Source organism: Novosphingobium sp. (assembly GCF_040398825.1).
Taxonomy (GTDB): Bacteria; Pseudomonadota; Alphaproteobacteria; order Sphingomonadales; family Sphingomonadaceae; genus Novosphingobium.
This window is the reverse complement of record NZ_JBBATI010000033.1, coordinates 1-49,805: the sequence shown is the minus strand read 5'-3', so window position 1 is coordinate 49,805 and position 49,805 is coordinate 1. Positions and strand designations below refer to the sequence as shown.

Sequence of the window (49,805 nt, the reverse complement as noted above, 5' to 3'; positions counted from 1 at the left end):
CCCCGTACAACCGTCCACCATCTTGCCGGTCTGTACAGTCAAGCCCAGGGCGACGAAATTCTTATGTTAGCGCCTATGGGGGATGGCCCTTGCCCACAAGAGGCCCGCCAAAAACGAAAAAAGCGCCCTCTCCGGCCGGAGAGGGCGCTCGTGTTTGGGTGACCTTACGCCTCGTCGGTCTTCGGTTCCGGCGTGGCGCTGTCAGCTTTGCCTTTGCGGGCCTTTTTCTTGACCAGTTTGGGCGCGGCGGGGGTCAGTTCGAACGACAGCGCGTCGTCTTTCAGGTTGACGTGGACTTCGCCGCCGTTGGCCAGTTTGCCGAACAGCAGTTCTTCGGCCAGCGGCTTTTTCACCTTGTCCTGAATGACGCGCGCCATCGGGCGGGCGCCATACAGTTTGTCATAGCCCTGTTTGGCCAGCCAGGCGCGCGCATCCGTATCGAACTGGATGTGGACGTTCTGGTCGGCCAGTTGCAGTTCCAGTTGCAGGATGAACTTGTCGACCACGCGGCTGACCACTTCGGGCGGCAGGTAGCCAAAGGGGACGATGGCATCGAGGCGGTTGCGGAATTCGGGGGTGAACATCCGTTTGACCGCTTCGTCGCCGGCGTCGGCCTTTGACACGTCGCCGAATCCGATGCCCTGGCGGGTCATGTCGGATGCGCCGGCGTTGGTGGTCATGACCAGCACGACATTACGGAAATCGACCGTTTTGCCGTGGTGATCGGTCAGGCGGCCGTTGTCCATCACCTGCAACAGGATGTTGAACAGGTCGGGATGCGCCTTTTCGATTTCATCGAGCAGCAGCACGCAATGCGGTTGCTGATCGATGGCATCGGTCAGCAGGCCGCCCTGGTCAAACCCGACATAGCCCGGGGGCGCACCGATCAGCCGGCTGATCGAATGGCGTTCCATATATTCGGACATGTCAAAGCGTTGCAGCGGGATGCCCATGATCTGGGCCAGGCTGCGCGCGACTTCGGTCTTGCCCACGCCGGTCGGGCCGGAAAACAGGAATGAACCGATCGGCTTGTCGGGATCGCGCAGGCCGGCGCGGCTGAGCTTCATCGCGCTGGCCAGCACTTCGATCGCCTTGTCCTGCCCGAACACCAGCCGTTTCAGATCGCGGTCGAGGTGTTGCAACACCTGCTTGTCATCGGAACTGACCGATTTGGGCGGGATGCGCGCCATCGTCGCGATCACCTGTTCGATCTCGCGCGCGGTGATGGTTTTCTTGCGCTTTGATGGCGGCACCAGCATCTGCATCGCGCCGACTTCGTCGATCACGTCGATCGCCTTGTCGGGCAATTTGCGGTCGTTGATATAGCGCGCGGACAGTTCGACCGCGCTCTTGATCGCCTCTGGCGTGTATTTGACCTTGTGGTGTTCCTCAAACGCGGTGCGCAGGCCTTTGAGGATCTTGATGGTATCCTCAACGCTGGGCTCATTCACATCGATTTTCTGGAACCGGCGCAGCAGGGCGCGGTCCTTTTCGAAATGGTTGCGGAATTCCTTGTAGGTGGTCGATCCGATGCAACGGATAGTGCCGCCCGACAGCGCGGGTTTCAGCAGGTTGGATGCATCCATCGCCCCGCCACTGGTGGCGCCGGCGCCAATCACGGTGTGGATTTCATCGATGAACAGGATCGCATGCGGCATCTTTTCCAGCTCGCTGACCACCTGTTTCAGCCGCTCTTCAAAATCGCCGCGATAGCGCGTGCCGGCCAGCAGACTACCCATGTCGAGCGAATAGATCACCGCCGGCAGCAGCACTTCGGGAACATCGCCTTCGACGATCTTGCGCGCCAGACCTTCGGCGATGGCGGTTTTGCCCACGCCCGGGTCACCCACGTACAGCGGATTGTTCTTTGACCGGCGGCACAGGATCTGGATCGTGCGATCGACCTCTGGCCCGCGACCGATCAGCGGATCGACTTTGCCCAGCAGTGCCTTTTCATTGAGGTTGACGCAGAACTGGTCGAGCGCGCTGTCCTTTTTGTTGGGCTTGGCCTCGGCCTTTTCCTCCTGCTTGGGGGATTCTTCCTCGGCGCCCTTGGGCGTGCGGCCGTCGGACTGGCGCCCGCCCTTGCCGATGCCGTGGCTGATATAGCTGACGGCGTCGAGCCGGCTCATATCCTGCTGCTGCAGGAAATAGACCGCATAGGAATCGCGTTCGGAAAACAGCGCGACCAGCACGTTGGCGCCGGTCACGGTGTCCTTGCCCGATGATTGCACATGCAGGATGGCGCGCTGGATCACGCGCTGGAACCCGGCGGTTGGCTGCGGGTCCGCCTTTTCCTGCGTTTTCAGCGATTGATATTCCTGGTCGAGGTACTGGCGCACGACATCGCCCAGATCACCCAGGTCCACGCCACAGGCCTGCATCACCTGCGAAGCATCCGGATCATCGATCAACGCCAGCAACAGATGTTCCAGCGTGGCATATTCGTGGCTGCGCTCCGAAGCATTGGCGAGCGCAGCGTGAAGCGTCTTTTCAAGGCTCTGGGCAAAACTGGGCATGGGCGCGCTCTTCAGACGGGCAGACCGGCCGCAAGGGCCGGGTGCCGGGGGGAAATCCCGCAAGGGGACGGATGCACAGTCTGGTTTAGGGGCCGGCGATTAACCATGGCTAAACCACGTGGTGCGGGGGATGTGCATGAACCGGATGCGACCAGACAAGGCGGCATTCGGGCAAGGAGGCGTTCGGGCAGGCAAGGGAAACTGCAAAACATGTTGTAGAACGCGATATGGTGATGCCGCCCGGTCATGAAAAGGGCGGGCGCGATCATGCCTGCGATTCCGCGGGCGGGGCACTGGCCGGGCGGCCGAACAGCGCATCGGCGGCCGCCCGGTGCGCGGTCGCGCGATCGCGGTGGCTGGCGGTGCGCGCAATCTCTGCCTCCAGCAGGCAAATGCGCTGACCCAGTTCATCGACCGAAAGATGGTCGAGCACCTCCGTCGCCAGTCGGCTGGCCAGATCCCCGGTGGGGCGCGGGCGGTCATCAATATCCATTGCAGTGTGCAGTGTGGCGCGTTCGTTCTTGCTGTCAACCGGTCCTGTGGCTAGGACGCCGCAAAGGATTCCCGACCGGGGGGGAAACCACGCATGTCATCGAATTTCAGCCCAGTACCTGACGCAATCTCCGGGCGCGTGCCGGACACCATGACGGCAATCGCGATTGCGACGCCGGGCGGGCCTGATGTGCTGCGCCCGATCACCATGGATGTGCCGGCACCGGGACCGGGCCAGGTGCTGATTCGCGTGGCGCACGCCGGGGTCAACCGGCCCGATGTGGTGCAGCGGCAGGGCTTTTATCCACCGCCGCCCGGCGCATCACCAATCCCGGGGCTGGAGGTGGCTGGCCATATCGTGGCGTGCGGTGATGATGTGGGGGACGCGATGCGTGGCGCAGCGGTCACCGCGCTGGTGAACGGCGGCGGCTATGCCGAATATTGCCTGGCGCAGGCCGATCATTGCCTGCCGGTGCCCGACGGATTGTCGCTGGCACAGGCGGCGGCCATGCCCGAAACGCTGTTTACGGTGTGGCACAACGTGTTTGAACGCGCCTATGCCTGCGATGGCGAAGTGATCCTGATCCATGGCGGCACCAGCGGCATCGGCACCATGGCGGTGGCGCTGGCGCGGCTGTTCGGCCTGACCAGCATCGTCACCTGTGGCAGCGCGGACAAATGCGCGCGCGCGCTGGAACTGGGCGCGGATCACGCGATTGATTACAAGACGGCCGATTTTGTCGCTGAAGTGGCCCGGATCACCGGCGGGCGCGGGGTGGAAGTGGTGCTCGATATGGTGGCGGGCGATTATGTGCCGCGCAATCTGAAATGCCTTGGCGTTGATGGACGGCATGTGACGATCGCGGTGCAGGGTGGCCTGCGCGCCGAAATCAACATGGCCGAAGTGATGATGCGCCGGCTCACGCTGACCGGATCGACGCTGCGTGCGCGCACCAACACGTTCAAGGCGCTGCTGGCGCACGAAATTCACGAAACCGTCTGGCCGCTGGTGGCCGATGGCCAGTTGCGCCCGGTGATGGATGTCAGCTTTCCCCTGCACGACGCCGCCGCCGCGCACACCCGGATGGAACAGGGCAGCCACGTCGGCAAGATTGTGCTGGATATCGGCTGATCGGCGGGAAAGGCCGGTTTGGGCTTGCCGTTTGGCGATGGCTGGCCTACATCGCGCCATGCGTGGCCGTCCGGTAAGGGCGGCCTTTGTTATATCCGCCTTATAGATGAAGAGGTTTTCGTGAGCCAGCAGCCCACGTATCCGTTGATGCCGCACGCGACCGCGTCGTGGCTGGTCGACAACACCGCGCTGACTTTCGAGCAGATTTCGGAATTCTGTGGCCTGCACATTCTTGAAGTGCAGGCGATGGCCGACGATCTGGCCGGGGCCAAGTATACCGGGCGCGATCCGGTCCATTCGGGCGAGCTGAGCCAGCCGGAAATCGACCGCGGCCAGGCCAACCCGGAATACCGCCTGAAAATGCAAAAGGCGCCGCTGGCGATCAGCCGCACCAAGGGCCCGCGTTATACCCCCGTGTCAAAGCGGCAGGACAAGCCCGACGGCATCGCCTGGATCCTGCGCCACCATTCGGAAATTTCGGATGCGCAGATTGGCAAGCTGATCGGCACCACGCGCAACACCATCGCCGCGATTCGCGATCGCAGCCACTGGAACATTTCCAACATCAATCCAAAGGACCCGGTAACGCTGGGGCTGTGTTCACAGCGTGAACTGGATGCGCTGGTGGCCAAGGCGGCCAAGCGTACCGGCGCCGAAATGGTCGAAGACGCCGAAGCGAGCAACACCCGCCTGGGCAGCGACCGCGACGCCCTGATCGAAGAACTGCGCGCCGAACGCGACGCGCTGACCCGCATCAACAGCGCCGCCGTGCAAGAGGCCGAAGCCGCCGCCTGGCTCGCCCAGCGCCGCGCCGAGGGCACATCGGACAGCTGATTGGCGTTTGCCTTGCCTAACAAAAAAGGGGCGATCCGGGATGCCGGATCGCCCCTTTTTTTGGTTGGATCGGCCGTGCCCGGTTTAGCCCAGTAGCGCCAGCCCCGGGCTGCCCGCCCCATCGCGGCGGGCAAAGTGGCCCTCCACATGCGCGCCCTGTTCGATGGTCAACGCGTCATAGCGGACATCGCCGCGCACGGTGGCGGTGCGCAGGATGATCACCTGCGCAGCCTCGACCGGGCCCACGACCGTGCCGGCCAGCCGGGCAACCTGCGCGCTGATCGATCCGGTGATCGTGCTGCCTTCGCCCTGGACCAGGGATTTGCACACCACATCGCCCTCGATCGTGCCATCGATGTGCAGATCGGCCTCTGCCGTCAGGCTGCCGCGCAGCACCAGATCGGCGCCCAGCACCGAAAAGCTGGGCTCGTTGCCGCGGCTAGCCATGGGTGGCGGGGCCGATGTTGGCGGGGACTTCCTGGAAAACATGCGGCAACGCGGCCTCTAGAAACGGGCGGGGATTGACCGGTCGGTCATTGACCCGCACTTCGAAATGCAGATGCGGCCCGGTTGACCGCCCCGTGCTGCCGATCGCACCGATCGGCGTGCCGGGTGTCACCGCCTGGCCCATGTGCGCGATGATCCGCGACATATGCGCATAGCGGGTGACCAGGCCCTGACCGTGGCTGATTTCCACGCAATTGCCATAGCCCTGCCGCTGTCCGGCAAAGCTGACCGTGCCGGCAGCGGCGGCGAAGATCGGCGCACCCTTTGGTCCCTTGAAATCCAGCCCCGGGTGGAATGCGGCACCGCCCTCGATCGGGTCGCTGCGCACGCCAAAGCTGGACGAGATATAGTCAAAACTGGCGGGCATGGTGTTGGGGATATGCGCGAGGCCGGTGTTCAGCGCGCTCATCCGGCCCAGGCTGGCGGCCAGCCGCACAAAGCGCGGATCGAGCGGGCCACTGGCGCCGCTGGTCAGCCGGATCAGCGGGCCACCCTGCGCCCGCGCATCGTCGGCCATCACGGTTTGCGGGTTCAGCCCGACTTTGCGAAATGCGCCGCTGGCGGCCTGCGCGCGATCATCGGCAAACCGGGTCAATCGTTCGGTAAACGCGATTTGGCGCGCCTCTATCCGCGCCAACCCGGCGGCCTGCGGCATGGCCGCTGAAATCTTGCGCACGGTGCGCGCGGTTTCACCGGTGCTGTCGCTGACGGTGCCCTTGGGCAGCGTTGCCGGCATCGGGCCGATCACGCCCTGCACCGCCTTTTCCAGAAAATCCTGCCGCCGTTTCAGATCGCCGGCCACGGCATCCAGATTGGCGTGATAGCGCGCGACCCGGTCCTGGGCAGTGGCGACGGCCGCCTCGCGGTCCAGCAGCGACTGGCGATTGGCGCCGGCCACGATCTGGCCGACCAAGGCCCACCCCAGCACTCCGACCCACAGCACCACCAATGCGGCGCAACCGGCGGCAATGCTGGCCTGCAGGCGGGTGGAAATGCGCAGGAAGCGGACATGGCCTTCGCTGCGCATGAAAAATTCGCGGCTCGGAAACCAGCGAACCAGGCTGGCAGCGATGCGATCGCGCAGCGACGCCGGGATCAGTGCGGTCAGCACGCGCGCACCATTCGCCTGCGCGACCGTCCACCACGGCGCACGCGCGCGCCGATCGGGCCGACCCGTGCTGATCGGTCTGGTGCTATCAATGCGACCTGGCAAACTGGCGACCCCTAATCCCGCTTTTGGCGAGCCCCGCTGTCCGGTTTGGTTATCCGGTTTGATTGTTGTGCCTGGCGCCGGCTTTCAACCAGCTAATCCGTCACGGCACAGACCCGCATCGCGCTTAGGCGCGGCGTGGCCGGGGGGCACTAGCAGCACGGGGTGGAATCGACAGGGCGTTCTGTGTGAACGGCAAACGGTTTCCACGGTAACCCTGTTGACCAACCATGCCCCCGGTGCGGCGCGCGGGGCACCGGCAATCTGGCCGCGACTCGGGGGCGGGGGCAAAGGCGGGGGCGCGGCGCGGGGGCAGTCTGGTGACAGTGTGGCGGCCGCGTGATATGGCCCGCGCCATGACCACGACGCTTGCCATCCCGGCCAATCCTGCGGCCGAAACCGCGCCTGAAACCGCGACCGAACTGGTCCACCGCCTGGCGCGTGATGCGCGCGCGGCGCAGGCCGTGCTGGCGCGAATGTCGGCGGCGGATAAACAGCACGCGCTGATACTGGCGGCCACTGCGCTGCGTGGTGCAGGTCCAACCGTGCTGGCCGCCAATGCCGTCGATATCGCGGCGGGGCAGGCCGCCGGTTTGTCGCCGGCCATGCTTGACCGGCTGCGGCTTGATCCCGCGCGGATTGCGGGAATCGCGGCGGCGGTGGCCGATGTGGCAGCCCTGCCCGATCCGACCGGCCTGGTCATCGACCGCAGCGTGCGGCCCAATGGCATGGTGCTGGAACGCGTGCGCATCGCGATCGGGGTGATCGGCATCATTTATGAAAGCCGCCCCAACGTGACCGCCGATGCAGCGGCATTGTGCGTGCGCGCGGGCAATGCCGTGCTGTTGCGCGGCGGCAGCGAAGCGGTCCATTCCAACCGGGCGATCCATGCCGCGCTGGTGGCCGGGCTGGTCGCCGGCGGTGTGCCCGCAGCGGCAGTGCAATTGCTGCCGACGCAGGACCGCGATGCGGTCGGCGCGATGCTGGGCGCGGCGGGATTGATCGACATGATCGTTCCGCGCGGCGGCAAAAACCTGGTGGCGCGGGTGCAGGCCGACGCGCGCGTGCCGGTGCTGGCGCATCTGGATGGCAACAACCACACTTATGTCGACCGTTCGGCCCGGCCCGACATGGCCCGCGCGATCGTCCACAATGCCAAGATGCGCCGCACCGGCATTTGCGGCGCGATGGAAACGCTGTTGATCGACGCGTGCTATCCCGATCCGCACGGGCTGGTCGAAGGCCTGCTGGATGACGGTTGCGAAGTGCGCGGCGATCCGCGCGCGCAGGCGATCGACCCGCGCATCCGCCCCGCCACCGATGCCGACTGGGATACCGAATATCTGGATGCCATCGTCAGCGTGCGGGTGGTCGACGGGATCGATGCCGCGCTGGCGCATATTGCCGCGCACGGGTCGGCGCATACCGATGCGATCGTGGCCGACGATGCCGCGGTGGCCGAACGGTTTCTGCACGAAGTCGACAGCGCGATCGTGATGCACAACGCATCCAGCCAGTTTGCCGATGGCGGCGAATTCGGGCTGGGCGCGGAAATCGGCATTGCCACCGGGCGGTTGCACGCACGCGGTCCGGTCGCGGTCGAAGGCCTGACCACCTACAAATGGCTGGTGCGCGGCACTGGCCAGACGCGTCCCTGACCAGGGGAATCCGGTTCTGGAACCGCATCCTGTGCTGAAAGCGGGTGGCAAGACGATCGGGCTGCTGGGGGGCAGTTTCAACCCGGCGCATGGCGCGCACCGCCGCATCAGCCGCCATGCGCTGGCCGCGCTGGGGCTGAACGAAGTGTGGTGGCTGGTGTCACCGGGAAATGTGCTGAAACCGGCGGCAGGCATGGCCGCGCTGGCCGCACGCTATGCCTCGGCCACCCGTGCCGCGCGGGGATTGCCGATCCGGGTCACCACGATCGAACTGGAACTGGGCACGCGCTATACCGCCGATACGCTGGCGCGGTTGCAGCGGCGCTATCCGCGGTTTCGCTTTGTCTGGCTGATGGGGGCGGACAATCTGGCGCAGTTTCACCGCTGGCGCGACTGGCGCACGATCGCGCGGTTGATGCCGATTGCGGTTATCGCCCGTCCGGGGTATAGCGTTTCGGCCATGACGAGCCCCGCCATGGCCTGGCTGTACCGCTGGCGTCGGCGGACCGGACAGAAAACCCTTGGCGCAAAGCGGAGCGCCCCGGCGCTGATCCATCTGCGATTCGATCCTGATCCGATGTCGGCCACGGCCATCCGCGCCGCCGACCCGGAATGGTTTCGCCGCACACCCACCCGCCCCATGCGCGATATGCTGACCCACCGCCCCGTGCTTTATGAGATGGGGCGCGACGGGACGGTTCCTGCCGCAGCGCGCACCCGGCCCCGCAATCCTGGTGGCCGGTCCTGATCCCGCCGGGTCGCCATGACCATCCACCATCGTGCGGATGCGCTGGCGACCGAACTTTTTTGTTTTTTATCAGATATATAAACACCCCCCTGACCACGGAGACCAATGTCCTTCCATGACCGCTGTTGAACCCATTCTGGCATCCGCCAGCCCCGCCCCCGGCACTGCCACCCCGGTTGCCCGCCCCGCGCCCGCCACGCTGCACGATCTGGTCATGCAATCGCTTGACGATGATCAGGCGCAGGACATCGTGTCGATCCCGCTTGAAGGCAAAAGCAGCATCGCCGATTACATGGTGATCGCGTCCGGCCGGTCGACCCGGCAGGTGGCGACGATGGCGCAAAAGCTGGCCGAACGCGTAAAACACGGTGGTTATGGCCATTCGCGAATCGAAGGTTTGCCCGCGGCCGATTGGGTGCTGATCGATACCGGCGACGTGGTCGTGCACCTGTTCCGCCCCGAAGTCCGCTCGTTCTACAACCTGGAACGGATGTGGGGTTTCGGCGACCAGGGCGCCGCCTGACCGCTTCGGATATTCTGTCACCAGAACCCGGTCATGCAATTGCACGTCATCGCCCGCGGCAAGATCGGCCGTTCGCCAGAGGCGGAGCTGGTCGATCGCTATGCCCGCCGGCTGGAAACCGGGTCGATCGGTCCGCTGCGGCTGACCGAGCTGCCCGATCGCGGCGGCACGCCGCCGCCGGTGCCGCCTGGCGGATTGCGCAATGTCGTGCTGGATGAACGCGGGCGTGTGCTGGCATCATCCGCGCTGGCCCAGGTGCTGGAACGCTGGCGCGACGACGGCGTGCGCGAAGTACGGTTCTGGATCGGCGCGGCGGACGGCCACGATGCCGCGCTGCGTGATAGCGCCGATCTGCTGCTCGGGTTCGGGGCGATGACCTGGCCGCATATGCTGGCGCGCGCGATGCTGGCCGAACAGCTGTGGCGCGCCGCCAGCATCCTGTCCGGCCACCCTTATCACCGTGAGGGTTAGCGCCGTGGTGCCGCCATGCTCATGGCAACGGTTGCGCGCCGCGCTTTGCCTGGCGCTGATGCTCATGGCCGGCGGTGCGCGCGCGCTTGATGCATCCTATGCCAGCCGGGGTGAGGCGGGCGCCGCATTGGGTGAGGCGACCCGCGCGCTGACCGATGCGCGCGCGCGCGCCGAACGGCTGGACCGCGAAGCCGCCGCCGCGACCGTGGCCGCCGACCGCACCGCGCGCGACGCCGCTGCCACCGCCGCCAAAATTCAGCAGGCAGAGGCGGAAATCGGCCTCGCCCGCGTGCGCATTGGCGTGATCGAGCGCGAACGGCAGGATCTGCGCGATCGCATTGCCCGGCGCGAACAGCCACTGGTGCGGTTGACCGCGGCGCTGCAGATGATGGCGCGGCGGCCGCTGGCGTTCAGCCTGATGCGCGCCCGCGCCTTGCGCGAAACGGTATGGCTGCGCGCCACGCTGGAAACCATGCTGCCCGAAGTGGCGCAGCGCACCGCCAGCCTGCGTGCCGAAATCGCCCGCGGCCGGCATCTGCAGGACGAAGCCGCCGCGCAGGCGACCGCGCTGGCGCAGGGCCAGCAGGACCTGAACGCGCGCCAGCGCGATCTGGTGGCGATGGAAAGCCGCCAACGCATTGCGTCACGCGCGGCGGCCGGCAATGCCAGCCGCGAATCCGATCGCGTGCTGGCATTGGCCGAACAGACGCGCGATCTGGGCACGCTGGTATCGCGGCTGGAGGCGGATGATACGCTGGCGGGACGGCTGGCATCATTGCCGGGGCCAATTGCCCGGCCTGACAATCTGGGTACCGCACCGTCCGCATCGGCGCGCCTGACGCTGACCGCGCCGGCCAGCGCCGGGCCGCCACTGGCGCGTTTCGCCGGGATCCTGCCGGTAACCGGGCGGTTGCTGAGCGGGTTTGGAGAGGCGACCAGCGCCGGCCCCCAACGCGGCGTGGTGCTGGCGCCGTCACCCGGCGCGCAAGTGGTGGCGCCCGCACCGGGCCGGATCGCCTTTGCCGGGCCCTATCGCGGCTATGGCCGGATCGTGATCATCGCGCATGATGGCGGCTGGTCGACGCTGGTCACCGGGCTGGGCCGGCTGGACGTGACAGTGGGCGAGGTGCTGGTGCAGGGCGCGCCGCTGGGCGTGGCCGACCCCGCCCGTCCGCAAGTGCTGGTGGAACTGCGCAAGGATGGCACGCCGGTCAACCCGATGGAATTTTTGCACCCGTGATCGCGCTGCGCCCGGTGCCCCAACGCCTGTCTGGTATTCGCCGGGCAGCGGGTTTACATGCAATCTCTAACGCGCACTTTGGCCGCGACCGATTGAACGAAAGACTCTGATGTCAAAGCGCCTTGTTCTGTTTGTTCGTGCCACGGCCCTTGCCGGTACGGTGGCATTGGTGCCGCTGGCCACCGCCGGCCTGGCCGCGATCGACGCGCGATCGGGCCCCGAATTCGGCAAATTGATGGCGGTCTATGAACGGGTCAAGCAGGACTATGTGGACCCGGTTGATGATGACAAGCTGATCAAGGGCGCGATCAACGGCATGCTGGCCTCGCTCGATCCGCACAGTTCCTATCTGGATGCGCGCGATTTCACCAATCTGCGCACCCAGACCGAGGGATCATATGGCGGGCTGGGGCTGAGCGTGTCGCTGGACGATGGCGCGGTCAAGGTGATCGCCCCGACCAAGGGCAGCCCGGCGGACAAGGCCGGGGTGAAGGCCGGCGATTTCATCACGCATCTGGATGGCAAGCTGATCTATGGCGGCTCGCTGGACGATGCGGTTGACCAGATGCGCGGCCCCGCCGGCACGTCGATCCGCCTGACGCTGTTCCGCCCTGGCCGGGATGATCCGATCGAGGTGTCGATCACCCGCCAGGTCATCGTGCTGCAACCGGTTGACGGAAAAGTGGTGAACGGCGTCGGGGTGATTTCGGTATCCAGTTTCAGCGCCAACGTGGCGACCCAGGTCAACCAGAATTGGGCCAGTATCATCAAGCAGACCGGCGGGCATCCGGCCGGGCTGGTGCTCGATCTGCGCGGCGATCCCGGCGGATTGCTGGATGAGGCGGTGGCGCTGTCCGACCTGTTTCTGGAAAAAGGCCAGATTGTCTCGCAGCGCGGCCGGTATGCGCGCGATACCAAATCCTATAACGCCACCCCGGGCGACATTGCCCGCGGGTTGCCGATGATCGTGCTGGTTGACGAAGGGTCGGCCTCTGCCTCGGAAATCGTGGCCGGCGCATTGCAGGACCAGCATCGCGCGCTGATCATGGGGCAGCGCAGTTTTGGCAAGGGCAGCGTGCAGACGCTGATCCCGCTGGCCAAGGATACCGCGCTGAAACTGACCACCGCGCGCTATTACACCCCGTCGGGCCGTTCGGTGCAGGAGGGCGGGATCACCCCCGATATCGCCGTGCCGCAGATTTCCGATCCCGATCTGCGCAAGCGCGCGGCGCGGTCCTATCGCGAAAGCGACCTGCGCGGGCACCTGATTAACGAGATCAAGGATGACAAGCAGCTGGAAAAGGATGCCGCGGCGGATTCGCGGTTCAAGATGACGCCCGAGGAACTGAAGGCCAAGGGCATCGACGATTTTCAGCTGTGGTATGCCGTGCAGACGATTGGCCGCACCTCGCCGGCGGCGCTGGCCGCGCACCGCCACGGATAGGGCGTTTTTTGCGATGACCACGACCAACCTGTCACCAGCTGCGCCCCGGCTGGCCCGCGCATTGGCACTGCTGGTTCCAGCCGGCGCGATGGCCACCGCACTGGTGGCGCAATTTGTCTATGGCCTGGCGCCGTGCGAAATGTGCTGGTGGCAGCGCTATGCGCATATTGCCGCGCTGGTGCCGGCGCTGCTGGCGTTTGTCGTCGGGGATGCGCGGGCGATGCGCGGGCTGGTATTTCTGGCCGCGCTGAGCATCGCGATCAGCGGGGTGATCGGCGGATTTCACGCCGGGGTGGAATACCACTGGTGGCAGGGGCTGACGACCTGTTCAACCACGCATCTGTCGGGCGATCCGCTCGAAGCGATCCTGAGCGCGCCGGTGATCCGTTGCGACGTGCCCGCGTGGACGCTGTTCGGCATCAGCATGGCGGGGTATAACTGCATCGGCTCGCTGGCAGCGGCGGCGCTGATCGCCGGGCTGAACCGGCGCAAGCGATAGAGGGTTGAGGTTGTGAACCAGCAGCAGCGCGATGCAATGATCCGGGTCGATCAGGCGGGCGAATTCGGCGCCACGCGGATCTATGCCGGGCAATTGGCGGTGATGGGCGATCGCGCGCCGCATGCCGCCGACATCAGCCACATGGCCGAACAAGAGGCCGCGCACCGCGCACGGTTTGACGCGATGATCGTGGAACGCGGCGTTCGCCCGACCCTGCTGCACCCGCTGTGGTCGGCAGCCGGGTTTGCGCTGGGCGCGGCCACCGCACTGATCGGGCCAGAGGCAGCGATGGCCTGCACCGCCGCGATCGAGACCGAAATCGACCGGCACTATACCGTGCAGCTGGAAGAACTGGGCGAATCTGACCCCGAATTGTCCCAGACCATCCGCGAATTCCGCGATGACGAACGCGCCCACCGCGACACCGCCATTGCCGCCGGGGCCGAACGCGCGCCGGCCTATCCGGTGCTGTTCCACGCCATCCGCCTGGGCTGCCGCGCGGCAATCCGGCTGTCGACGCGGATTTGAAGATGCATATTTTTTCGCTGGTTTGATGCACGCCAACGACAACACTTCATCTACCGTTCACCACCGGAACCGCCTATGCTTGGTTGTACCCTGCCGGAGTTTGCTGTGATGAAGCGCCTGATCCCCACCGCAATTCTAGCTGCATCGCTTTGCGCCATCGGCGCGCCGGCTCCGGTTTTCGCGCAGTCGGCCGGTGACAAGGTCAACCAGCTGATCGTCTATGGCAACGACCCGTGCCCGGTATCGACCGACGAACAGATCACGGTCTGCGCGCGCAAGGGCGAAGGCGAACGGTTCCGCATTCCCGAAGTGCTGCGTGACAACCCCAACGACGCCCGCAACCAGGGGTGGACCCAGCGGGTCAAGGCCTATGAAACGGTGGGCGCGGCGGGCACCAATTCGTGTTCACCGGTGGGCGGCACCGGCGCCACCGGTTGCATGATGCGGCTGATCAACGCCGCCTATGCCGAACGCAAGCAATCGAGCGATGTGCATTTTGGCAAGCTGATCGACGCCGAACGGCAAAAGCGCCTGCAATCGGTCGACGCCGATGCCGCTGCCGATCAGGCGCGGGTCGAATCGCTGGAAAAGGCCTATGATGCCAAATTGGCCCGCGAACGCGCCGGTAGCGAAGCCGCGCCGGGCACTGCGCCAGCCGGATCGCTGGCCACGCCGCCCGCCGATGCCGAACCGGCCCCGCATCAGTAACGCGGGCAGCCTGGCTGCACATCAGCATAGCCAGGTTTCAACCCAGCGCGATATCCGGCGCATCTTCCTGTTTCATGCCGACCACGTGATAGCCGCCATCGACATGGTGCACTTCGCCGGTCACCCCCGATGCCAGGTCGGACAGGAAATACAGCCCCGCGCCGCCAACATCCTCGATCGTGACATTGCGCCGCAGCGGTGAATTCAGCTCGTTCCATTTGAGGATATAGCGGAAATCGCCGATCCCGCTGGCGGCCAGCGTCTTGATCGGACCGGCTGAAATGGCGTTGACACGCACACCCACCGGGCCACAATCATTGGCCAGATAGCGCACGCTCGCCTCCAGCGCGGCCTTGGCCACGCCCATCACGTTGTAATGCGGCACGACCTTTTCGGCGCCATAATAAGTCAGCGTCAGGATCGATCCGCCATCGGGCATCATCGGCAGCGCGCGCGCGGTGACCGCCACCAGGCTGTAGGCGGAAATGTTCATGGTCATCAGAAAATTGTCGAGCGTGGTGTCATAGAAATGGCCGCGCAACTGGGTCTTGTCCGAATAGCCGATGGCATGGACGATGAAATCGATCGTTGGCCAGCGTTCCGCCAGCGTGGCGAATGTGGCATCCAGCGCGGCCATGTCCGACACATCGCACGGAATCAGGAAATCGCTGCCCAGGCTGGCGGCCAGCGGGCGCACGCGCTTTTCAAGCGCCTCTCCCTGATAGGCAAAGGCAAGCTCGGCGCCTGCTTCGTGCAGCCGTTTGGCAATGCCCCAGGCCAGCGATTTGTCATTGGCGAGGCCCATGATCAGCCCGCGCTTACCTTGCATCAATCCGGTCATGCGCCCTCATGTTCGGTTATCGTCAATTGCACATGATCACGCATTGCGGGCGTGACCGTCGGCCTGGCTGGCAATGTCGCGTTCCTCTGGCGTTTCGGCCAGCGCGGCATTGAGTTCGGCACCCGTTACCAGTCCTAAGCCGACCAGCCAGAAAAAGAAAAGCGCGATCATCACTCCGGCCATGCTGCCATAGGTCAGATCATAGGTAAAAAGATGGCGCATCAGTTTGGGCAGGGCCCAGGTGATCGCCTGCCACCAGGCCGTCACAAACAGCGCGCCGGGCCATTTGGGATAGCGCCGCCCCTGATAGGCGGCCGGGCTTAACGACACAAACAGCACCCACAGCGCGCCATACAGCAACGGGGTCGGGGCAAACCGGGTCAACGCCAGCCCGGCGATCCACCCGTGCAGATGCGGCGCCAGCGCAAACAGCGTTTCCTGCGCGGCGCCGGTGGCAACCTGCGCGGTAATCGACAGCAGGATCAGCACCACCGACGCGATGATCAGCCCGGTCGATGCCAGCCGCCGCCGCCAATAGGCGCGGGTAACCTCGGTGCCATAGGCGCGGCGCAACACATCGCGAATCGTTTCGACCAGGCTGCCGACGGTCCACAGCCCGACCGCGCCGCCAATCCACAACAGCGATCCGGTGCGCGCCGCCAGCACCCCGCGCGCGACCGGCGCCAGCACCCCGGCCACATCGGGCGGCAGCGCCGCCAGCACGGTCGCCATCGCCGCCCCGCTTGACCCGGCACGGCCCGCCAGCGACGCCAGCGCAGCCCCGGTAATGAAAAAGGGAAACAGCGATATCAGCATCATATAGGCGAAATTGCCGGCGTGGATGCTGCCATCATTGACCACCCCGGCCCACATCCGGTGCACCACGCGCACCGCACGAATCGGTGAAAGTGGCCCCCACCACGCACCATCGAACCGGTCAGGGGCCACCAGCGCGCGCTGGCGTCGCGCCTCTGGCGACAGGCTGGGAACCAGCGTTTCGGATGCTACCGCGTTCAGAATGCGTGGCCGCGCCGGCTGACCGTGCGCACGCGCCATGGACTAGATGCCCAGCCGGCTGCGCGGATTGCGGGTGTCGTGCCACCCTTCCAGCCGGGCTTTGAGATCGGCATCATCGACCGGCAGATCAATCGCCAGCGTTACCAGCTGATCGCCGCGTTCGCCGTCCTTGCGCGAAAAGCCTTTGCCCTTCAGCCGCAGCGTCTTGCCGGCGCTGGTGCCCGCCGCGACCGTCAGCATGACCGGGCCATCGACGGTGGGCACCTTGATTTTGGCGCCGTTGACCGCTTCATCCAGCGTGATCGGCACATCGATGCGGATATTGTCGCCGTCGCGTTCAAAAAACGCGTGGGCAGCGATTTCGATGGTCACCAGCGCGTCGCCGGTGCCGCCCGGGCCGGGCTCTCCCTTGCCGGGCAGGCGCATCTGCAACCCGTGTTCAACCCCGGCCGGCAACCGCAGATCGATGGTCTTGCCGTCTTTCAGCGTGATTCGCTGTGGTGCGCGCGTGGCGGCATCGATGAACGGCACCACCAGGCGATAGGCGGTGTTGGCCCCGCGCGGGGGTGGCGCACGCCGGCCGCCAAATCCGCCGCCGGCGCCACCACGCCCGCCAAACAGCCCTTCGAACAAGTCGCCCAGGTCAGGGCCACCGCCCTCACCCGCGCCGCCAAAGCCTTCGAACCCGTCGTGGCGGAAACCACCCTGCCCGCCGCCACCGCCACCGCGGCCAAACCCGAACGGCGCAGCCGGGTTGCCATCGCCGTCGATTTCGCCACGGTCGAATTGCGCGCGCTTGTCCTTGTCCGACAACAGATCATAGGCGCCGGTGATTTCGCCAAACCGTTCGGCCGCCTTGGGATTGTCCTGGTTGCGATCGGGGTGCAACTCCTTGGCCAGCCGGCGATAGGCGGCCTTGATATCCTTTTCGCTTGCGCTGCGATCGACGCCAAGAATGGAATAAGGATCTACCATGGCATGTTAGGTAGGCGTCCGGTCGGCTATCTGCAAGATTTCCGGGCCATTGCTTTGCAATAGTCTGCGCATTGGCCGGTTTGATCGCCCGCAAGTCCGGCTGGTCGCCATGCCATTCCACCGCTAAGGCCAGTCACCAAGCCAACCGCCGGAACCCCGCCCGCCATGTCCGATACCATTCCCGCGCACGACCCGTTTGCGCTGTTCGACGCCTGGTTTGCCGAAGCGCAGGCGGCGGAGCCCAACGATCCCAACGCCATGGCATTGGCCACGGCCACCCCCGACGGGCGGCCATCGGTGCGCATGGTGCTGTTGAAGGGGCACGGGCGCGACGGTTTTGTGTTCTATACCAATTTCCACAGCCGCAAGGGCGGCGAACTGGCGGCCAACGGCCATGTCGCGCTGCTGTTCCACTGGAAATCGCTGCGCCGGCAGATCCGCATCGAAGGGCCGATTGCTGAGGTCACCGCGGCCGAGGCCGATGCCTATTTTGCCAGCCGGCACCCCGAATCGCGGTTGGGTTCGGCCGCATCCGACCAATCGCGCCCGCTGCCCGACCGCCAGGTCTATCTCGATCGGGTGGCGGCGCTGCGCGAAACATACCCGGATGGCAATGTGCCGCGCCCGGCGCATTGGTCCGGCTATCGCGTCACGCCGTTGCGCATCGAATTCTGGCAGGACCGCGATTATCGCCTGCATGAACGGCGCAGGTTTGTGCGCGATGGCGACAGTCATGGCTGGACCAGCACGCTGCTCTACCCGTAAACAGAACCGTCATGACCCTGTCCGTTTCCAGCCCTGTGCCCCCGCCCGTGCCGCATGGTCACCACCACGGGCCGCTGAACCGTCGCGCGGCGCTTGCGTCGATCGCGGTGGCCACGCTGCTGTTCGGGCTAAAGGCGTGGGCCGTGGTTTCCACCGGATCGCTGGCCATGCTGGGCAGCCTGGCCGACACCACGCTCGATCTGGTTGCCAGCCTGGCCACGCTGCTGGGGGTATGGATCGCCGCGATTCCCGATGATGACAACCACCGCTTTGGCCATGGCAAGGCCGAGGCGCTGGCGGCGATGTTCCAGGTCGTGCTGATCTCGCTGTCGGCGGTGGGCCTGGCCATTCGCGCGATTGCCGAACTGTTCGGCAACGACAGCGTCGGTGAACCAGATGCCGGGATCGCGGTGTCGGTGCTGGCGATCGCGGCCACGCTGGCGCTGGTCGCCTATCAGCGCCACGTGATCGGGCGCACCGGCAGCCTGGCGATCGCCACCGACCATGTGCATTATCGCGCCGATCTGGTGCTCAATCTGGCGGTGATCGTGGCGCTGGCGCTCGATCACTGGGGCCATGTGCCCAAGGCGGACGCGGTGTTTGCGCTGGGCATCGCCGCGTGGCTGGGCTGGGGCGCGTGGGGCGCATCGCAGGCGGCGATCGAACAGCTGATGGACCACGAATGGCCGATTGCCGAACGCGAACGCTTTCTGGCGGTGGCGGCGCGCCACCCCGCGCTGAAAGGCATTCACGATTTGCGCACGCGCACCAGCGGCAACCGCGATTTCGTGCAGTTTCACGTGTGGGTTGACGGATCGATGTCCGTGACCGAGGCGCACCATGTGATGGACGAGATCGAAGCCGCGCTGGCGGCCGAATTTCCCGGCACCGAATTCCTGATCCACCCCGATCCCGAAGGGCTGATCGATGAAGACCCGGTCGCCGGGCAGGACCTGCTGGGCACCGGCGGCGATGAAAGCCCGGCGCTGCTGGCCCAGGGCGCGCCAGTCCGGGTGTGAGTCTGATCTGCACTGACGTCGCGCTTTGCGCGACCAGATCAGCGAAATAACGCGACGATATCACCCAGCCGCGATGTCACCTCGTCCAGGTGCTGCTCATCGCTCATGCCCAGCCGCACCACCACCAGATGCCGCGATGGCGATACCAGCACATATTGGCCAAGGTGGCCTTCGCAGGCAAACAGGTCGGCCGGGCCGCGCGCGGGAAACAGCGATGGCGTGCCCGTGGTGGCGCGGCGGTTCAGCCAGATCTGTGCGCCATATTGCGATTCGCGCGGGGATGGCGTGGTCATGAAATCGATCCACTGGCGCGGCACCAGTTGCACCCCGCCAGCGGCGCCGCGATGCCGCAGAAATTCGCCGAACAGGGCCCAGTCGTGCGCGGTGGCGTGGATCGTGCTGCCCCCCACCATGGTGCCGGCGGCATCGAATTCGGGCACTGCCGACCGCATGCCGACCGGATCGAACAGCCGGCTGTGCAGATAATCCAGCACCGCGCGCCGGCGCATGTCGGGATTGGCGCCGGGTGCCAGCACGCGCGCGGCCAGGTCGGCCAGAATGACGGTGGTGTTGGTGGAATAGACCCATGTGCTGCCGGCGTCATATTGCAACGGCTGGCTTTCGGCGTAGCGGGCCATATCGTCGCGCCCGTCGAGGAACAGCATCCGCACTTCATCGGACTGATACGGCGGACTGCCCGCCTCCACATGCCGCAGCCCCGATCGCATCTGCAACAGCTGGCGCAGGGTGATTTCGCCGCGCGGGTCGCCGGGCCGCTGCCACAGCGGGATCGGCACCGAATCATCCAGCCGCAGCCGCCCGTCGGATACCAGCATGCCGATCAACACACCGGTGATCGATTTGGCCATCGACCAGCTGATGAACCGGGTCTGGCGGTCGTATCCCGGGGCATAGCGTTCGGCGATCGGCTTGCCATCCAGCCACACCATGACCGCGCGGGTTTCGCCGGCGGCAGGCGCGGTAAACAGCGCATCGATGCGCGCGGCCAGGTCTTCGCGGCTGACCGGGCCGGGATCGGCGCGGACCGCGGCCAGCGCCGCCGGGTTCAGCGGAACCGGCACTGGGGCCGCCTGGTGGCAGGCGATCAGCGCTGGTACCAGCGCAAGCGGGGCGATAAGGCATAGCCGGTCGAGAATCATCGCGATGACCCTTCACCAAGTTCGATCCAGCGGGCAATGCCAAACACCGATCAGCACCAAACTTTGACGCCTGCCATGCCGCGCGGGGCCACCGGCCAGCCGCGTCGCCGCTGGCGCTGGGTCTTGCTGGTGGCCGGGCTGGCGGCCGTGGCGGGCCTGGCCTGGGTGTGGGCGCCGGTGCAGCGATATTCGCGCACGGGCGCAGCGTATGGCGCGCGGGTTGCGTGCGCCTGCCGCTATATCGGCGGGCGCGGCCTGGCCGATTGCCAAAAGGATATGGAGGGCGCGGTCGGCTGGGTCATGCTGAGCGATGACCCGGCGACCCGCACGGTAACCGCGCGCTATCCATTGCTGGCCGGGCAAAGCGCGACCTATCGCGATGGCTGGGGGTGCCAGTTGCAGCCATGGACGGGTGGGCACTGATTTGTCTGCATAGACGTGCGGTCAAACCTCCCGCCCCGCGCCCAACCCAATCAGATCGCGGCTTCGGTGCTGTCGATCCAGCCGCCGCCGACCACCCGGTCGCCGGCATAAAGCACCGCCGCCTGCCCGGGGGCAACGCCATATTCGGGGCTGTGAAAGCGGATTGTGGTCGCCGCGCCGTCACCCAGACCGCCTTCCAGCGTGACCGGCACGGGTTTGGCCAGCGATCGCACTTTGGCGGTCAGCGGCACGGCATCGGGGCCAGAAAAATCGGGATGGGACAAATCGGGCAATACGCCGATTCGGTTGGTATCCACCAGGTGCGCACGCGCCACGGCCAGCATCGCGCGCGGGCCGACCAGCACGCGGCGCGTTTCTGCATCCAGGGCGATCACGTACAACGGTTCGGCCTGCCCGCCGATTTCCAGCCCGCGCCGCTGTCCCACGGTGTAATGGATGATACCGCGATGGGTGCCCAGCACATCGCCGGTCATGGCATGGACAATGTCGCCGGTGTGCAGCCCTTCGGGGCGGATCGCGGCCACCACGCGGGCATAATCGCCATCGGGCACGAAACAGATGTCCTGGCTGTCGGGCTTGGCCGCCACGCCCAGCCCCATGCTGCGGGCCATCGCGCGCACCGCCGGTTTGGGCAGGCCGCCCAGCGGAAACCGCAAATAGGCCAGCTGTTCATCGGTCGTGCCATACAGGAAATAGGACTGGTCACGCGCCGGGTCGATCGCGCGGCACAGCGCGATGCCGCCCTTATCCCCGGTGTCATCGGCCACGCGGCGGACATAATGCCCGGTGGCCAGGCAATCCGCCCCCAGATCGCGCGCCATGTGCAGCAGATCGGTGAATTTGGGGCCCATGTTGCAGCGGATGCACGGAATCGGGGTGCGCCCGGCCAGGTAATCATCGGCAAAGCGGTCGACCACCGAGGTACGAAAATCAGAAGCATGGTCGAACACGTAATGGGCAAAGCCCAGCCGGTCGGCCACAGCGCGCGCATCGCGGATATCGTCACCGGCACAGCACGCACCCTTGCGCCCGGTCGCGGCGCCATGGTCATACAGTTGCAGCGTGATGCCGATCACCTCTGCCCCGCTGGCGGCGGCGAGCGCGGCCACCACCGAACTGTCGACCCCGCCCGACATCGCCACCACGATCCGGCATTCCGGCGCAGGGCGTGGCAGGTCAAACAGACTGGCCGGATCGAAGCTGGGATCAAGCGCCAGATCGGCGGGGAACGGGGCGGGTTGGGCAGGCATTGCCGCCCCATAGGCCAAATTGGCGCACTATGCCATGGCACCCGGGATTCAGGCGCGCCGGGGCGGGGTCAGCCCCGCTCAAGACATTGCATCCTCTTAATTATGCCTAACCACAAGTAAAAGCGGCTTTTACGGTCCCTTATCCCCCTGCGGTCTATGAGGCCCTTATGGACATGGGTCTTTCCGATTCCCGCGCACAAAGCGCGACTGACTGCGCGCCGGGGTTGCGACCGCTGGGCTGGAGCGAATTGTGCGCGCGGCTGGTGGCAGCGCAGGACCTGCGGCGCGACCAGGCCGGACTGGCCCACCTGGCTGGCCGCATGCAGGGCGCGTTGTCGGGCAGTTTTCACGATTCCGCGGCCAGCATGCTGGAACGCGCCGATACCACACGCGGCTTACCAGAACCGGGCGGGCCAGAACCGGGCGGAGGAGCGCAGGGTTTCGTTAACTCAACCTCTTCAGCCTCTGGAAAAGGCAATCAGTCCACAACGTCCCTCGCCAGCGAAATCTCGCTGATACCACGCCAGATCCGCCAAGCTGACGAGAACAGCCATGATTGAAAACGAGAAAATCAGGCCAGCCCAGGTTATCGGTCCCTTGGGTGAACCACTGACGATAGACAGTTTGCCGCCCCCCAGCACGACTCGCTGGGTCGTCCGGCGCAAGGCCGAAGTGGTCGCGGCGGTCAACGGCGGGCTGCTGTCGATCGATGAAGTGTGCGAACGCTATAACCTGACGCTGGAGGAATTCGCGTCATGGCAGCGTGCGGTCGACCGTTCGGGGATGCAGGGCCTGCGCGTTACGCGCATTCAGCACTACCGCGACCTGTACGAGCGCCAGCAAAAGTATTGAATTTGCGGTTCGGCCGGCGCACCGCCGGCATGGGAACAGCGCGCACCGGGGCCGTCTGTCGTCAGTGACAGGCGGCCCCTTCGTTTTTGCGGGGCGGGCATCGGTCATTCGGGTGCCCGCACAGCGCCATCAAACGTCGTTGGTAGACGCCAAATTGCCACTTGTCGGTTGAATCACTATTGCCCTTGGGGGTTTGCTACCGCCGTGCATGGCCAGCGCGCCGCCTTTGCAGTATGGTGCGCTGCACGCGTCATGGCTGCCGGCGACCAGACTTGCCGACGGTGGGCCGATACGGTTGTGTGAATGAGGGTGAATTTTGGACACGATGACCAGCAGGGCAGCGGCCACCGGGACCGCAGCAGACGCCAGCACCAGTTCGCTGGCGCATTCGCTGTCGGGTCCGCTGGTCAAGGACCAGGTGCCGATGACGCCCGCGCACGCTGACGAACACGGCAGCCCGGCCCGCGGTGATGATCCGCAACCGGCGGGCGTTTCGCGCCGCTTGATGGTGCTGGTGGCGCTGGCCGTGCTGGCGCTGCTGGGCGGGTGGTATGCCATTCAGCGCACGCTGTTTCCGGTTGCGGCGCCCGCGGCCGACAGCGGCGCCCAGACCGTGACGGTGATCGTCCCGGGCCGCGCCACCGTGCAGGGTACGGTCACGGCCAGCGGTGTGCTGGCCGCGCGTCGCGACCTGCCCGTGGGTGTCGCCGGCGAAGGCGGCCGCGTGGTGCAGGTGCTGGTCGATGCGGGCAGCTGGGTCAACCAGGGCCAGGTGCTGGCGGTGATCGACCGGTCGGTCCAGGCCGAGGAAATCGCCAGCGCAGCGGCCACGGTCGAAGTGCAGCAGGCCAATGCCCGACTGGCGCAAAGCAAGCTCGACCGATCGCTAAAACTGGTCGCCAACGGGTTCATTTCGCGGGCCGACATCGATTCTCTAACCGCCACGCGTGATGGCGCAATGGCGCAAGTGCGCGTGGCGCGCGCCACGTTGGCGCAGCTGCGTGCCAGCGCCGCGCGGCTGAATGTGGTGGCACCGGCGGCCGGCCTGGTGCTGACCCGCCAGGTCGAACCCGGCCAGATCGTCAGTTCCGGCAGTGGCGTGTTGTTCCGCATCGCGCGCGATGGTGAACTGGAAATGCAGGCGAAACTGTCGGAAAGCAATCTGGCGCGGCTGGCGGTGGGTGACCCCGCCGATGTCATGCCGGTGGGCACGACCCGGCATTTTACCGGGCATATCTGGCAACTGGCGCCGACCATCGACACCACATCGCGGCAGGGCGCGGCGCGCATCGTGCTGCCTTATGATGCCGCGCTGCGTCCCGGCGGGTTTGCCACGGCCACCTTGCAATCGGGCACGACCACTGCGCCGGTCCTGCCCGAATCGGCGGTGCTGTCGGATGCCACCGGGCCGTTTGTCTACGTGGTGACCGCGGCCAACACGGTCGAACGCCGCACCGTCGTCACCGGCGATGTGACCGCCAGTGGAATCACCGTGCGCCAGGGATTGTCCGGCACCGAACATATCGTGCTGCGCGCGGGCGGTTTCCTCAACCCCGGTGACAAAGTGCGCCCACAGGTTGATCATAGCGCGCCGGCAACAGCCGCACCCGCTGCGCCCTGAACATTTGCTAGGCACGCGCCCATGAATTTCCGCAACTTGTCCGCCTGGTCGATTCAGAACCCGGTGGTGCCGATCGTCCTGTTTCTGGGCCTGAGCATCTGCGGCGTGGTCGCGTTCATGCTGATGAAGGTGCAGAACACGCCGGATATCGAATTTCCGATGGTGATCGTATCGATCACGCAACCGGGCGCCGCGCCGACCGAAATCGAAAACCAGATCACCCAGAAGGTTGAATCGAGCATCCGCACGATCGCCGGGGTGGATACCCTGACCTCCACCACCGAAGAAGGGCAGGCCACCACCCAGGTCCAGTTCAAGATCGGCCACGACATCAACGCGGCGGTCAACGAGGTGAAGAACGCGGTTGACCGGGTGCGCGGTGAATTGCCCGAAGGCATTCTGGAACCGCAAGTGTTCAAGGCCGAAACCTCGTCCGAACCGATCGCCTATTTCGCGGTCTCGGCCGATGACATGACCATGGAACAGCTGTCATGGTACATCGATGACACCGTCACCAAGCGGTTGCTGGGCGTGCCCGGCATGGCCGAGGTAAAGCGGTACGGCGGGGTCGATCGCGAAATCACCGTCACGCTCGATCCGGCGCGGATGATGGGGCAGGGCATTACCGCCACCCAGGTCAACGCCGCGCTGCGGGCGGTCAACATCAACGCCGCCGGGGGCAAGGCCGAAGTGGCCGGATCACGCCAGGCCGTGCGCGTGCTGGGCAATTCGAAAACCGCGTTCGATCTGTCGCAGATCGAGGTCGGCCTGGCGGCGGGGCACACCGTGCGGCTGGCCGATGTCGCCGATGTGCGCGACAGTTTCAGCGAAGTGACCTCGATCGCCAAGTTCCGCGGCAAGCCGGTGGTCACCTTCAGCATCGCCCGCGCGCGCGCCGAATCCGACGTGTCGGTCTATGACGGCACAGCCGATGAACTGGCAAAGATCGAAAAGGAACAGGGCGGCCGCATCCATTTCAAAAACCTTTTCAATTCGGTCAGTTATACCCGCGACCAGTATCACACGTCGATGTCATCGATGGTCGAAGGCGCGGTGCTGGCGGTGATCGTGGTGTTCTTTTTCCTGCGTGACTGGCGATCGACGATCGTTTCGGCGATCGCCATCCCGCTGTCATCGATCCCGACCTTTTGGGTGATGAGCCTGATGGGGTTTACGCTCAACACCATGTCGCTGCTGGCGCTGGGGCTGGTCGCGGGCGTGCTGGTTGACGATGCGATCGTGGAAATCGAAAACATCGTGCGACATATCCGTATGGGCAAGACACCGTATCAGGCGGCGATCGACGCTGCCGACGAAATCGGGCTGGCAGTGGTCGCGACAACCTTTTCGATTGTCGCGGTGTTCCTGCCGGTGGCGCTGATGCCCGGCGTTTCGGGGCAGTTTTTCAAAAATTTCGGCCTGACCGTGGTGGTCGCGGTGCTGTTTTCGCTGCTGGTCGCACGCATGATCACGCCGATGGTCGCGGCCTATTTCCTGACCTCGCATGGCGAAGAGGAACATGGCGGCGGCGTCTGGATGGACCGCTATATGCGCGTGCTGCACTGGTCGCTCGACACCAGCAAGGCCGCTGCGCGCCGGGTGGGCCTGATCGCGCAGCCGGGTTCCTGGTGGTATCCGCTGGTGCCAACCGCGATCGTCTTTGCCGCGCTGGGTGCGTTTGCGGCCGGGTTTTCGGCAGTTTACCAGCCTTTGACGTTGCTGTCGCTGCCGGGCGTGGTGGCGCCGGTTGCCGCGATTGCCTGTGGCACGATCGGCGCCGCACTGGTGACCGTGATCGGCAGTGTGCTGGCGCGGATGGGCGGCGGGCCGCTGGCGGCATGGTTCAACTGGATCCGCCTGCGGGTGCGTGCGCGGCTGGTCGATCACCGGTTGTGGATGATGGGCATCGGCCTGGGCGCGCTGGTGCTGACATTCGTGCTGATGGCGGCACTGCCCACACAATTCTTTCCCGACACGAATCTCAACGAAAGCCAGATTTCGATCGAAATGGTGCCCGGCACCACCATCCGGCAGACCGAGGCCAAGACCGACGAGGTGCTGGCGCTGATCGAACATCAGCAGGAAGTGGGCATCGCGCTGGAAAGCATCCGCGAAGGCAGCGCCGAAATCTATATCCAGCTGCGCCCCAACCGCAAACGCACATCAATCCGCTTTGAACGCGACATGACCCCGGTGCTGCAAAAGGTCGCCGATGCGCGGGTCAGCTTTGCCAACCAGAACCAGGCCGGGCCCAGCAGCGGAACCGGTCGCGCGGTCAGCGTGATGCTGTCGGGGTCTGACCCCGAATTGCTGCAACGTACCGCCCAGACGCTGGTTGGCCAGATGAGCGGTCTGCGCCAGATTGTGGCGCCGCGCATCAGCGCCGATCTGCGCCGGCCGGAAATCGTGATCACCCCGCATTTCGATCTGGCCGCGTCGCTGGGCATCACCACCCAGACGCTGAGCCAGGTGGTGCGCATCGCCACGCAGGGCGAAATCAACATGAACAGCGCAAAATTTTCGCTGTCCGACCGCCAGGTGCCGATCCGGGTGAAGCTGCCGGTGCAATCGCGGCGCGACATGACCACGCTGGAAAATCTGCCGGTGCCGACGATAAGCGGCGATTCTGTGCCGCTGTCGCGCGTCGCCACCATTGGTTTCGGGTCCGGGCCGACCTCGATCCAGCGCTACAACCAAAGCCGGCGGGTGTTCGTGGGCGCCGACCTTCCGCCAGGTGTGCAAAAGGGCGCCGCGACCGAGGCGATTGCGCGCCTGCCGATCATGCTCAACCTGCCCGATGGCGTGTCGAACACCGCTGCCGGAGAGGACCGTTTTCAGGTCGAGCTGATGAAAAATTTCGGGGTCGCGCTGGGTGCCGGCATCCTGCTGGTGTTTTCGGTGCTGGTGCTGCTGTACCACCGCTTCATTTCCCCGCTGGTCAACATGGGATCGCTGTTTCTGGCGCCGCAGGGCGGGCTGATCCTGCTGGTGCTGACCGGCAACCCGATCTCGCTGCCGGTGTTTATCGGCATGCTGATGCTGTTTGGCATCGTCGCCAAAAACTCGATCCTGCTGATCGATTTTGCGCTGGTCGAAATGGCGGCCGGGCAATCGCGCAACGATGCGATTGTTGACGCCGGGCACAAACGCGCACAGCCGATCGTGATGACCACGGTGGCGATGGTCGCGGGCATGATCCCGACCGCGCTGTCGCTGGGCGGCGATGGTGGCTGGCGCGCGCCAATGGGCATCGTGGTGATCGGCGGGCTGACACTGTCGACGCTGCTGACGCTGCTGATCGTGCCGGCCGGGTTCAGCCTGGCCGACGGGCTGGAAAAGCGGCTGGGCCCCTGGCTGGCGCGCCGTTTGTTGTCGACCGGGGATGCCGACGGCAGCGCTGCGGCCATGCCGCCCCGGCTGCATCCGGCGGAATGACCCTGCGCTGCATCAACTTGCGCCAGATGAACCCGGACAGGTGACCGCGCCCCGGCGCATGCACCGGCGCCGTCCGGTACCGCTGTTTCCTGCCGACCCCGGCCGCCGTCTGCGGCTGCTGGCGACCGCGCTGCTGGTGGTGATGGCAGTGGCATTCGTCTGCGCGCGCCACTTTGCCGACCGACACCCGGCGCTGGGCTATGCCGCCGCCTTTGCCGAGGCGGCGATGGTGGGCGGGCTGGCCGACTGGTTTGCGGTGACCGCGCTGTTTCGCCGTCCGCTGGGCCTGCCCATCCCGCATACCGCGATCATCCCGGCCAACAAGGACCGCATCGCCGACAGCATGGCCGGATTTCTGCGCGCCAATTTCCTTACCCACCAGGTCGTGGCGCGGCGGTTGCACCGGCTGGACGTCGCCAGCCTGATCGGTGGCTATCTTGCCAATCCAGGGCGCACCACCACACGCATTGGCGACAGCGTGACGCATTTGCTGGCCGACATTCTGGCCACGCTCGATCCCGACAAGATCGGTCGCCCGGCCAAGGCGCTGCTCAGCCGACAGATTGAACGGATCGATCTTGCGCCACTGCTGGGCCAGGTGCTGGCCGGCATGATTGCCGATGGCCGGCATTTGCCGGTGATCGACAGTCTGCTGCGGCGTGCCGGCGCCCTGCTTGAAGCCAATGAAGACATGCTGCGGGCGATGATTCGCGATCGCACCAGCACATTGATGCGGTGGACCCGGCTGGATGACCGCCTGGCTAGCGCGCTGCTTGATGCGCTGTATGCCTTGCTGGCCGAAATGCTGGTGGACCAGGGCCATCCGCTGCGGCGCAAGATTGATGAAACGCTGGAACGGCTGGCGCACGATCTGGTCGATGATCCGGCGCTGGGCGCGCGGGTGGCGATGATGAAGGCCGATGCCTTGCGCAACCCGGCCTTTGCCGCCTGGCTGGATGCGCTGTGGGAACGCAGCCGGCTGGGCCTGATTGCGCTGTTGCGCGCGCCCGCTGTTGGCGGAATGGGTGAACTGGGCACCGGGCTGGCCGGATTTGGCCGCGCGCTGGGCGAAGACGCGGCCTTGCGCGCCATGGTCAACCGGTTTGCGCGGCGTTCATTGGCCGGACTGGCCAGCCGTCACGGCGATGACATTGTGCGCACTGTATCGGAAACCGTCCGACGCTGGGATGCCGGCACCGTCACGCGCCGAATCGAAAGCGCGGTGGGCCGCGATCTGCAATTTATCCGCATCAATGGCACCGTTGTTGGCGGACTGGTGGGTTTGGCATTGCATGCGCTGGAGCGCTTCGTTTAGCTACGCGCGATGACCGCACCGATTGTTTCCACCGCCCGGCTTGACCTGTGGCAGCCTGTCGCCGCCGATCTGCATGCGTTGGCGGCGCTAGTCGTGCCCGACGCTGTGCGGCGCTACCTTGGCCCCCGGCCGTTGACCCTGGCCGATGAATTTGGCCGCCTGGCCCGCAACGCTGGCAGCTGGGCGTTATATGGCTATGGCAATTTCGTGGTGCGTGAAGCGGGCACGCCGAACGTGGTCGGAATTTGCGGGGTGTTTCATTCGTGGCGCGGCTTTGGCGCCGATTTTGATGATACACCCGAAGCGGGCTGGATCTTTGCCGAACCGGTGTGGGGCCGCGGCTATGCCGGTGAAGCGGCCGCCGCCGCATTGGCATGGTTCGATGCGCAGCACGGCCCGCGCCGCGTCGCTTGCATGATCGAACCGGACAATCGGGCATCAATGGCGATTGCCGCGCGGCTGGGGTTTGTGGCGTACCGCGAACAGGATTTTGACGGCGTCACCCTGATCCTGCTGCAACGCATGCCCTGACCGGTTGATCGCCGGGGGGCATGCACGCCATCGCGCCAACAAAAAGGGCCGGAAAGGTTTCCCCTTCCGGCCCGTTTTTTGTGCCGTGTGGCAGGTAGCGTGGACCTTTAGAAGTCCATGCCGCCCATGCCGCCCATGCCGCCGCCGCCGCCCATGGCAGGCGGAGCCTTGTCATCGGGCTTTTCCGCGATCGCCGCTTCGGTGGTGATCAGCAGGCCGGCGACCGAGGCCGCATCCTGCAGCGCGATGCGAACGACCTTGGTCGGGTCGATCACGCCGGCAGCCTTCAGGTTTTCATAGACGTCGGTCGACGCATTGAAGCCAATGCCTTCGTCGGCTTGGTCCAGCAGCTTGCCCGCCACCAGAACGCCATCATGGCCGGCGTTTTCAGCGATCTGCTTCAGCGGGGCGGTGATCGCCTTGCGCACGATGTCCACGCCGCGGGTCTGGTCTTCGTTGATCCCGGTCAGACCGGCCAGCGCGCGGGTGGCATAGAGCAATGCGGTACCGCCGCCGGTGACGATGCCTTCTTCGACAGCGGCGCGGGTAGCGTGGAGCGCGTCATCAACGCGATCCTTCTTTTCCTTCACTTCGACTTCCGACGCGCCGCCGACCTTGATCACGGCAACCCCGCCGGCGAGCTTCGCCAGACGTTCCTGCAGCTTTTCACGGTCATAGTCGCTGGTGGTGACTTCGATCTGGGCCTTGATCTGTTCGACGCGGGCCTTGATTTCGTCAGCAGCACCGGCGCCATCGACGATGGTGGTGTTGTCCTTGTCGATGGTGATCTTCTTGGCCTGACCCAGCATGCCCAGGGTCACGCTTTCCAGCTTGATACCCAGGTCTTCGCTGATCATTTCGCCGGCGGTCAGCGTGGCGATATCGCCCAGCATGGCCTTGCGACGATCGCCAAAACCAGGCGCCTTGACCGCAGCGATCTTCAGACCGCCGCGCAGCTTGTTGACCACCAGCGTGGCCAGCGCTTCGCCTTCGATGTCTTCGGCGATGATCAGCAGCGGACGGCCCGACTGCACCACGGCTTCCAAAATCGGCAGCAGCGCCTGCAGGCTCGACAGCTTCTTTTCGTGGATCAGGATATAGGGATTTTCCAGCTCCACGGTCATCTTGTCGGGGTTGGTGATGAAGTACGGCGACAGATAGCCGCGATCGAACTGCATGCCTTCGACGACGTCGAGTTCGAATTCCAGGCCCTTGGCTTCTTCGACGGTGATCACGCCTTCCTTGCCGACCTTTTCCATCGCTTCCGCGATTTTCTGGCCAACTTCGACGTCACCGTTCGACGAAATGATGCCGACCTGCGCGATTTCGGCAGTGCCAGACACTGGCGTCGAACGCGCCTTCAGGTCTTCGACAACCTTCAGCACGGCCAGATCGATGCCGCGCTTCAGATCCATCGGGTTGATCCCGGCGGCAACCGACTTCATGCCTTCGCGTACGATGGCCTGCGCCAGCACGGTGGCAGTGGTGGTGCCGTCACCGGCCTTGTCGTTGGCCTTTGACGCCACTTCGCGCAGCATCTGCGCGCCCATGTTTTCGAACTTGTCCTTCAGTTCGATTTCCTTGGCAACCGTCACACCGTCCTTGGTGATGCGCGGTGCGCCAAAGCTTTTGTCGATGACGACGTTACGGCCTTTGGGGCCGAGCGTGACCTTCACCGCATCAGCGAGAATGTCGACACCCCTGAGAATGCGTTCGCGCGCGTCGCGCGAAAAGCGGACTTCCTTGGCAGCCATTGTATGTTGTCCTTTGAATGCAGGATTACAGGTTCGAAATCACTCAGCCGATGACGCCGAGGATGTCCGATTCCTTCATGATCAGCAGGTCTTCGCCCGCGACCTTGACTTCGGTGCCCGACCATTTGCCGAACAGCACGCGGTCACCGACCGCCACGTCCAGCGGAGTGATCGTGCCGTTTTCGGCGCGTGCACCGGTGCCGATGGCAACGATTTCGCCTTCAGCCGGCTTTTCCTTGGCGCTGTCGGGGATGATGATCCCGCCAGCAGTCTTTTCCTCAGCCTCGACTCGGCGCACCAGCACACGGTCGTGCAACGGACGGAATGTCATGGGGTTGCTACCTCTTCCAGTTCATCGATCGCCCATACGGGCCTGATCGGTGTTGCAAACTTTCTGGCACTCACAGCATGAGAGTGCCAGCGAGGCGGATATGGGTAAGCGGCAAGGTCGCGTCAAGTGGGGGTGGCCACAGATTTGTCGTGTGGCGCAACATTTTGCGCGCGCCAGATCAGCCTGCGCGTTCAGCCTGCGCGATCAGGCGGCCTGATCGCGCAGCGGGGCATCGGGCACCAGCCCCAGCGCAACGCGGTGGTGCCAGCGCCAGATCAGCAGCGCCGCCACTGTCACCAGCCCGGCCAGCAGTCCCAGCCATACGCCCATGCCGGCCAGCGGGGTGAACAACCCCAGCCACACCGCCGTGCCCATGCCGGGCACCCAATAGCCAAACAGTGCGATCGCCATTGGCACGCGGGTATCCTGCAGCCCGCGCAACAGCGATGCGGTGACCGTCTGTGCGCCATCGAACAGCTGAAACGCGGCCGCCACGCTCATATACTGCACGGTCAGCGCCACCAGCGCGGCATTGGCCGGCAGCGACGGATCGATATACAGCACCATGATCGTGCGCGGCGCAAACAGCAGCAGCGCCGCCGCCAGCGACATGAACCCGACGCCGGTCAGCAGCGCGACATGCCCGGCCAGCGTCACCCCGTGCCGGTCGCCCGCGCCATAGGCCCGGCCCACCCGGATGGTGGCGGCCTGCGCAATGCCGAACGGCACCATGAACATGATCGACGCGAACTGCAGCGCCAGCGCATGCGCCGCCAGCGGCAATTCGCCGATGCGCCCCATCAGGAATGCGGCGCCATTGAACAGCCCGCCCTCTGCCACGATCGTCGCGGTGATCGGCAGGCCGATCGCCAGCACGTCGCGCAGGCGTTCGCCATCCATCCGCCACCACCGCCCGAACATGCGATACCGCCGCAACCGGCGGTCAAACCGGATGACCAGCACATAGGCGATCAGCGTCAGCGTGCTGGTCATGACGCTCGACAGCGCGGACCCTTGCAGCCCCAGTGCGGGCATGCCGCCATGACCGAACACGAACAGCCAGTTGCCCAGGCCATTCAGGCACAGCGCCAGCGCGGTGATCGCCAGCCCGATCGTGGGCCGACCCAGCGTGGCCAGCGTACTGCGCAGCAGCGCGCCCAGTATGGTCGGGATCGCCGCCCACATCAGCACGTGCATGAATGGTACCGCCAGCGCGATGACTTTGGGCGATTGTCCGGTCACCGCCAATATCGGCCCGATCATGCTGCAGATCGCCATGGCCACAAACGCTGCGCCGATCCCGGCCCAGGCCGCCATGCGCACAGACCGGCGCACCTCTCGCACGGCGTGCGAACGGCGCCCCAGTTCGGCCGCGATCAGGGGTGATGCCGCGCCGACCAGCCCGGTCAGGCTCCAGATACACAGGCCGAACACCGATACCGTCAGCGATGATGCCGCCAGCGCGGTCGGCCCCAGCCGTGCCACAAACACCACGTCGATCGCAAACACCGCCATCTGCAGCAGGTTGGACGCGACCAGCGGCGCGGCCAGGGAAACCGTGGCGCGTGCTTCGCCAAGCAGGGTGCGGGGTGGGCTTTCAAACATGTCGCCGGCGCCATACGCGGTCGCGCCGCCGGGCGAAAGGCGCAAACCGCGCGCCCGCGCGTCGTTTCATGCTTGCACCGGCGGCGTCGCGGGATGATGATGCGGCATCAGGATACCGGGCAGGACAGGCCCGGATCGCACATGGAGAGGATCAGGTTATGAACGTCATGGTTGCCGATCAGCAGGACGGGCTGGTTGCCCCTTTCGCCAAACACTACGACAATTTCATCGGCGGAAAATGGGTGGCGCCGGTCAATGGCCGCTATTTCGACAATGTTTCGCCAATCACCGGCAAAGTGGTGTGCCAGTGCGCCCGGTCGGATGAGGCGGATATCGAACTGGCGCTGGACGCCGCGCATGCCGCGCGCGTGACCTGGGGCAAGACATCGGCGGCCGAACGCGCGCTGATCCTGTCGCGGATTGCCGACCGCATGGAAGCCAACCTGGAAAAGCTGGCCACCGCCGAAACATGGGACAATGGCAAGCCGATCCGCGAAACGCTGGCCGCCGACATCCCGCTGGCAATCGACCATTTCCGCTATTTCGCCGGCTGCGTGCGCGCACAGGAAGGATCGCTGTCGCAGATCGATGATGACACCGTCGGCTATCACTTTCACGAACCGCTGGGTGTCGTGGGCCAGATCATCCCATGGAATTTCCCGATCCTGATGGCGGTGTGGAAACTGGCGCCGGCGCTGGGTGCGGGCAATTGCGTGGTGCTGAAACCCGCCGAACAGACCCCGGCATCGATCATGGTGCTGATCGAAATGATTGCCGATCTGCTGCCCGCGGGCGTGCTCAACGTCGTCAACGGGTTCGGGCTGGAGGCGGGCAAGCCGCTGGCATCGTCAAAGCGCATTGCCAAGATCGCGTTCACCGGTGAAACCAGCACCGGGCGGCTGATCATGCAATATGCCAGCGCCAACCTGATCCCGGTCACGCTGGAACTGGGCGGGAAAAGCCCCAACATCTTTTTCGCCGACGTTGCCGCGCACGATGACGATTTCTTCGACAAGGCGATCGAAGGCTTTGTCATGTTCGCGCTCAACCAGGGCGAAGTATGCACCTGCCCCAGCCGCGCGCTGATCCAGGAATCGATCTATGACCAATTCATGGAACGCGCGATCAAACGGGTTGAGGCGATCGTGCAGGGCAACCCGCTGGATATCACCACCATGATCGGCGCGCAGGCCAGCGAAGAACAGCAGGACAAGATCCTGCGCTATCTGCAGATCGGCCGTGACGAAGGCGCGCAAGTCCTGACCGGCGGCGGCGTCGCGCCCATGACCGGGGCGCTGGCCGGCGGCTTTTACATTCAGCCGACGGTGTTCAAGGGCCACAACAAGATGCGCATTTTTCAGGAGGAAATCTTTGGCCCGGTGGTGTCGACCACCACGTTCAAGGATGCCGATGACGCGCTGTCGATTGCCAACGACAGCAATTATGGCCTGGGCGCGGGCGTGTGGAGCCGCGATGCCAACACCTGCTATCGCTTTGGCCGCGCGATCGAGGCCGGGCGGGTGTGGACCAATTGCTATCACGCGTATCCTGCGCATGCCGCGTTCGGCGGGTACAAACAGTCGGGCATCGGCCGCGAAAACCACAAGATGATGCTGGACCACTATCAGCAGACCAAGAACATGCTGGTCAGCTATAGCGCGAAAAAACTGGGCTTTTTCTGATTGGTGAGGGCGGGGGCGGTCACTCCGTCCCCGCCTTTTCCTTGCCCCCACCGCCTTCCCGGGCTTGACCCGGGGTCCCGCTGCCTTTTTGTATGCAGCCGCCGTGGCACAAGCCCCGGGGTGACGAGGGGATAGTAACCTGATGCAAACACATGGCCGCAAACCGCACCACCGCACTGTCGCGGCGATGGTCGGCCTGCTGGCGATCGCGGTCATGCTGAACTTTGTCGATCGCGGCGCCATCGGCATTGCCGCCCCGGTCATGAGCAAGTCGCTCGGGCTGTCGGCCACCCGGTTTGGTCTGGCGGTGTCGGCGTTTTTCTGGACTTACGGGCTGGCCCAGCCGTTTGTCGGCATAATGGCCGATCGCTGGCCGACCGCGCGGCTGCTCGGGCTGGCAGTTGCGCTGTGGGCGACGGCAACGCTGCTGACCAGTCTGGCCGCAGGGCTGGCCACGCTGGTGGTGCTGCGGCTGCTGCTTGGGCTGGGTGAGGCAGCGCTGTTTCCCTGCACGTCAAAGCTGATTGCGACGCATGTCCCGGCGGAGCGGCGCGGGCTGGCCAATGCGGTGGTGGCGGCGGGGCTGGCGCTGGGGCCGGCGCTGGGCGCGCTGGCGGGCGGGCTGATCCTGGCGCACTTTGGCTGGCAACGGGTGTTTTTGGTGTTTGGTGTGGCGACCCTGGTGTGGGTGGTGCCGTGGCTGGTGTTGCAGTCGCGCTTGCCGGTGGCCGCAGCGCAAGTGTCACAGCCTGCCGCACCCTGGCGCGATCTGCTGGCACAGCGGACGCTGTGGATCATGGGCGCTGCGCATGTGCTGGCCAACTATGGCTTTTTCTTTCTGTCGATCTGGCTGCCGCTCTATCTGGTGCGGTCGCGCGGCTTGCCGATTCCGACGATGACGCTGTTTGCCACCGCGACCTTTGGGATTCAGGCGCTGGCTTCGCTGGCCTGGGGGCAGTTGGCCGATGCGCTGGTGCGGCGCGGGCACGCGCCGGCACGCGTCAAACGCTGGCTGTGCGTGGTGGCAGAGCTGGGATCGGTGGTCGGCATCACCGCGATCGCGCTGGCGCAGGGGCCGCAAGGCCTGCTGGCCGCGCTGCTGGTGACCGGGGTGTTTATGGGCTGCCTGCCGACGATGGTGTTTGCGCTGGGGCAGGGTTATGCCCGCCCGCACGAAGTGGCCGGGTGGATCGGGGTACAGAACGCGATCGGCAGCCTGTCGGGCGTGATCGGGCCCCTGGTGACCGGGGTGATCGTCGATATGACCGGCAGCTTTTCTGGCGCATTCGGCTTTGCCGCGCTGGTCAGCGCGGCGGGCGCAGCAGTGTTTGCCGTTGCCCTGCCCGACCGCGCCATCAATCCGCCGTAAACACCACCCCGTCGCGCGGGCGTTCATCCACGGTCAGGCTGAACACATCGGGCCGCGCATAGTGGCCGACAACGTCGAAATCAAAACGCGCGCGGACCAGCTCGGCCTTGTCGATTTCCGCCACCAGCAAACCGGTCTGGTGTTCCAGCGGGCCGGCCAGCACATCACCCAGTGGCCCGACGATCATGCTGCCCCCGCGCAGCAACGGGCGATCGGCGTCCCAGCCGGCGATGTCGCGGCGCAGTTGGTCGGGCGAGGCCATCACCTGGCAGGCGCTGATCACGAAACAGCGGCCCTCGTGCGCGATGTGCCGCATGGTGCAGCGCCAGATGTCGCGATCATCCACTGTTGGCGCGCACCAGATATCGATACCCTTGGCATACATCGCGGTGCGGAACAGCGGCATGTGGTTTTCCCAGCAGATCGCCGCGCCGATCCGTCCCGCGCGGCTCTGCACCACCGGCAGCGTCGATCCATCGCCCTGGGCCCAGATCAGCCGTTCGGTGCCGGTCGGTTTCAGCTTGCGGTGAATGGCGACCACCCCCGCATCCGGCTCGATAAACACGGCGGTGCAGAACAGCGATGATCCCGCACGTTCGATCACGCCCAGCACCAGCGATGCCGCGGTGCGGGTGCTCAATCCGGCCAGCGCGGCCAGTTCCGGTCCGTCAATATCCACCGCGTTGGCGAAATAGGCGGCAAAGTCGATCCGCCCCTGATCGGTGCGATACCCCAGGTGCGCGCCAAACTGTTCGCCCTTTGGATATCCGCCCAGCAACGCCTCTGGCATCACCACCAGCGCCGCACCCGATGCCGCGATGGCGTCCTCAAACCCCAGGATCGCCTGTACGGTGGCAGCTTTGCCCGCAGGATCAGCCCCGATTTGCAAGGCTGCGACGGTGACAGTGGCCATAGCGTGATCCAATCGGGCGCAGGGTACGAAAAAGGGGCAGCCCCACGATGGAGCCGCCCCTGTTTTGCGCAATCCTTGCCCGCCCCGCAAGCGCGGCGGGCATAATCGGATTACTTGATTTCGACGGTGCCGCCGGCTGCTTCGACCTTGGCCTTGATTTCTTCGGCTTCGGTCTTGGAAATGCCTTCCTTGATAGCCTTCGGCGCGGCTTCGACCAGCGCCTTGGCTTCGGTCAGGCCCAGCTGCGTGATCGCACGGACTTCCTTGATCACCTGGATCTTCTTGCCGCCGTCACCGGTCAGGATGACGTCGAATTCGGTCTGTTCTTCCACCGCGGCAGCGGCTTCGGCAGGAGCAGCAGCAACCGCGACGGCGGCGGCGGCGCTTACGCCCCATGCTTCTTCCAGTGCCTTGGCAAGGTCAGCGGCTTCAAGCACGGTCAGCTTAGACAGTTCTGCGACGAGATTGGCGATATCGGCCATGATGATAACTCCTGATAAGGGATTGGCCCGGAACGCCCGGGCGAATGTGGTGCAATCGAACGGTTACGCGGCGTCTTTTTCGGCATAGGCGGCAAAAACACGCGCCAGTTTGGCCGCCGGAGCGGTAACAACCTGGGCGATCTTGGTCGCCGGGGCCTGAATGAGGCCGATAAGCTTGGCCCGCAGTTCATCGAGCGAGGGCATCGTGGCAAGCGCCTTGATCCCATCGGCATTCAGAACCATGGTACCCATCCCGCCACCGAGGATTTCAATCTTGTCGGTGGTCTTGGCGAAATCGACGATCACCTTGGCGGCGGCGACGGGATCGCTGGATGCGGCAATCGCGGTTGGGCCGGTGAACAGATCACCGATCGCCGCATAGTCCGTATCCTGGAGGGCAATTTTGGCCAGACTGTTTTTCGCAACCTTGTAAGTCGCCCCAGCCTCACGCATTTTCGTACGCAAAACAGTGGATTGCGCCACCGTCATGCCAAGATTGCGGGTGACAACCACCACGCCGGACTTGTTGAAAACATCGGTGAGATAGGCGACCGAATCGGCTTTCTGCGAACGATCCATGCCATACTCCTTCACAAATGACCGAAACGGGAAATGCCCCGCACGGCCGGCTACGTTTGTCCGCGCCGGACGCGCAAAACTGCGCGCCATTGCGGGCGAGTCCGTATCGACAAGGGAAGGAGAAGCGCCGGTAAGGGCGCGGGCACCGTATGTCCGCAATTGCAGGAGCATCGGGCCGTTTACAACTCTTTTCCCCGCCTGGGCTGGACGATTAAGCCACCGGATGATGGCGCCAGCTGTCTTGGACGGATGACCGCTCGGGCAGGCCCGCATCGGTCAGGGGGCGCCGTTAGCAGCAACAGCGATGGAGTCAAGGATTCGCTTCGTTGGGTAGTGTCTCAGTTTGAATTTATGGCTTTGGCGTTGCCAGTTAAAGCGGGATGCAGATTGCCTGAAGTCGACCGCCACCGATTTGCGCTCTGGCCGCGTCACGAGCGCGGATACAAGCTCGCCCTGTCGCGTAGCGCACCTTTGTCATTCCCCCGTTTACCTCACTGATAACCAGAAGATGAGGCCCCCGGCCTACCTGTTCGGAGCGGGCAGGGGGAGGAGGGGAACCATTCAGCGGCATTTGTGGCACAGTTATACCATTGGGAAATAGGGACTGTGCTCTGAGCAAGAAAGATTTTACCAGTCCTTGCGGGCTGGGGTTGAGGATCAAGCGACTTCCAAGCGCTCACAATATGAGAAAAATCGGTCGAAGGACCGGCCTGCGCTGACTGACTTGCAATCGACAGAGCGGCAAGCGTGAGCGCATTCGCAATCAAATACCGCATAATTGTCCCATTCCGCCGGTCAAGCTATCGCGGTCGATCTTAGCAATCACGTCCTCGCGCGTGTCCTCGATCTCGCCGGTAGCGATCTTGCTGATCGTCATGGCAAGGCCAATCGCGTCGGCTGGGCGCTTCTGTCCGCGCGGGCCCTTAGCCATAAGCGCCCTTCTCAATTTCATTTAGGATTGCGCGCTTCGCCTTAACGGCTGCGGCATCGATCTTCTGTCTCGCCTGAGCAACGGCGATCTCGATCTCCCTCTCAGTTTTGCAGCATAAGGACTCTCCTGAGAAATGCAGGACCGATCCGCGCTTGTCCGAGGTCACTTCAACATCCATGGTGTTTTGCCTCCTATGCCTTGCGCTAAGAATATATGAGCTACGGCGGGATTGCGACAGGCGATCCCTCAAAATTCAAACTGAGACACGACCCTTCGTTGCGCCGTTGTCATACGTGCTGGAAACGCGGCGGTGATGGCGTTTGTGGCGCACTGCCCTGACCCACTCGTCACCCCGGGCTTCGACCCATAGTCCCGCTTTTTTGTGGTACGGAACCTCGCTTTAAAAGACCGGTTTTGGTCGGAAGTGGGCGTTGAACACTCATCCTGTTTCTGACAAGTTTCGCCCATGTGGCAACACAGCGCAAACCCTCGGAAAAAAACGCTCTCTTTCAGAAGGTGGAGCAGCTTCGTTACCAGTGCGCCCGTCTTCGATGGCTTGCTGTTGCTGCTTGCGGCGGCGTATTTCGGTTCAAGCCGAAACCTCCTAGCATTTTTGCTTTCTATCCCAGTTCTTATATATTTGTTTCTGGAATCTCTTATCGCCGCAATGCGGGCCGCGATAATCAAAAGCGACCATACTCGTATGTGGCTGGCGTGGGCACTGATATTTCTCGCGCCTCTTGCTTTTATTTATTCATACAAGCCCGTTCAACAAATACGCTTTTTGCTGTGGGCTCCTAGTCATTATTCGCAGTTGGCCGAAGCGTCCAAGAAAGACGGGATCGTAATAGAATGGGATGTTTGGGGTATGGCAGGGCAGGAGACGTCCTCCTATCTCGTGGTCGACACCGAGGATCGGCTTCTAACAAAAACGCGTGCCGACAAATGGGCCAAGCAGATTGGCCAATCGTGTGATTTTTGGGAAGGTCAGGGAGTATGGCCGAAATTCTATATTGTTTCGACTTCTACAGACTGCCCATATGAGGGTTTTTAGCCAGCCAATCGATCAGGCGAGGGATGCGCGTATGTGTTAGCTCACCCTAACGCTTTTGGCCGCCTGAGCGGCACTAGCCAGTTCGGGCAGGCGCACGGGTTCATGGCGATGCGGCACCGGGTGGCGTGGGGCGGGGTGCAGCAGTGACAGGCTGAGCGCGAGCGCGGCAGCGACCCATTGGCCGAAACTGGCACCGATCTGGAATAGGACGAACAGCCCTGACATCGCAACAGCCCCATCGATTGCGGACGCAATGCACCATAAACCAAATCCTGCGCCACGCCAATGACATCCCCTGATTTGACAAGTGCCCCACGCAACCCTAGATAGCGGCACAAGCCAGCGTTTCGAGCAAGGCTTTCCCATGCGCGGGGGAAGGCCACGGAAGGAAACGTTCGGCATTCCATCTGACGCAACAGGCTGCGGCCGATACGATCCCTTGCCCCAATGGGCATGGTCCGTATCAGGCCTGCGGCCTTTTGTTGCTGGATGGCGCCATCACCCGCGCGTGGCATTATTCCTGGCCGGAACCCGTTCCGGCGCACAGAGCAAAGAGGCACATACCCTCCATGGCAACCAAGGCAACCGCAGGCACCAGCTCACGCGCTGGTGTGAAAAAGCGCATCCGCAAGATTTTTGGCGACAACCACGAAGTCGTGCAGATGCCCAACCTGATCGAGGTTCAGCGCGAATCCTACGAACAGTTCCTGCGATCGGACCCCGCCACCGGCTATGTTTCCGGCCTGGAAAAGACGCTGCGGTCGGTGTTTCCGATCCAGGATTTTGCCGGCACCGCCAGCCTGGATATCAAGGAAAAGGACGGTTACGTCCTGGAATCGCCCAAATACGACGTGAACGAATGCCGTGCGCGCGGCATCACTTACGCGGCGCCGATGAAGGTCACGCTGAAGCTGGCGACGTTTGAGGTCGATTCGGAAACCGAAACCAAATCGCTGATCGATATCAAGGAGCAGGATGTCTACATGGGCGACATTCCGCTCATGACCGACAACGGCACCTTTTTCATCAACGGCACCGAACGCGTCATCGTCAGCCAGATGCACCGGTCACCGGGCGTGCTGTTCGACCACGACCGCGGCAAGACGCATTCTTCGGGCAAATACCTGTTTGCCGCGCGCGTCATCCCCTATCGCGGGTCGTGGCTCGATTTCGAATTCGATGCCAAAGACATCGTCAACGTCCGCATCGACCGCAAGCGCAAGCTGCCGGTTACCAGCCTGCTCTATGCGCTGGGTCTGAACGGCGAACAGATCCTCGACCATTTTTATGACAAGGTGATCTGGGTCCGTGCCGAAGGCGGCTGGCGCGTGCCGTTCGTGCTGGACCAGTGGCGCGGCACCAAGCCGACGTTCGATATCGTCGATGCCAAATCGGGCGAAGTGATCTTCCCCGCCGGCACCAAGATTTCGCCCCGCGCCGCCAACAAGGCCGGCAAGGACGGGCTGGAACAGCTGCTGATCCCGACCGACGAAATTTTCGGCCGCTATTCGGCGCTCGATCTGATCGACGAATCGACCGGCCGCATCTGGATCGAGGCCGGCGACGAAGTCAGCCCGGAAAACCTCGACGTGCTCGACAAGGCTGGCATCGACCGGCTGGAACTGCTCGACATCGACCATGTCGGCACCGGGCCGTGGATTCGCAACACGATGAAGGCGGACAAGGCCGAGGACCGCGACCACGCGCTGGCCGATATCTATCGCGTGATGCGCCCTGGCGAACCGCCGACGCGCGAAACCGCGGAATCGCTGTTTGACGGCCTGTTCTTTGACGGCGACCGTTATGACCTGTCGGCGGTCGGCCGGGTTAAGCTCAATATGCGCCTGGCGCTCGATTGCCCCGATACCGTCACCACCCTGCGCACCGATGACATCCTGGCCGTGGTGAAGGAACTGGTGAACCTGAAGGACGGCAAGGGCGAAGTTGACGATATCGACAACCTGGGCAACCGGCGCGTGCGTTCGGTCGGCGAATTGCTGGAAAACCAGTACCGCGTCGGGCTGTTGCGGATGGAACGCGCGGTCAAGGAACGCATGAGCTCTGTCGATGTGTCGACCGTGATGCCCAACGATCTGATCAACGCCAAACCGGCGGTGGCCGCGGTGCGCGAATTCTTTGGCTCGTCGCAGCTGTCGCAGTTCATGGACCAGACCAACCCGCTGTCCGAAGTCACGCACAAGCGTCGCGTTTCGGCGCTCGGGCCGGGTGGTCTGACGCGTGAGCGCGCCGGCTTCGAAGTCCGCGACGTTCACCCGACGCATTATGGCCGCATCTGCCCGATCGAAACGCCGGAAGGCCCGAACATCGGCCTGATCAACTCGCTGTCAACGTTTGCGCGGGTCAACAAATACGGCTTCATCGAAACCCCCTATCGCAAGGTGATCGATGACAAGGTGACCGGCGAGGTCGTCTATCTGTCGGCGATGGAAGAGCAGAAGCACACCGTGGCGCAGGCCTCTGCCGCGCTCAGTGCCGATGGTTCGTTCCTGGATGAACTGGTGTCGGCGCGGCAGAACGGCGAATTCGTGATGGCCCCGCGCGACACCGTCACGCTGATGGACGTCAGCCCCAAGCAGCTCGTTTCGGTTGCCGCATCGCTCATTCCGTTCCTGGAAAACGATGACGCCAACCGCGCGCTGATGGGTTCGAACATGCAGCGCCAGGCGGTGCCGCTGGTCAAGGCCGATGCACCATTCGTGGGCACCGGGATGGAAGAAACCGTGGCGCGCGATTCGGGCGCCGCGATCGGCGCGCTGCGCGGCGGGATTGTCGACCAGGTCGATGCCACGCGTATCGTTATCCGCGCGGCCGGCGATATCGAAGCCGGCCAGTCGGGCGTCGACATCTATACCCTGCAGAAATTTCAGCGGTCGAACCAGAACACCTGCATCAACCAGCGCCCGCTGGTGAAGGTTGGCGATTTTGTCGAAACCGGTGACATCATCGCCGACGGTCCCTCGACCGATCTGGGCGAACTGGCGCTGGGCCGCAACGTGCTGGTCGCGTTCATGCCGTGGAACGGGTACAACTACGAAGATTCGATCCTCATCTCTGAACGCATCGTCAAGGACGACGTGTTCACATCGATCCACATCGAAGAATTCGAAGTGATGGCCCGTGACACCAAGCTGGGGCCGGAAGACATCACCCGCGACATTCCCAACGTGGGCGAAGAAGCGCTGCGCAACCTCGACGAGGCGGGCATCGTCTATATCGGCGCGGAAGTGCATCCGGGCGACATTCTGGTCGGCAAGATCACGCCCAAGGGCGAATCGCCGATGACCCCGGAAGAAAAGCTGTTGCGCGCGATCTTTGGCGAAAAGGCCAGCGATGTGCGCGACACATCACTGCGGCTGCCGCCGGGCGTGTCGGGCACGATTGTCGAAGTGCGCGTGTTCAACCGCCACGGCATCGAAATCGATGACCGTACGCGCGCGATCCAGGCCGAAGAAATCGAACGCCTGGCCAAGGACCGCGAAGACGAACGCGGCATTCTGAACCGCGCCACGTTCAACCGCCTGCGCGACATGCTGTTGGGCCAGGTGGCCGCCGCCGCGCCGAAGGGCGTGAAAAAGGGTGTCGAGATCGACGAGCAAGTGCTGGCCGATGTCGAACGCCACGAATGGTGGAAATTCGCGGTGGCCGATGATGGCCGTCAGGCCCAGCTGGAAGCGGTGAAGGCGCAGTACGACGCGACCGTCAAATCGATCCAGGAAAAGTTTGAAGACCGCAAGGCCAAGCTGGAGGCCGGTGACGAACTCGCCCCCGGCGTGCTGAAAATGGTCAAGGTGTTCGTGGCGGTGAAGCGCAAGCTGCAGCCGGGCGACAAGATGGCCGGCCGTCACGGTAACAAGGGCGTGATCAGCCGCATCCTGCCGGTTGAAGACATGCCGTTCCTGGCGGACGGCACGCATGTCGACATCGTGCTCAACCCGCTGGGCGTGCCCAGCCGCATGAACGTCGGACAGATCTTTGAAACCCACCTCGGCTGGGCCGCACGCAATCTGGGCAAACAGATTGGTGAGGCGCTGGAAGACTGGCGCCACAACAATCCCGACCCGGCCACCGCCGCGCCGCCAAGCGCGCTGATCGACAAGCTGAAGGACATCTATGGTCCGAAGTATCACGCCGAAATCGATGCGCGTAACCTGAACGAAATCGTCGAGCTGTCGGAAAACCTGAAGGCCGGCGTGCCGATGGGCACCCCGGTGTTCGACGGCGCGCGCGAACCGGACGTGTCGGCAATGCTGACGCTGGCCGGGCTCGACACATCGGGCCAGGTCACGCTGTACGACGGGCGCTCGGGTGAAGCCTTTGACCGCAAGGTGACCGTGGGCATCATCTATATGCTCAAACTGCATCACCTGGTCGACGACAAGATCCACGCGCGCTCGATCGGGCCCTACAGCCTGGTCACCCAGCAGCCGCTGGGCGGCAAGGCCCAGTTCGGCGGACAGCGTTTCGGGGAAATGGAAGTCTGGGCGCTGCAGGCCTATGGCGCGGCCTATACGCTGCAGGAAATGCTGACGGTGAAATCGGACGACGTGGTCGGCCGCACCAAGGTCTATGAGGCGATCGTCAAAGGCGACGACACGTTCGAGGCCGGCATTCCCGAAAGCTTTAACGTGCTGGTCAAGGAAATGCGCAGCCTCGGCCTCAACGTCGAGCTGTCATCGATCGAAGAAGACGACGATCTGGCCGACGCCGCGGAATAATGGCGCGCTGCCGGTGGGCGATGACGCCCGCCGGCACGCGTCCCCCGCAGCCGACCAAATCCATGAATTTCCCCTCCCGGTGAGGAACCCGCAATGAACGATCTGACCAAATTCACCAACCAGATGGCCAAGCCCGAAGGCTTTGACCAGATCCGTATCGGCCTTGCCAGCCCGGAGCGCATTCGCTCATGGTCATTCGGCGAAATCAAAAAGCCCGAAACCATCAACTATCGCACGTTCAAGCCCGAACGTGACGGCCTGTTCTGCGCGCGCATCTTTGGTCCGGTAAAGGACTACGAATGCCTGTGCGGCAAGTACAAGCGCATGAAATACAAGGGCGTCGTCTGCGAAAAGTGCGGCGTTGAAGTCACCGTCACCAAAGTGCGCCGCGAACGCATGGGCCATATCGAACTGGCCGCGCCGGTCGCGCACATCTGGTTCCTGAAATCGCTGCCCAGCCGCATCGGCCTGCTGCTCGACATGCAGCTGAAGCAGCTGGAGCGCATTCTCTATTTCGAAAGCTATGTGGTGATAGAGCCGGGCATCACCCCGCTTGAACGCTATCAGCTGCTGACCGAAGACGAACTGCTCGACGCGCAGGATGAATATGGCGAAGACGCGTTCTCCGCCGGGATCGGCGCCGAAGCGGTCAAACAGATGCTGATGGACCTGGACCTGGTTCAGGAACGCGATGACCTGCTGAAGGATCTGTCCGAAACCAAATCGGAACTGAAGCCAAAGAAGATCATCAAGCGGCTGAAAGTGGTCGAATCGTTCATCGATTCGGGCAACCGCCCCGAATGGATGATCCTCGACGTGGTGCCGGTCATCCCGCCAGAGCTGCGCCCGCTGGTGCCGCTGGACGGTGGCCGTTTCGCCACGTCCGACCTCAACGACCTTTATCGCCGCGTGATCAACCGCAACAACCGTCTGAAGCGGCTGATCGAACTGCGCGCGCCTGACATCATCGTGCGCAACGAAAAGCGCATGTTGCAGGAAGCGGTTGACGCCCTGTTCGACAACGGCCGCCGCGGCCGCATCATCACCGGCGCCAACAAACGCCCGCTGAAATCGCTGTCCGACATGCTGAAGGGCAAGCAGGGCCGGTTCCGCCAGAACCTGCTGGGCAAGCGCGTCGATTATTCGGGCCGTTCGGTCATCGTGACCGGCCCCGAACTGAAACTGCACCAGTGCGGCCTGCCCAAGAAAATGGCGCTCGAACTGTTCAAGCCGTTCATCTACGCCCGGCTCGATGCCAAGGGCCTGTCGATGACGCTGAAGCAGGCCAAGAAATGGGTGGAAAAGGAACGCAAGGAAGTCTGGGACATCCTGGACGAAGTGATCCGCGAACACCCCGTCATGCTCAACCGCGCGCCCACGCTGCACCGTCTGGGCATCCAGGCGTTTGAACCCGTGCTGATCGAGGGCAAGGCGATCCAGCTGCACCCGCTGGTCTGCTCCGCCTTCAACGCCGACTTTGACGGTGACCAGATGGCCGTCCACGTGCCGCTTTCGCTGGAAGCCCAGCTCGAAGCGCGCGTGCTGATGATGAGCACCAACAACATCCTGTCCCCCGCCAACGGCAAGCCGATCATCGTGCCGTCGCAGGACATGGTGCTGGGGCTGTATTACCTGTCGATGGACCGCAAGGGTGAACCCGGCGAAGGCATGTTGCTGGGCGACATGGCCGAAGTGCACCAGGCGATCCACGCCGGCGCAGTCACGCTGCACACCAAGATCATCGCGCGCGTGCCGCAGACCGACGAAGCGGGCAAATCGTATCTGAAACGCTACGACACTACACCGGGCCGTATGCTGATCGGTGAATGCCTGCCCAAAAGCCACACCGTGCCGTTCGAACTGGTCAACCGCCTGCTGACCAAAAAGGAAATCGCGGACGTTATCGACCAGGTCTATCGCCACACCGGTCAAAAAGAGACCGTGCTGTTTGCCGATGCGATCATGTCGCTGGGTTTCCGCAACGCGTTCAAGGCCGGCATCTCGTTCGGCAAGGACGACATGATCATCCCCCCGCGCAAGGAAGAGCTGGTTGACGAAACCAAGGCGCTGGTGGCCGATTATGAACAGCAGTACCAAGACGGCCTGATCACCCAGCAGGAAAAGTACAACAAGGTGATCGACGCCTGGAGCCGTTGTGGCGACCAGGTGGCCGCCGCCATGATGGACGAACTGCGCGCCACGCCGCTGGATGAAAACGGCCGTGAACGCCAGGTCAACGCGATCTACATGATGAGCCATTCGGGCGCGCGCGGTTCGCCGGCGCAGATGAAGCAGCTTGCGGGTATGCGCGGGCTGATGGCCAAGCCGTCGGGCGAAATCATCGAAACCCCGATCATCTCGAACTTCAAGGAAGGGCTGACCGTCCTTGAATACTTCAACTCCACCCACGGCGCCCGCAAGGGTCTGGCCGATACCGCGCTGAAAACCGCCAACTCCGGCTATCTCACCCGCCGTCTGGTCGACGTGTCGCAGGATTGCGTCATCACGATGGAAGATTGCGGTACCGAACGTGCGCTGGAAATGCGCGCGATCGTCCAGGGCGGTTCCACCATCGCCTCGCTGGGCGAACGTATCCTCGGCCGCACCCTGGCCGAAGATATGGTCGAAGCCAAAACCGGTGAAGTGATCGTGGTAAAGGGCACGCTGCTCGACGAAGCGGCGATCACCCGCATCGAAGCGGCCGGCGTACAATCGGCGCGCATCCGTTCGCCGCTGGTCTGCGCATCGGCGGTCGGCGTCTGCGGCAAATGCTATGGCCGTGACCTTGCCCGCGGGACCCCGGTCAACATCGGCGAAGCGGTCGGCGTGATCGCGGCGCAATCGATCGGTGAACCCGGTACGCAACTGACCATGCGCACGTTCCACATCGGTGGTGCGGCGCAGGTCAACGAACAGTCGCACCTGGAATCGCTGTGCGACGGGACCGTCACCTATCGTGACATTCCGACCATCGAAGACAGCCGCGGGCGTCGCCTGTCATTGGCGCGCAACGGTGAAATCGCCGTGTTCGACAGCGATGGCCGTGAACGCGCTATCCACCGCGTACCCTATGGCACCCACCTGATCCACCCCAACGGTGCCACCATCAAACTGGGCGAACGCCTGGCCGAATGGGACCCGTTCACCACCCCGGTCATCACCGACAAATCGGGCGTGGTGCGCTATATGGATCTGGTCGATGGCCGCACGATGACCGAACTGGTCGACGATGCGACCGGCATCGCCCAGCGCGTGGTGACCGAAAACCGCGCCGGTGGCCGCGCCAAAAAAGAAGACCTGCGCCCGCGCCTGACCCTGCTCGACGAAAATTCGGGTGAGGCCGCACGCTATCTAATGGCACCAGGCACCACCCTGTCGGTCGAAGACGGCCAGATGGTCAACGCCGGCGACGTGCTCGCCCGCGCCAGCCGCGAAGCCGCCAAGACCCGCGACATCACCGGCGGTCTGCCGCGCGTGGCCGAACTGTTCGAAGCGCGCCGGCCAAAGGACAACGCGATCATCGCCAAGGTCTCTGGCCGGGTCGAATTCGTTCGCGATTACAAGGCCAAGCGCAAGATCGCGATCATCCCGGAAGAGGGCGATCCGGTGGAATACCTGATCCCCAAGTCCAAGGTGATCGACGTTCAGGAAGGCGACTACGTCAAAAAGGGCGACAACCTGATCTCCGGCTCGCCCGATCCACACGACATCCTGGAAGTGATGGGGGTAGAAGCGCTGGCCGAATACCTCGTCGCCGAAATCCAGGAAGTCTATCGCCTCCAGGGCGTGAAGATCAACGACAAGCACATCGAAGTGATCGTGCGCCAGATGCTGCAGAAAGTGGAAATCACCGATGGCGGTGACACCACCCTGCTGCCCGGCGAACAGCTCGATTTCGAAGAAATGAACGAATACAACGCGAAACTTGCCGCCGGCGAACAACCAGCGGTGGGCAAACCAGTGCTGCTGGGCATCACCAAGGCCAGCCTGCAAACGCGTTCGTTCATCTCTGCCGCTTCGTTCCAGGAAACCACCCGCGTGCTCACCCAGGCCGCCGTCGAAGGCAAACGCGACAACCTGATCGGGCTGAAAGAAAACGTCATCGTCGGACGCCTGATCCCGGCCGGCACCGGCGCCAGCATGAACCGCCTGCGCGTCGCCGCCACCAGCCGCGACGCCGCCCTGCGCGCCGCCACCCGCCGTTTCGAAGAAGCGCTGATCGCGCCGAAGTCAGCAGCGGAGGAACACGCCGCAGAACTGAAGCAAGGCGCCGAAGCAGCGATGGGCGATGACCCCCTGGCCGCCGTCGAAGGCGAAACCCACGGTCTGGACGCTGATGCAGGTGATTACCTGCTGAAGGCTGACGACGACGCCTGACGGGCACTGGCCTAGCGCTAACAAAGACCCCGCTGGAGCGATCCGGCGGGGTTTTTTGTTGTCTTTGGTAGGCGTCTTTATGCCTCCGGCGGGCAAGGGCCATTGCCCTTGCATCCCGTTAATTGGCTGAATCTGCATTCCGACTTGGACTCGCACCCGGTCGCGTGGCGGCAATTTTGTCTCCCGACGCGACCTTTAAGATCGTGTCCCAACGCGTGGTGTAGCTTTTCGGGGCCACCGCGATTTTCGGCGTC

Annotated in this window: 42 protein-coding genes; 25 read left to right on the top strand and 17 right to left on the bottom strand. The window is 64.2% G+C overall.

Annotated features, from left to right (window positions below; translation table 11 throughout):
• Positions 1 to 164 precede the first annotated feature (164 nt).
• Together clpA and ABWP89_RS14860 are read right to left on the bottom strand one after the other, a co-directional pair.
• Positions 165 to 2,519 carry an ATP-dependent Clp protease ATP-binding subunit ClpA gene (clpA, locus tag ABWP89_RS14865; RefSeq protein ID WP_353230244.1) on the bottom strand — a complete coding sequence of 785 codons (2,355 nt, stop codon included), beginning with the start codon at positions 2,517 to 2,519 and terminating at the stop codon, positions 165 to 167.
• A gap of 265 nt (positions 2,520 to 2,784) precedes the next feature.
• On the bottom strand, positions 2,785 to 3,012 hold the full coding sequence (locus ABWP89_RS14860; protein WP_353230243.1) for a DUF1192 family protein: 228 nt from the start codon (positions 3,010 to 3,012) through the stop codon (positions 2,785 to 2,787).
• 150 nt (positions 3,013 to 3,162) lie between these two features.
• On the opposite strand from ABWP89_RS14860, the gene ABWP89_RS14855 reads away from it, so the two are divergent.
• Positions 3,163 to 4,143 carry an NAD(P)H-quinone oxidoreductase gene (locus ABWP89_RS14855; RefSeq protein ID WP_353230242.1) on the top strand — a complete coding sequence of 327 codons (981 nt, stop codon included), beginning with the start codon at positions 3,163 to 3,165 and terminating at the stop codon, positions 4,141 to 4,143.
• A 120-nt stretch (positions 4,144 to 4,263) separates the two neighbouring features.
• A complete protein-coding gene (locus tag ABWP89_RS14850) occupies positions 4,264 to 4,977 on the top strand; it encodes a DUF1013 domain-containing protein (protein WP_353230241.1) in 714 nt (237 codons plus the stop codon).
• Between the two features lie 84 nt (positions 4,978 to 5,061).
• Here the strand turns inward: ABWP89_RS14850 and ABWP89_RS14845 are convergent, their stop codons facing one another.
• Together ABWP89_RS14845 and ABWP89_RS14840 are read right to left on the bottom strand one after the other, a co-directional pair.
• The gene (locus ABWP89_RS14845; protein ID WP_353230239.1) at positions 5,062 to 5,424 is read right to left on the bottom strand and encodes a bactofilin family protein; all 363 of its coding nucleotides are present in this window, start codon (positions 5,422 to 5,424) and stop codon (positions 5,062 to 5,064) included.
• Positions 5,417 to 6,580, bottom strand: a complete 1,164-nt coding sequence (locus ABWP89_RS14840) for a peptidoglycan DD-metalloendopeptidase family protein (RefSeq protein ID WP_353230253.1) — start codon at positions 6,578 to 6,580, stop codon at positions 5,417 to 5,419. Before ABWP89_RS14840 ends, ABWP89_RS14845 begins: the two co-directional genes overlap by 8 nt.
• Before the next feature lie 470 nt (positions 6,581 to 7,050).
• Between ABWP89_RS14840 and ABWP89_RS14835 the strand changes: the two genes are divergently transcribed.
• From ABWP89_RS14835 to ABWP89_RS14795, 9 genes are all read left to right on the top strand, one after another.
• Complete coding sequence (locus tag ABWP89_RS14835) at positions 7,051 to 8,352, top strand: glutamate-5-semialdehyde dehydrogenase (RefSeq protein ID WP_353230238.1); 1,302 nt, start codon at positions 7,051 to 7,053, stop codon at positions 8,350 to 8,352.
• Between the two features lie 34 nt (positions 8,353 to 8,386).
• Positions 8,387 to 9,100 carry a nicotinate-nucleotide adenylyltransferase gene (locus ABWP89_RS14830; protein ID WP_353230252.1) on the top strand — a complete coding sequence of 238 codons (714 nt, stop codon included), beginning with the start codon at positions 8,387 to 8,389 and terminating at the stop codon, positions 9,098 to 9,100.
• 115 nt (positions 9,101 to 9,215) lie between these two features.
• Positions 9,216 to 9,623 (top strand): ribosome silencing factor, encoded by a 408-nt coding sequence (rsfS, locus tag ABWP89_RS14825; RefSeq protein ID WP_502915300.1) that lies wholly within the window; start codon positions 9,216 to 9,218, stop codon positions 9,621 to 9,623.
• Positions 9,624 to 9,656: 33 nt separating this feature from the next.
• Positions 9,657 to 10,094: a 23S rRNA (pseudouridine(1915)-N(3))-methyltransferase RlmH gene (locus ABWP89_RS14820; protein ID WP_353230237.1), complete on the top strand. Its 438-nt coding sequence runs from the start codon at positions 9,657 to 9,659 to the stop codon at positions 10,092 to 10,094.
• A gap of 31 nt (positions 10,095 to 10,125) precedes the next feature.
• A complete protein-coding gene (locus ABWP89_RS14815) occupies positions 10,126 to 11,334 on the top strand; it encodes a murein hydrolase activator EnvC family protein (RefSeq protein ID WP_353230235.1) in 1,209 nt (402 codons plus the stop codon).
• 109 nt (positions 11,335 to 11,443) lie between these two features.
• Positions 11,444 to 12,778 (top strand): S41 family peptidase, encoded by a 1,335-nt coding sequence (locus ABWP89_RS14810; protein WP_353230233.1) that lies wholly within the window; start codon positions 11,444 to 11,446, stop codon positions 12,776 to 12,778.
• Between the two features lie 13 nt (positions 12,779 to 12,791).
• A complete protein-coding gene (locus ABWP89_RS14805; protein ID WP_353230232.1) occupies positions 12,792 to 13,277 on the top strand; it encodes a disulfide bond formation protein B in 486 nt (161 codons plus the stop codon).
• 36 nt (positions 13,278 to 13,313) lie between these two features.
• Positions 13,314 to 13,805 carry a demethoxyubiquinone hydroxylase family protein gene (locus ABWP89_RS14800; RefSeq protein WP_353230249.1) on the top strand — a complete coding sequence of 164 codons (492 nt, stop codon included), beginning with the start codon at positions 13,314 to 13,316 and terminating at the stop codon, positions 13,803 to 13,805.
• A gap of 108 nt (positions 13,806 to 13,913) precedes the next feature.
• Positions 13,914 to 14,513, top strand: coding sequence for a hypothetical protein (locus tag ABWP89_RS14795; protein ID WP_353230231.1), 600 nt, complete (start codon positions 13,914 to 13,916; stop codon positions 14,511 to 14,513).
• 37 nt (positions 14,514 to 14,550) lie between these two features.
• Here the strand turns inward: ABWP89_RS14795 and fabI are convergent, their stop codons facing one another.
• Genes fabI through ABWP89_RS14780 form a run of 3 tightly spaced genes read right to left on the bottom strand, consistent with a single transcriptional unit; the run spans position 14,551 to position 17,346 of the window.
• A complete protein-coding gene (fabI, locus tag ABWP89_RS14790; protein ID WP_353230230.1) occupies positions 14,551 to 15,354 on the bottom strand; it encodes an enoyl-ACP reductase FabI in 804 nt (267 codons plus the stop codon).
• A gap of 36 nt (positions 15,355 to 15,390) precedes the next feature.
• Entirely contained in the window at positions 15,391 to 16,410 is a 1,020-nt protein-coding gene (locus tag ABWP89_RS14785) for a YihY/virulence factor BrkB family protein (RefSeq protein ID WP_353230229.1), read from the bottom strand.
• A gap of 3 nt (positions 16,411 to 16,413) precedes the next feature.
• Entirely contained in the window at positions 16,414 to 17,346 is a 933-nt protein-coding gene (locus tag ABWP89_RS14780; protein WP_353230227.1) for a DnaJ C-terminal domain-containing protein, read from the bottom strand.
• A 165-nt stretch (positions 17,347 to 17,511) separates the two neighbouring features.
• Between ABWP89_RS14780 and pdxH the strand changes: the two genes are divergently transcribed.
• Complete coding sequence (gene pdxH, locus ABWP89_RS14775) at positions 17,512 to 18,111, top strand: pyridoxamine 5'-phosphate oxidase (RefSeq protein ID WP_353230226.1); 600 nt, start codon at positions 17,512 to 17,514, stop codon at positions 18,109 to 18,111.
• 11 nt (positions 18,112 to 18,122) lie between these two features.
• Positions 18,123 to 19,130, top strand: coding sequence for a cation diffusion facilitator family transporter (locus ABWP89_RS14770; protein WP_353230224.1), 1,008 nt, complete (start codon positions 18,123 to 18,125; stop codon positions 19,128 to 19,130).
• A 38-nt stretch (positions 19,131 to 19,168) separates the two neighbouring features.
• Here ABWP89_RS14770 and ABWP89_RS14765 read toward each other — a convergent pair whose 3' ends face one another.
• Positions 19,169 to 20,290, bottom strand: coding sequence for a serine hydrolase domain-containing protein (locus ABWP89_RS14765; RefSeq protein WP_353230222.1), 1,122 nt, complete (start codon positions 20,288 to 20,290; stop codon positions 19,169 to 19,171).
• A gap of 63 nt (positions 20,291 to 20,353) precedes the next feature.
• Between ABWP89_RS14765 and ABWP89_RS14760 the strand changes: the two genes are divergently transcribed.
• The gene (locus tag ABWP89_RS14760; protein WP_353230221.1) at positions 20,354 to 20,713 is read left to right on the top strand and encodes a hypothetical protein; all 360 of its coding nucleotides are present in this window, start codon (positions 20,354 to 20,356) and stop codon (positions 20,711 to 20,713) included.
• A 50-nt stretch (positions 20,714 to 20,763) separates the two neighbouring features.
• Here the strand turns inward: ABWP89_RS14760 and mnmA are convergent, their stop codons facing one another.
• Positions 20,764 to 21,984 carry a tRNA 2-thiouridine(34) synthase MnmA gene (gene mnmA, locus ABWP89_RS14755; RefSeq protein WP_353230220.1) on the bottom strand — a complete coding sequence of 407 codons (1,221 nt, stop codon included), beginning with the start codon at positions 21,982 to 21,984 and terminating at the stop codon, positions 20,764 to 20,766.
• Between the two features lie 173 nt (positions 21,985 to 22,157).
• Here mnmA and ABWP89_RS14750 point away from each other — a divergent pair, with 173 nt between their 5' ends.
• The 6 genes from ABWP89_RS14750 to ABWP89_RS14725 all read left to right on the top strand — a co-directional run bounded on the left by ABWP89_RS14750 (position 22,158) and on the right by ABWP89_RS14725 (position 29,738).
• Positions 22,158 to 22,544: a hypothetical protein gene (locus ABWP89_RS14750; protein ID WP_353230219.1), complete on the top strand. Its 387-nt coding sequence runs from the start codon at positions 22,158 to 22,160 to the stop codon at positions 22,542 to 22,544.
• Positions 22,537 to 22,836, top strand: coding sequence for a CtrA inhibitor SciP (gene sciP / locus ABWP89_RS14745; protein WP_353230218.1), 300 nt, complete (start codon positions 22,537 to 22,539; stop codon positions 22,834 to 22,836). Before ABWP89_RS14750 ends, sciP begins: the two co-directional genes overlap by 8 nt.
• 325 nt (positions 22,837 to 23,161) lie before the next feature.
• A complete protein-coding gene (locus ABWP89_RS14740) occupies positions 23,162 to 24,457 on the top strand; it encodes an efflux RND transporter periplasmic adaptor subunit (RefSeq protein ID WP_353230217.1) in 1,296 nt (431 codons plus the stop codon).
• A gap of 21 nt (positions 24,458 to 24,478) precedes the next feature.
• Entirely contained in the window at positions 24,479 to 27,892 is a 3,414-nt protein-coding gene (locus ABWP89_RS14735) for an efflux RND transporter permease subunit (protein WP_353230216.1), read from the top strand.
• A 58-nt stretch (positions 27,893 to 27,950) separates the two neighbouring features.
• A complete protein-coding gene (locus ABWP89_RS14730; protein ID WP_353230248.1) occupies positions 27,951 to 29,207 on the top strand; it encodes a DUF445 domain-containing protein in 1,257 nt (418 codons plus the stop codon).
• Between the two features lie 9 nt (positions 29,208 to 29,216).
• A complete protein-coding gene (locus ABWP89_RS14725; RefSeq protein ID WP_353230214.1) occupies positions 29,217 to 29,738 on the top strand; it encodes a GNAT family N-acetyltransferase in 522 nt (173 codons plus the stop codon).
• Positions 29,739 to 29,845: 107 nt separating this feature from the next.
• On the opposite strand, the gene groL is transcribed toward ABWP89_RS14725, so the two are convergent.
• The 3 genes from groL to ABWP89_RS14710 form a co-directional block, all read right to left on the bottom strand.
• The gene (groL, locus tag ABWP89_RS14720) at positions 29,846 to 31,492 is read right to left on the bottom strand and encodes a chaperonin GroEL (RefSeq protein ID WP_353230212.1); all 1,647 of its coding nucleotides are present in this window, start codon (positions 31,490 to 31,492) and stop codon (positions 29,846 to 29,848) included.
• Between the two features lie 43 nt (positions 31,493 to 31,535).
• Positions 31,536 to 31,823: a co-chaperone GroES gene (groES, locus tag ABWP89_RS14715; RefSeq protein ID WP_353230211.1), complete on the bottom strand. Its 288-nt coding sequence runs from the start codon at positions 31,821 to 31,823 to the stop codon at positions 31,536 to 31,538.
• Between the two features lie 204 nt (positions 31,824 to 32,027).
• Positions 32,028 to 33,428 (bottom strand): MATE family efflux transporter, encoded by a 1,401-nt coding sequence (locus tag ABWP89_RS14710; RefSeq protein WP_353230246.1) that lies wholly within the window; start codon positions 33,426 to 33,428, stop codon positions 32,028 to 32,030.
• Between the two features lie 158 nt (positions 33,429 to 33,586).
• Here ABWP89_RS14710 and adh point away from each other — a divergent pair, with 158 nt between their 5' ends.
• Both adh and ABWP89_RS14700 read left to right on the top strand, forming a co-directional pair.
• A complete protein-coding gene (adh, locus tag ABWP89_RS14705; RefSeq protein ID WP_353230210.1) occupies positions 33,587 to 35,110 on the top strand; it encodes an aldehyde dehydrogenase in 1,524 nt (507 codons plus the stop codon).
• A gap of 142 nt (positions 35,111 to 35,252) precedes the next feature.
• A complete protein-coding gene (locus ABWP89_RS14700) occupies positions 35,253 to 36,479 on the top strand; it encodes an MFS transporter (protein ID WP_353230209.1) in 1,227 nt (408 codons plus the stop codon).
• Here the strand turns inward: ABWP89_RS14700 and ABWP89_RS14695 are convergent.
• From ABWP89_RS14695 to ABWP89_RS14680, 4 genes are all read right to left on the bottom strand, one after another.
• Positions 36,466 to 37,392 carry a carbon-nitrogen hydrolase family protein gene (locus ABWP89_RS14695; protein ID WP_353230208.1) on the bottom strand — a complete coding sequence of 309 codons (927 nt, stop codon included), beginning with the start codon at positions 37,390 to 37,392 and terminating at the stop codon, positions 36,466 to 36,468. The two genes, ABWP89_RS14700 and ABWP89_RS14695, sit on opposite strands and share 14 nt — an antisense overlap.
• A gap of 110 nt (positions 37,393 to 37,502) precedes the next feature.
• A complete protein-coding gene (gene rplL / locus ABWP89_RS14690) occupies positions 37,503 to 37,874 on the bottom strand; it encodes a 50S ribosomal protein L7/L12 (protein WP_353230207.1) in 372 nt (123 codons plus the stop codon).
• A gap of 63 nt (positions 37,875 to 37,937) precedes the next feature.
• Positions 37,938 to 38,453 (bottom strand): 50S ribosomal protein L10, encoded by a 516-nt coding sequence (gene rplJ / locus ABWP89_RS14685; protein WP_353230205.1) that lies wholly within the window; start codon positions 38,451 to 38,453, stop codon positions 37,938 to 37,940.
• Positions 38,454 to 39,376: 923 nt separating this feature from the next.
• On the bottom strand, positions 39,377 to 39,562 hold the full coding sequence (locus ABWP89_RS14680; RefSeq protein ID WP_353230204.1) for a hypothetical protein: 186 nt from the start codon (positions 39,560 to 39,562) through the stop codon (positions 39,377 to 39,379).
• Between the two features lie 288 nt (positions 39,563 to 39,850).
• Here ABWP89_RS14680 and ABWP89_RS14675 point away from each other — a divergent pair, with 288 nt between their 5' ends.
• Complete coding sequence (locus ABWP89_RS14675) at positions 39,851 to 40,438, top strand: hypothetical protein (RefSeq protein ID WP_353230203.1); 588 nt, start codon at positions 39,851 to 39,853, stop codon at positions 40,436 to 40,438.
• A gap of 36 nt (positions 40,439 to 40,474) precedes the next feature.
• On the opposite strand, the gene ABWP89_RS14670 is transcribed toward ABWP89_RS14675, so the two are convergent.
• Positions 40,475 to 40,663, bottom strand: a complete 189-nt coding sequence (locus ABWP89_RS14670) for a hypothetical protein (RefSeq protein WP_353230202.1) — start codon at positions 40,661 to 40,663, stop codon at positions 40,475 to 40,477.
• Positions 40,664 to 41,007: 344 nt separating this feature from the next.
• Between ABWP89_RS14670 and rpoB the strand changes: the two genes are divergently transcribed.
• Positions 41,008 to 45,174, top strand: coding sequence for a DNA-directed RNA polymerase subunit beta (rpoB, locus tag ABWP89_RS14665; protein ID WP_353230201.1), 4,167 nt, complete (start codon positions 41,008 to 41,010; stop codon positions 45,172 to 45,174).
• A 93-nt stretch (positions 45,175 to 45,267) separates the two neighbouring features.
• Positions 45,268 to 49,551: a DNA-directed RNA polymerase subunit beta' gene (gene rpoC, locus ABWP89_RS14660; RefSeq protein WP_353230200.1), complete on the top strand. Its 4,284-nt coding sequence runs from the start codon at positions 45,268 to 45,270 to the stop codon at positions 49,549 to 49,551.
• Positions 49,552 to 49,805 lie beyond the last annotated feature (254 nt).

Excerpts from the sequence above, each read along its gene's own strand:
- rpoB (WP_353230201.1), top strand. The coding sequence starts at position 41,008 with ATGGCAACCAAGGCAACCGCAGGCACCAGCTCACGCGCTGGTGTGAAA.
- rplJ (WP_353230205.1), bottom strand. The coding sequence starts at position 38,453 with ATGGATCGTTCGCAGAAAGCCGATTCGGTCGCCTATCTCACCGATGTT.
- rsfS (WP_502915300.1), top strand. The coding sequence starts at position 9,216 with ATGACCGCTGTTGAACCCATTCTGGCATCCGCCAGCCCCGCCCCCGGC.
- sciP (WP_353230218.1), top strand. The coding sequence starts at position 22,537 with ATGATTGAAAACGAGAAAATCAGGCCAGCCCAGGTTATCGGTCCCTTG.
- ABWP89_RS14725 (WP_353230214.1), top strand. The coding sequence starts at position 29,217 with ATGACCGCACCGATTGTTTCCACCGCCCGGCTTGACCTGTGGCAGCCT.
- ABWP89_RS14795 (WP_353230231.1), top strand. The coding sequence starts at position 13,914 with ATGAAGCGCCTGATCCCCACCGCAATTCTAGCTGCATCGCTTTGCGCC.
- ABWP89_RS14680 (WP_353230204.1), bottom strand. The coding sequence starts at position 39,562 with ATGGATGTTGAAGTGACCTCGGACAAGCGCGGATCGGTCCTGCATTTC.
- mnmA (WP_353230220.1), bottom strand. The coding sequence starts at position 21,984 with ATGCCTGCCCAACCCGCCCCGTTCCCCGCCGATCTGGCGCTTGATCCC.
- adh (WP_353230210.1), top strand. The coding sequence starts at position 33,587 with ATGAACGTCATGGTTGCCGATCAGCAGGACGGGCTGGTTGCCCCTTTC.
- rplL (WP_353230207.1), bottom strand. The coding sequence starts at position 37,874 with ATGGCCGATATCGCCAATCTCGTCGCAGAACTGTCTAAGCTGACCGTG.
- ABWP89_RS14710 (WP_353230246.1), bottom strand. The coding sequence starts at position 33,428 with ATGTTTGAAAGCCCACCCCGCACCCTGCTTGGCGAAGCACGCGCCACG.
- ABWP89_RS14785 (WP_353230229.1), bottom strand. The coding sequence starts at position 16,410 with ATGGCGCGTGCGCACGGTCAGCCGGCGCGGCCACGCATTCTGAACGCG.
- ABWP89_RS14800 (WP_353230249.1), top strand. The coding sequence starts at position 13,314 with ATGATCCGGGTCGATCAGGCGGGCGAATTCGGCGCCACGCGGATCTAT.
- clpA (WP_353230244.1), bottom strand. The coding sequence starts at position 2,519 with ATGCCCAGTTTTGCCCAGAGCCTTGAAAAGACGCTTCACGCTGCGCTC.
- fabI (WP_353230230.1), bottom strand. The coding sequence starts at position 15,354 with ATGACCGGATTGATGCAAGGTAAGCGCGGGCTGATCATGGGCCTCGCC.
- groL (WP_353230212.1), bottom strand. The coding sequence starts at position 31,492 with ATGGCTGCCAAGGAAGTCCGCTTTTCGCGCGACGCGCGCGAACGCATT.
- ABWP89_RS14845 (WP_353230239.1), bottom strand. The coding sequence starts at position 5,424 with ATGGCTAGCCGCGGCAACGAGCCCAGCTTTTCGGTGCTGGGCGCCGAT.
- ABWP89_RS14855 (WP_353230242.1), top strand. The coding sequence starts at position 3,163 with ATGACGGCAATCGCGATTGCGACGCCGGGCGGGCCTGATGTGCTGCGC.
- ABWP89_RS14735 (WP_353230216.1), top strand. The coding sequence starts at position 24,479 with ATGAATTTCCGCAACTTGTCCGCCTGGTCGATTCAGAACCCGGTGGTG.
- ABWP89_RS14670 (WP_353230202.1), bottom strand. The coding sequence starts at position 40,663 with ATGTCAGGGCTGTTCGTCCTATTCCAGATCGGTGCCAGTTTCGGCCAA.
- ABWP89_RS14810 (WP_353230233.1), top strand. The coding sequence starts at position 11,444 with ATGTCAAAGCGCCTTGTTCTGTTTGTTCGTGCCACGGCCCTTGCCGGT.
- ABWP89_RS14820 (WP_353230237.1), top strand. The coding sequence starts at position 9,657 with ATGCAATTGCACGTCATCGCCCGCGGCAAGATCGGCCGTTCGCCAGAG.
- ABWP89_RS14860 (WP_353230243.1), bottom strand. The coding sequence starts at position 3,012 with ATGGATATTGATGACCGCCCGCGCCCCACCGGGGATCTGGCCAGCCGA.
- ABWP89_RS14700 (WP_353230209.1), top strand. The coding sequence starts at position 35,253 with ATGCAAACACATGGCCGCAAACCGCACCACCGCACTGTCGCGGCGATG.
- ABWP89_RS14740 (WP_353230217.1), top strand. The coding sequence starts at position 23,162 with ATGACCAGCAGGGCAGCGGCCACCGGGACCGCAGCAGACGCCAGCACC.
- ABWP89_RS14695 (WP_353230208.1), bottom strand. The coding sequence starts at position 37,392 with ATGGCCACTGTCACCGTCGCAGCCTTGCAAATCGGGGCTGATCCTGCG.
- groES (WP_353230211.1), bottom strand. The coding sequence starts at position 31,823 with ATGACATTCCGTCCGTTGCACGACCGTGTGCTGGTGCGCCGAGTCGAG.
- ABWP89_RS14730 (WP_353230248.1), top strand. The coding sequence starts at position 27,951 with ATGCACCGGCGCCGTCCGGTACCGCTGTTTCCTGCCGACCCCGGCCGC.
- ABWP89_RS14765 (WP_353230222.1), bottom strand. The coding sequence starts at position 20,290 with ATGATTCTCGACCGGCTATGCCTTATCGCCCCGCTTGCGCTGGTACCA.
- ABWP89_RS14750 (WP_353230219.1), top strand. The coding sequence starts at position 22,158 with ATGGGTCTTTCCGATTCCCGCGCACAAAGCGCGACTGACTGCGCGCCG.
- ABWP89_RS14780 (WP_353230227.1), bottom strand. The coding sequence starts at position 17,346 with ATGGTAGATCCTTATTCCATTCTTGGCGTCGATCGCAGCGCAAGCGAA.
- rpoC (WP_353230200.1), top strand. The coding sequence starts at position 45,268 with ATGAACGATCTGACCAAATTCACCAACCAGATGGCCAAGCCCGAAGGC.
- ABWP89_RS14770 (WP_353230224.1), top strand. The coding sequence starts at position 18,123 with ATGACCCTGTCCGTTTCCAGCCCTGTGCCCCCGCCCGTGCCGCATGGT.
- ABWP89_RS14805 (WP_353230232.1), top strand. The coding sequence starts at position 12,792 with ATGACCACGACCAACCTGTCACCAGCTGCGCCCCGGCTGGCCCGCGCA.
- ABWP89_RS14835 (WP_353230238.1), top strand. The coding sequence starts at position 7,051 with ATGACCACGACGCTTGCCATCCCGGCCAATCCTGCGGCCGAAACCGCG.
- pdxH (WP_353230226.1), top strand. The coding sequence starts at position 17,512 with ATGTCCGATACCATTCCCGCGCACGACCCGTTTGCGCTGTTCGACGCC.
- ABWP89_RS14675 (WP_353230203.1), top strand. The coding sequence starts at position 39,851 with ATGTGGCAACACAGCGCAAACCCTCGGAAAAAAACGCTCTCTTTCAGA.